The sequence below is a fragment of the Streptomyces sp. NPDC059679 genome, assembly GCF_042734105.1.
Taxonomy (GTDB): Bacteria; Actinomycetota; Actinomycetes; order Streptomycetales; family Streptomycetaceae; genus Streptomyces.
On record NZ_JBHWES010000086.1, the window covers coordinates 1 to 45,851 of the forward strand.

The window sequence follows — 45,851 nt, forward strand, 5'->3', positions numbered from 1 at the left end:
GGACAGGGACACGCCGACGTCACGGCGTGTCCCTGTCCCGTATCCACCACAAGCGTCCGGGCTGTGCGGTGAGAGGTCAGGCTGCCGCCCCGGCGCTCCGCCGGTCGGCAGCGGCCCAGGACGCGGCGGCGACCCCGCCGGCCACGGTGAGGACGGAGGGCCAGGCGCCGAGCTTCTTGGCGAGCGGATGCGACCCGGCGAAGGCCGCGACGTACAGCCCGCTGAGCACCGCCGCGGTCCCGGTCCCCGCCTTCTGCTGCCACCCTCGCGCGGCCACGACCCCGGCCGCAGCCAGCGCCACCCCGCCCAGCTGCCGCTTCTTGGTCCAGCGCGCGACCCCGTACCCGCCGACGAGCCCGCCCGCGGCCACCACACCTGCCGGGATTCCGGCCATGACCTCTTACCTCCACTGTGAGGGTTTCTCCTTCGTCGACCCTATGCCTGGCGGGGTGGCCGTACGCGCCGATGGGGTCATGATCGAGCACCGACTCTGCAACAGGGGTTTGGGGCCGGGCCGGCGGGGGTGGGCTATGCGCTCGGGGGCAGCGCGGCCCCGTGCTCCGCGGCCCACTCCGCGAAGCCGGTGACCCGCACCCCGAGCGCGCGGGCGTACCGCGGCGATGCGGGCTGCTCCACGAGGTTCAGCCGCTCGTGCCCGACGGCGAACTCCGGCATCCCGGCGGCCAGCGCCTCCTCCGCGGTCATGTCCGGGGCGGTCAGCTCGGTTCCACTGGCGCGGGAGAGCACGGCGGCGATCTCGGTCATGGTCAGCTCGTCGCCAGCGAGTTCCAGCTCCACGCCGTTGAACCGCTCGGGGTCGGTGAACGCGGCCGCCGCGGCGTTGCCGATGTCCTGGACGGCGATCAGCTTCAACACGGTGTCGGGCTTGATGAGGGACACCAGCCGGCGGCCGTCGGGGCTGAAGACGAAGCCGGGTACGAGGAAGTTCTCCATGAAGAAGGCCGGCTTGAGAAGCGTCCAGTACCGGAATCCCGCGTCACGCCCCCGGTCCTGGAGCGCGGCCTTGACCTCGTACACATGCTCCATGCCCTTCCAGCGCTCCTCGCCCCAGCCGGGCGTCTCGCGGTGCTGTCCGACGCCGGAGATGGAGGTGTACACGAAGTGTTCGACGCCCGCCTCGGCCGCCGCGTCGATCAGGTTGCTCCCGCACACCCACTCCGTATCGCCCAGCAGGTCGGCCAGGTCCGGCATCTGCACCGAGAAGACGCCGCGCGCCCCGTCCACGGCGCGCCGTACGGCGTGGCGATCGCGCAGATCGCCGGTGACGAGCTGCGCCCCGAGCGCCTGTACGGCGCGGGCCGGGGCGCTGTCGGGGTCACGGACGAGGGCGCGTACCGGCACGCCCTGCGCGAGCAGGGCCCGAGCGGTCGCGCCGCCCTGTTTTCCGGTGGCGCCGGTGACGAGTATGGGTGCGGTGGGCATGCCGCGGCCTCCCTAAATGGCGGGGTCCTCCGTTTGTCTGCCGGATACGATACGGAGGGGTCCGCCATTTATGCAAAGGTCAAAGCTCAAAGCTCTGAAGGTCAAGGTGACGACGTGCCCGACGTGTCCCACACTCAAGCCCACACCCAAGCCCGCCCCCAGCGCGCCGACGCCCGCCGCAACTACGCGCGCCTCCTCGCCGCCGCGGAGGCGGAGGTCGCCGTGCACGGCGCGGAGGTCTCCCTGGAACAGGTCGCCCGTACCGCCCAGGTGGGATCGGCGACCCTGCGCCGGCACTTCCCCAACCGGCAAGCCCTGCTGAGCGCGGTCTTCCAGCGGCGGATCGAAGCCCTGAGCGCCCTCGCCACGGACCTGGCCACGAAGGACGACCCTCGGACGGCGCTGCTGGAATGGCTGCGCGCCCTCGCGCACTACGTCGCCTCCGCACGCGGCATGGCGGCATCCCTGACCATCCCCGAATCCCCCGAAGACGCCGCACACTGCTTCACCTACCTCGCCACCGCGGCCGACCCGTTGGTCCGCCGCGCCGCGACCGCGGGCGCCGTACGGGCGGACGCGACCGCCGCCGACCTGCTGACCGTGGTCACCGGCATCGCCCTGGCGACGGAGCACCACCCCAACGGCGCGGCCGAGGTCGACAGGCTGCTGACGCTGGTCACGGAGGGGCTGAGCCCGCGCACGTAGACAGCCGGGGGAGGGCTGGAACCTCGGGTTAGAACCTCCCCACACCCCAGCTGAGCACGGCGTGATTCCCGCTCCCGCCGGAGAGCCTGGTGCCGAAGGCCCCGCCGCCATCCGTGTTGAAGCTGTTCATCCCGTTGTACGCGACGCCGAAGGTCAGCCGGGTCGCGTGACCGTCGCGCCAGCTCGCATCGCAGTTGTCGGCCGTGTACTCGACCGTGCCCGCGACCCCCTTGAGCGACCCCTCCCGCGACCGCGCCTCGAACACACCGTCCTGCCCCTTGCCGAGCGTCGCCGGAGGCCGGGCGACGAATTCCCCGGACCTCAGCCCGTAGTCGGTCCGCGTGAGCCGGCACCCCGTCGCATTGTGCATACGGACCCGAAGCCCGCGGCTCGTCTCGTCCCCCTCACCATCACCCCGTACCCCGCCAACGACAACGGCCTGCGCGGAAGCGGGGGCCAGCACACCGACCACCGCCCCCATCACCACGGCTGCGGCCCAACGCGTCAGTGTCCTCATGGCGGCCTTCTCCTCTCGGCACAGGTGCCACCACGATGCCCACCCCGACCGAACCGCCGCCGGACCGACACAGCCGCCTGCCCCGCATGGCGGTCATCCGAGTCATCCGAGCCCCCCGAGTCATCCGAGTCATCCGAGCCCCACGAGTCACCCGGCCGCGAAGCCCCGAAGCCCAGGCGCCACCTCCTTGCCCACGCCGCACGGCTTCGCCGAGGTCCTGGCCCGCCCTGGGGGGCGGGTGGTTCGGTGAGTGGTTCGGTGCGCAAGGAGACCTGCTTGAGTCCCAGGAGGATGAGGAAGGCCAGGGCGACGATGCCGCCGGCCGTGAGCATCACCTGGTCCAGGGCGTGGCCGAAGCCGTCCAGGAAGGGCCTGGCCAGGGCCGGGTCCAGGTGGGCGAGGAACGCGGTGTCGTTGACGTCGGGATGGCGCGCCTCGGCCAGATCGTGCGGGTGCTGGGCGGCCGCGTGCCGGAAGGCCGGTGAGGCGTCCGGCGGCGAAGGACGCGGCGGTCTGCCCCAGGGCGATCGGCTGGATGAGCAGCACGGCCAACCCGAGGGTGGCGACGGTGTAGCAGCCGACCGCGCGGCCGGACGCCCAGCCCCAGGCGTCGCCTGTCTCGCCACGCCCAAGCCACGCCACGCCGGCGCCCCCTCCCGCGATGAGTTCCTGGACCTGGTCCACGCCACTCCCGCGCTGCGCGACCACTTCATGCGCATGCAGCGCAACTGGGAGACCACCCTCGCCCACGCCATCGCCGAGGAATCCGGACTGCCCGGCGACGAGCTCCAGGCCCGCGCCCTGGCCTGCTTCGCCCTGGACATCGGCGCCCTGGCTCAGGAAAGCCCCGACCCCGCCCACGCGCTGCGCACCCTGTTCGCCCGACTCCGCAACGGCTGGACGGACTTCCCCCACCCGGGCCCTTGAACCCGGCACCAGCACCCGGCACCAGCACCCGGTTAACAAGCCCCGGCCCGCCCGGCGGACCGAGGAGCCGGTGCCCAGCCGTGTGGTGCGGCGTCACGCGCTCGCCCTCAGCGGGGCCGTAACCGCGCCGCGCATCCCACAGACCGGCGTGGTTCTGTCCGCGCGGGGCGGCCCTTCAGCCGCGGTGCCGGTTTCCGGCACGGGTCATCGACATCAGCGACTGGTGGGTTTCGAGGTCGGCGGCCACGACGAGGCCGCGGCCCGCGGGTCCGATCGGAGCGCCGTCGATTCCGGTGACTACGCAGCCGGCGGCCTGGCACAGAGCGATGCCGGCGGCGAAATGTACGCTCCCGGACAGGTCGCCGCCGTCGGTGACGTACGCGGCGCGTTTACCGGCGGCGACCCAGGCCAACGCGAGCGTCGTGGAGACGACCCGCGGCCGGAACCGTTCCACGAACCCGGGGTGGGCCAGCAGGTCCACCGTCCGGAACGCCGGCGCGCTGGGGAAAGGCGGGTCCAGGTTGACATCCACGAGTTGGGTGGCGGGCGTCGGCGCCAGCCGGGCATCGGCGCCGTCATGCCGTACCCAGGCGGTCTCACCGTCGGTGAAAAAGACCTCGCCGCTGAACGGGTCGGCCACCGCCGCCGCACCGCCGCGCAAAGCCACGTTGACGGCCACCAGCATGTTGCCGACGGCGTAGTTCAGCGTGCCGCACAAGGGGTCCACCAGCCACTGGCGAGCGGCCTCCGCAACACCCTGCTGCCCGCCCTCCTCGCCGAGCACAGCGTCATCGGGCCGAGCGGCACGGATGACGCCGAGGATCGACTTCTCGGCCTCGACATCGGCGGTGGTGGCGAAGTCCCCGGCGCCCTTGTCGATACGGGTGAGCCGCCGGCCGCACATGGTGCGCACGACCTCCGCACCAGCACGTACCGCGGCTATCGCAACCCCGGCATCGTCAAGAGCCCCAGATGAGTTGGTCACAGGGCGCAGGGTATCGGTGCCAACAGCTCGGACCATCGCCTGCCAGGCCGGTCCCGAACCTGCGCACAGGGATCGTCCCGGGAGGCGTGGCGAGCCCAGGCAGCCCAGCAGGCCACCGACCAGGCGCGAAACCGGCGGCAGTTCCGTTCTGGGCGCACTGGACTCACACCACAGCGGCGTTATGACCGACAACGCCGCGCACGCATGGGCTCAACGCCTCCCTGATCGGGATCTTCCGCGCTTGCGCCCCTGCCGACCGGGCGGACCGTGCGGCCCGCACCACGGGCGTGGGGTGCCCCGGGGGTGCGGGCTGGCGGCGGTACGCGATCGCAGGCACGGCTTGGAACGGCGATATCAGCCCGTCGTCATTCCCATCCGCCCTTCCAGCGCCTGCCGCATGACCACCGACCCCTGTTCCACGAACTCCGCGATCGGGGCGGCGAGGGTGTCGGGCAGGACATCGGTGTGCCAGACGAATCTGGTCCGGCCGCCGGCTTCGGCGAGCGCCTGCATCGACGCGTGGTGGTGGGCAGGGTGGAGGCTTCCGCCGACCACGGTGTAGGCGACGCGTCTGGCCTCGTGATCGAGGTCGACGAGTCGCTCATGGACGATCGTGCCGTCGGAGAAGGTGACCGTACGGGTGTCCGAGCTCAGGTGCGTGTCGGTGACGAAGCCGGGCGCGAGGCGTTCATGCACCGCGCCGTAGTCGCTGAGCACGTCCCAGACGGCGTCGGGCGTGGCGTCGACGACGAATTCCTTGTGAATGGAGGCCATGTGTGACTCCTACTCCTGGTCAGGCCGCGGAGATGCAGAAGGGGTGTCCTTCGGGGTCGGCGAGGACGGTCCACTGGCCGTCGCCGGGCTGGAAGCCGGGTTTGCTCGCGCCGAGGGCGATCAGCTCCTTCGCCGCGGCCTCGGGGTCGCTGACCTGGAAGTCGAGGTGGGCGTGCGGGGCGGAGCCGGGCCAGGCGGGCCCGCGGTAGTCGGCGACCCGCGAAAAGGTGAGCTGCAACGAGCCGTTGCCCAGACAGGCGTACTCGTCGTCGCTGTGGCTGATCTCCCAGCCGGTGAGATGGCGGTAGAACTCGGCGAGTTCCTTCGGGGCGGCGCAGTCGATGACGATCGCGGTGAGCTCCGCGTGGACGGTCATGCCGATGACTCCTCGGTGTCGTGGTTCGCCCGCCCAGCATCGGCGTGGAGTGTGCAGAGGGTCTTGAAGATCCTTGCGGAGCGACGGGCTCCCGGACTCTCCCCGGACTGATGTCGTACCCCCGACGTAGGGTCTGCGGCGTGTTGTCAGCCGTAACCCTTGCCGCCCGGACCGAGTTCGCTGTGGCCACGGTGGTTTGCCACTCCGACCACGCTCGGTGGTCGGCACCGGAGGCCCGCGACGGTCACCGCATGGTCCTCGTACGGCGTGGCAGGTTCCGGCGGTCGGCCGACGGATCAGACGCCGATCTGGACCCGACGGTCGGATACCTGGGCACCCCGGTCGAGGAGGAGCGCTTCGCACATCCCGCAGGCGGCGACACCTGCACCTCCCTCACCTTCACGCCCCGGCTCTGGGAAGGGCTCGCGGGCGGTAAGAGCGTCTACGTGGACGCGCGTATCGACCTTGCCCACCGACGCCTGCTCGCAGCCGCCGCCGGCGGCGACATCGACTACGCGCTGACGGAAGAACTGCTCCGCCTCGTCGCAGCGGCCGCCGGCAAACCGGCCGAGCGGCCGAAGCCTGCCGACCGTGCCCTGGTCGCGGCGGCCCGCGAGGCGATCACCGAGGAGGCTTCGCAATCGGCGGACCTGTGCTCACTGGCCCGACACCTCAAGGTCTCCCCCTACCGGCTGAGCCGCGTCTTCTCCCAGGAGATGGGGGTCTCGCTCACCCGCTACCGCAACCGCGTCCGCGTCGGCCTGGCCATGGACCGCCTCATCCAGGGCGAACCCAGCCTCGCCAACCTGGCCACCGACCTGGGCTTCGCCGACCAGGCCCACATGACCCGCACCATCCGCGAACACCTACAGCACACCCCGACCGCGCTCCGCCGACTCCTCGGCCCGGCATCCGCGCCGTACGGGGACGAAACCGCTTAGCGCTTGCTCAGGCCCCACATGAGCACGGCCTGAGCCCCGCTCCCGCCGGACAGCCGGGACTCGAAGGCCCCGCTGCCATCGACGGTGTACGTGTTCGTTCCCACGGGCGGGAGGTCGAAGTTGAGGGTGGCGGTGTGCTGGTTGCGCCGGCTCTCGTCGCAGTTGCTGGAGGCGTACTTCACGAACCCCTCCACACCGCTGAACGACGCTGCCCGGGACTGCGCCTTGAACCCGCCGTTCTGCCCCTTGGGGATGGCCGCAGTGGGCCCCGTGACGTATTCACCCCACGTCAGCCCGTAGCCGGTGAGCGTGAGCCGACACCCCGTCGCATTGTGAATACGAACCTCCAAACCGCGCAGCCGCATCTCCCCCTGGCCCTGCACCCCGCAGCCGCTGTCAGCCCGGACAGGCACCCCAACAGCGAGCACACTGACCACCACCCCCGCCACAAGAGCGGCCCTCCGACGCGTCGGTTTCTTCATTGCGGCCTCCTCCACGTGACACGGGTGGCCGCCAGAATGCCCACGCCCGCTCGAACCTCAGTGGAACGTCAGGGCTGCCCACGCCGCACAGCAGCGACGAAGTCCTCCCAGGCGCGATCCGAGAACGCGAGCACGGCCCGCCCCGGCTGTAATTGCCAAGAGTTGCGGATCGCTGGACTGTGACGTTCTGAGCTGAGCCGAGCTGAGCTGAGCTGCGATGTGGGGCTATGGCTACTGGCGGTTGGGCCGGGTCTGGACTAGCGGTCCGAGGGCGACCTGGCGCTGTCGAGCCGGCGATCAGGCCACGACCGGCTGTACTTCCCGGGCCGCCCGTGCGGCATAGGCGTCGCGGGCGTCCAGGACGGCATTGATGTTTTCCTCGGACCAGGCGCGGATCGCGTGCATCAGCGCGGTGACGCTCTCGCCCAGCTCGGTGGCCGAGTATTCGACCTTGGGCGGAATGGTCGGGTAGACCGTGCGGGTGACCAGGCCGTCCCGCTCCAGGGTACGCAGGGTCTGGGTGAGCATCTTCTGAGTGATGCCGTCCAGGCGGCGCCGCAGTTCGCCAAAGCGCATCGGGCCACCGGACAGTGCGCCCATGACCAGCATGGTCCACTTGTTGGCGAGTACGTCGAGGATCTGGCGCGAGGGGCAGGCAGCCAGATAGGCATCCGCGCCACCGTAGAAGCGCAGGTCGTCAGTAGTACCCATGAGGTACCTATATACCTTTGAAGTGCCTTCTGTTCAACAGGTACCGCCCTGCCGAGGATAGGGACATCACAAACGACTCTCCGAACAGGAGTGCATGACGATGCGCGCGATCACCCAGAAGACCTTCGGCGGCCCCGAGGTGCTGGACCTCGTCGACGACGCACCCAAGCCGACACCCGGACCGACGCAGGTGCTCGTCCGGGTCAGGGCGACCAGCGTCAACCCCGTGGAACTGTTCGTCCGCTCTGGCGCCTTCCCGTTGCTGGGCGAGCCGCCTTTCGTCCTGGGCTGGGACGTCTCCGGGGTGGTCGAGCAGGTCGATCCGGGTGTGCACCGGTTCCAGGTCGGCGACGAGGTCTATGGGATGCCGTACTTCCCGGGCCCGGCCGGTGCGAACGCCGAGTACCTGGTCGCTCCCGCACGGCAGTTGGCTCGCAAGCCCGCAGGGATCAGCCACGAGGAGGCCGCGGCGCTGCCGCTGGTCGGTCTGACAGCCTGGCACGCGCTGGTGGAGATCGCGCAGCTGCGGCCGGGGCAACGGGTACTGATCCACGGTGCGGGCGGCGGGCTCGGGCACGTCGCGGTGCAATTGGCCAAGCACCTCGGCGCGGAGGTGGTGGGCACGGCGAGCGCGGCCAAGCACGACTTCCTGCGCGGGTTGGGGGCGGATCAGCTGATCGACTACCGGACCCAGGACTACACCGAGGTGCTCCGGGACGCGCCGGTGGACGTGGTGTTGGAGACCCTGGGCGGCGGGAACGCCGAGCGTTCCCTCGGAGTGCTGCGGCAGGGCGGCGTGCTGGTGACGGCGGTGGAGCGGCTCAGCACCACCCTGCCGGAGCTGGCGGAGCAGTCCGGCGTACGCTTCGCGGCGGTCGGCGTGGAGCCGGACCCGGCCGGCCTGGAGGCACTGACCGAGCTGGTCGAGGCGGGGAGGCTTCGGGTGCACTTGCAGCAGGTGTTCCCGCTGGAGAAGTTGCCCGAGGCGCACGAGGTGCTGGCCGCCGGCAACGTGCAGGGCAAGCTTGCGATAACGGTCTGAAAGGATCGCGTGAGGTGTGATCAGGCAGCGGCGTCCTCCCGCGGCTCGGCAGGACGCCGTTGCCGAAGCGGGCGCCTGCACGGACCAAGGTCGGTGGCCTCATCGATGCGGCGCTCGTTCACCCGCGGCGCCTTCACCTCCACCGGCCCGGCCGCGGTGACCACGGTCCGCGGCTGCCGATAGCCGTTGCGGACCACCGGGCGGCGGCCGGCTCCGTCCGTCGCGGCCGCCATCTCGGCCACGCGCACTTGCTGACTTCGGCTCCAGGGCGGCGGCCGGCATCCGCCGAGCGCCCTCGCGCACGATCTCGTCGATCAGGGAGCCGGATTCGGCGGAGCCCTCGTCGGTGACCACGCTGAGCACGGGCGTGCCCTCCAGACCCGCGCTGCGACCGCGGGCCAACTCGGCCACCATCACAGGATCATTCGGGAAGGTACGCCCTCCGCGTCCCTCCCAGCGCTGATCCACAGGCATTGAGCATTGCCCGGACGCCCGATGAGGGCGGAAGAGCGCTGGGCCGGCCACGGCTCGGGGGACCCTCACGCCACACTGACCTCGTGACCGACAACGTCTTCGTGATCACCTCCGGCCTGCCTGGCAGCGGGAAGAGCACTCTCTCCCACGCCCTGGGCCACCGCCTGGGATGGCCGGTCATCGACAAGGACGCAATCCTGGAATCCCTCTTCGACTCCCTCGGCACCGGTGACCACACATGGCGGCACCGGCTCAGCCGCGTCGGCGACGACGTCCTCTTCACCATCGCTGCCCAAGCCAAACGAGCCGTACTCGACAACTGGTGGCACCACGACACCGCACCCGAGCGGCTGCGTCGACTCGACGCGCGCCTGATCGAGATCTTCTGCGACTGCGACCCGGCCCTCGCCGCCGAACGATTCCAGCGACGGACCCGCCACCCCGGCCACCTCGACCCGCAACTCACCCCCGAGCAAGTCGCCGAGCGTGTCGCCATGCTCCGCGCCACTTACCCGGGCCCTCTCCGCCTGGGCGGACCCTTGCTGACCATCGACACCAGTCAGCCGGTCGACATCACCGCGGTCGTCAAGGAGATCAACACCCTCCTCGAAGCCTGAGGAGACCGGTGATCAGCCAGGCGTGCCCAGGGCACGGCGACGCGAACCCCGCTCAGGCAGGGTCGACTTGCTCGCGACGCAGGGCCGCTACGAAGTTCCGCCAGGCGCGATCCGAGAACGCGAGCACGGCCCGCTCCGGCTCCTTCGAGTCCCGTATGGCAGCTCCGCCGCTCGCCAGCCCGGCCATCTCGACGCAGTTGCCTCCGCTTCCATTGCTGTAGCTGCTCTTCCGCCACTGGAGAGGCGATATATCGGTCATCAACAGAGTCCTTGTGCCGCTTGTCTGATCAGGTCACTCGACCGCTGAGGACTCAAGGACAGAGCACGTAGATTGTCAAACGCCTTGCCGTAGAGGGCGATCTCTTCCGGACTCTCCAGGTACACCGCGTCCGTCAGCCCGTCGCGGTACACCATGTCGGGATCCTCCTGATCCGGAAACCCCAAGATCGTGAATGCGGCAACAGCGGGGTAGCTGCCGGCGTCGAACGGCAGTACCTGGAGTGTGACGTTCTTCAGCTGCGCCACGTCCAGCATGCGCTCGAACTGCGCGCGCATGATCTCGGCGCTGCCGATGGTGTGCCGCAGCACGCTCTCGTGCACGATCGCCCACAGTTCGAGAGGCGCAGCGCTCGTCAGCAGGGCCTGCCGCTCCATCCGTACGGTGATCATGCGCTCAACATCATCAGGGTCCTGGCCAGGCGTGGCGAGGTGGAGTTCCCGTGCATAGTCGGCCGTCTGAAGCAGGCCGGGCACGAACTCGCACTCGTAGGTCCGCAGCCCGGATGCAGCCTGCTCCAGCCCGACGTAGACCGAAAACCATGAGGGCACGGCGTTGCCGTACGCGTGCCACCACCCCCGCGTCTTGGACTGTTTGGCGAGCTCTTTGAGGAGTTCGCGCAGTTCGCCGGACGTTCCGTAGAAGCGGCAGAGCGCATCGATGTCCGACGGCTGCACCCGGCCTTGGCCCGTCTCCAGGCGGTTGACCTTGGAACCGCTCCAGTCCAACTCCTTGCCCACCTGGTTGCAGGTGAGCTGGTGCTCCTCACGGAGCTTCTTCAGCTCGATGGCCAACCGGCGACGTCGGGCAGTGGGCGATCCAGGCACATGAACTCCTCGTGTGGAAAGGGACGTTCAGTCTTGTCGGGCGAGTGGGAACCGTCAGTCACCCATTCGAGCGAATCCCTTCGTGCACATTGCACGGCGAGATGTGCGATGCCATGCTCTCACACGGGGTAATCATTCGGACACCAAGCGATAGCTGCAGGTGGCCGCTGCAAGGCAACGCGACCGCGAGGGGTTGAGAGATGGCCATCGAGCACTGCATGCCGAGGAAGGCGTGGCACCTTCCCTTCCTGGCGGAACCTGGTGAAGTCGCCGCTCTCCGCCGCAGCATGCGGACGCACCTGACGTGCTGGGGCCTGCCCGATGTCATTGATGCGGCTCTGATCTGTGTCAGCGAGCTCGTCACGAACGTCATCGTCCACGTCGGCGCCGGCACGCCCACGACGATGGCCGTCTCCATGAACGGCACCTACCTGCGCATCGAGATCCACGACCCGGACCACAGCGCCTTGCCCACACTTCTGGGCGCGACGACCACGAACGAGTCCGGCCGAGGGCTGGCGCTGATCACGGCGGTAACGGACCGATGGGGTGTGATGCCGACCGACGCCGGCAAGACGACCTGGTGCGAGATCGCCACGGAACTGCGCGAGGCAGATGTCCACCTACAGGGGCCTCAAGTTGATCGTGCGGAGGCTCTGCTCACCCTCTACGGCCGGTCGGCATATCGCAGGGAATCCTCACCGCACGTCGGACACGCCATCGCGGAAGAGGCAGCAATCGCCCTGATCTCGGACCTTCTCCACTGGTTCCGCGCCCACGGCCAGGACCCGGACACGGCCCTGGACCGCGCTCAGCTGCACTTCGAAGCTGAGGTGGGACACTCGGGTGACGATTCGAGTCCGTACGTACCGGTGATCTGACCCCCTGTGGGGGCAGGCGTTTGCCCACGCCCGCATCCTCAGCCTGCGGCGGCCCGGAGCATCGGGCCGGCGTCATCGATCACCCCGTGCTTATGAAACTGAAGAGTGGCGCGGATGATGTCCTTCTTGAGGTGATCGCGCCCGTAGGCCGTGATCAGCATGTCGGCCGGCTGATCACGATGCTCCTTCTGGAGAGGCGAGAGAGGGTGCGCTCTCCAGGCATGGATACGGCCCGCTTACCCGCGCTGCACGGCTGCGACGAAGTTCCCCCAGGCGCGGGCGGAGAACGAGAGAACGGCCCGATCCGGCTCCTGAGAGTCCCGTACGGCGATGCCGCCCGGGAGAAGGGCTGCCTCGACGCATTCCGTCTGGCCTGCACCGCTGTACGACGACTTGAACCAGGCATCGTCTGCAACGGATACGGAAGCTTCGCGCATCAGCGCCGAGCGGGAGTCGTGCGAGCACGACAGCTCGTTCTCCACCGCAGGCAGCTCGTTGATCGAGATCCTGACGGGTCGGGCGGTGGAGTCCACGACGATGGCGACTCCTCCCTCGGCGTGATGGAGCGTCACGGTCGCAGGGTGGGCCTTCTCCATCTCGAAGGTGTACTCGACGCGTGCCGGTTCGGACATGGGGTGGACCCTTCCGGTCAGGGGCGATGCCGGTTGCTGGCACAGGAGTTGGTGTGTCGCGGCCGAACCACGGTAGCACTCCTTTCGAACATCGCGTCAACCTAGATTTGACGTGCCTGCCCATGTCAAATAGCCTCGATGGCTCATGGGCACGGGAACGGGGAGGTTCGGTGGGCGAGCTCGACTCCTTCGGCGCTTGGCTGGAGCGCCAACTACGGCGGAGCAGGGTCAATCAGGCGGAGTTGGCTGCGGCCTTGAACATGACCCGAGCCGGAGTTTCGGCGTGGGTCAACAACCGTGCCATGCCGAGAGCCGACAAGCTCAGGTTGATAGAGGAGTTCTTCGGTCTCCTGCCCGGGGCTGCTACATCTCTGCAGGACGCCGAAAGACGGGCTGTTGACCGTATCTGGTACCACCGACGTGCGCACCCGGACGGAGGGAGGGAGTTCGGTAACGCTGCCGCCTTCGCCTTCGAGGCGGATCTCGGTACGCTCGCCCGAGAGGCCACCCAGAACAGCCTGGATGAACGACTGGATCCCACGCGCCCAGTTCGCGTCCGCTACACGCTCCACGAGGTGAGCGGCGATCAACTGCGCGCGTTCAAGGGTCACCTGCAGTGGGATGCCCTCGAGCCGCACTTCCGGGCAGCGGCCCGCCACCGTCAGAAGGTAGGGCGAGTACTTGCCGAGGGACTGCGAGAACTCGATGAGAACGACAGCCTGTTGCTCCTACGGATCGACGACTACAACGCTGCTGGACTGACAGGACCGGAATACGACGACGGCAGGTTCTCGGCCGTCGTGCGGCGCCAGTTGGACAGTCACAAGACAACAGGTCGCGCCGGTGGGTCGTTTGGCCTGGGCAAGGCGACCCTGTGGGCCAACAGCCGCCTGGGTCTCGTCGTGATCAACAGCACACTCTCCGAGCCATACGAAGGTCATCTGGAACGGCGCATGATCGGGCGTCTGGATCTGCCGTGGAGACGGGTGGACGGTGAGCCATTCGCCGGCCCCGCATGGCTCGGAGAGCCGGACGAGACACCAGGTTTCAGGAGAGTGGCCCGGTCATGGTGGGCGGACGAGGAGACTGCCCGTGCCTTGTATTTGGAGCGCGAGAGCCAGGATCCGGGCACGTCCTTTTTGATCGTTGGCGCTCATGACATGGGCAGCGAAGGGGAACGAGGACGGTCAGATCTCGCGGACATGCACGCCAAGTTGATTGTGGCACTGGCCAACAACTTCTGGGCCGCCATGACGGGTGGAGAGAGCACGCCTCCACTGCTGCAAGCCTCGGTCGCGGCACGGCGCAACGGCGAGGTCGTGATACCAGAGCAGCGTGTTGACCCTAGCGAGCACTTTCCGGCTCAGGTCAGGGCCTTGAAGGCGTATCTGGACGGCGTCACCGTGGGAAAGCTCACTGCGGTAGATCAAGTGGCGCTCGCTCGCGTCCCTTTGTCGGTTCCTCCCTTGCGCGGCACGGGGGACAAGGCTGTGGAGCATCAGGCCGTGTTGCTGGTGACTCCTGCGGACGACATGGATCAGGAACACAGCAAGGTCGTCTACATGCGTGGCAGCCGGATGACGGTCATGACCCGTCGACCGCGGGAGATCCCTTTGGGGACCGACCCCTTCCAGGCCATCCTTCTCGCCGGCTATGCCACTGGCGAGGACGGGCCGGTGGTGGCGTCGGCGGAGGCGTTCCTGCGGGCATCCGAGCCGCCCGAGCACGACAAGTGGGACAGAACCGAAGAGCTTGCGGTTGCGTACGCTCGGGGTGCACTGACCCGTCCCAAGAAGTTCCGAGCCGATGTGGACGCTGCGCTGCGTGAAGTTGTCGGACGCCGTGAAGCAAGAGCCAACGGGGGACCGTCCGCACTGCGGGAACTTCTCCAGTTGGATACTGCGGCCGGGGCACGCCGCAGTGAGGGGTACCCGACCGTTCGCCATTTGGAGGGGGCGATCGAGGACACCGGGGCCTGGAGAGTGCACATCGAATTGCGCATTCCGCAGCGGGACGACCCTTGGTTGCTGACTCCCGTCGCCTGGTTCGATTCGCAGCAAGGCGGGGGAGCCACGATTACCTGGGCAGCACTCACTGCGGTCGAGAACTGTGAGGTCGAGGGGATGAATTTGCGGATTCAGCCTGGCGCACGCAGCGCGTCGTTTGCTGGCGTGACGGACGTGGGGAGTCACCTGGTCTCGGCCGACTGGGCGCGTCTCGCCGTGGACATCAGGCGGGCAAAGGGCGGGCGGATATGAAGACCTTGATGCCCTACCCCACGGTTGTCGGCGACATAGACGTGATAATCGAGAAGGTTGCGCTCGAGGGGCGGGATCTTTCCTATTCGATGATCTCCCGAACCGAACACGTCGTTGCCTTGCACCAGGTCGAGCGGGCCGAGTGGGAGGAGGCAAGGATCGAGGTGCGCGTCTCGCTGCCGGAGCGTGAGATCGAGACGGGCCCGTGGACCGACGTCGGCTGTGTTGCCGTACTCACCGAAGGGGCGACCAACACCCGACTGGCGCGTCCGCTGTACAAGAAGCCGGATGGGGTATGGGTCGGCAGCGTCCCTGTGTCGCGCACGCTGCATCGTGCCCGCGCCTCCCTCATGGTGAGTGTTGTTGCCACCGTCGGAGGTGTGGTCGGCCGAGTGATCGGTACCGCTGACACGGTGTGGACGATCGACCTCTCCGCTCGTGTTCCTGAGCGCAAGAAGGAACTGAACATCGTCGAGATCGACTTCCGGGACGGTACCGAGGAGTGGTTGGTCAGGTTCAAGGACTCTCCATGGCTGGTGGAGACGAGTGGTGAGATGCCGACTGTCTATCTCAACACCGGGTTCGAAGGTCTCGCGCCACTGCTCAATGGCGCGGGGAGCGAGATGGAGAGAGGCGCGCGAGGATTGGTGGTGTCCCAAATCGCTGACGAGGCATGGACGGCCATGTTCCATGCGGCTGTGAGCGATCTTGAGATCGATGGCGACGGAACTCCCCAAATCCCGTCGGGATGGCGCGAAGCGGTGTTGCGTCACATGCTGCCGGACGTGATGCCCGGAGCCTCGTTGGCCGATGCCTTGCTTGAGGTGCATGAGCGCCGCACGGACGATCAGGGGTGGTCGGAGTTGCAGACCTATATTCATCAGGCAGCAGCCAAGCGCGCCCGCATTCCGAAGCATCTCAGAACTGCCATTCGCGCACTTGATCGAGCGGAGGTAGCAGACCGGTGAGCCGGACTTCCCCTGCACTTCCAGAAGTTCTTGCCCTACTGCCCACCCCCGCGGCTACGCAGTATTTGACACGTGGCGTGCTCACTGGCCAAGAGAATCCGCCCAGGGTCGCACTTCAGCGTGTCAGCAAGCCTATTGGCGCGACTGCTGCGCGTTGGTACACCGAGCCAGTGAGGGAATTGGTCGATGAGGCCATGCGGAGATTTACGGAAAGACGCACTGGAGCCGACGCTTGGCTGGCACCACGCTTGCACGCCACCCTACGTATGACACGAGCCGAAGCGGCGAATCCGGAGCTGTGGAACTTCATGTCTTTGGCGGTGGCACCGGACTACGTGATCTGGCGTCACCGGAGGGCGGCCACGTCAGAAATGTCCACTCCGACCGCCCCCGCAGATCGATTCGTGGGGGCGCACTATAAAAATGCCTTCGCAAGGCTGTGGTGGGCCGCTGAAATGTTCCGGGACGGCGAAGACTACAGGAGCGTGGAATTCGCGTGCAGTAACCAGGACGTGCTCAATACGGCTCTCAGGCTGAATTCGATCGATCACCGCCCGACGGCGCTGGCGCTTCTTCAAGTTCTTCGAAATATGGCGACGCGTAGGACGTCTCGCCTCGGCGATCACGTCAACGCGTTGGCGCCCGAAATAAACATCGTCGGGAGCACCTTGATGTACGACGTCATCGCGCCGGCGGAACCACCTGATGCCGATGCCGTTCTTGATTGGATTGCGGAGGGGGAATCGGCTCCGACTGTTCCGCTGGAATCGCTCCCGGACGGTCCGAGGGATGGGAAAGTTCTAAAATCTTCAGTGGACGCTCTGGTGAAAATCTTTGAGAAGGTCCACGAGGAGTCCCCCTACCTTCGCCGCCGAGGAGCGCCCGCTGAAGAGTCGGGCTCCGGAGTCAGCCTCGCAAAGCCTGGTGGATGACCCCCGCCAGCGCCCGCGAGAGGCCGACCGGCACCGCATTCCCGATCTGACGCCCAATCTGTATCTTGCTGCCGCACCATTTGAATGACTCAGGAAAACCCTGAATAAGTGCGGCTTCATAGTGAGTGATGGGACGCCAGGCGAATGGATGCAGGTAGCGACCTTTTTCCGGCTTGTAGAATTCCGTTCGGATGGTTACCGATGGTCGATCCCAATGCATGCGTCCCATGACGTCGTGGGATCCGTTTCGGTGGGCCAGCCAGTTCGGAGTCGACAGCTCCGGAGGAAGGTCGTGTCTGTTGCCGCCTCGAGGAATTGCTTTGTATCGGGCCAAGGAGACGTCTGTTGGTGTCCGCCCGAAATGCAAGTCCGTGGTCCTGAAAGTTCCCGGCAGGCTGAATTTCTTCAGCCCGAGTGGATTGCAGGTTCCTTCCGGGAGTTCAGTGGTGACAGGTGTCACCAGGGAGCGTGAGAAGACAGCGGGGCCGACTGCCGCCCAAGGCATTTTGGACTCGATACCGGGCAGCGTTGTTCCCATGGCTTCGGGCGCCTTGGCGTGGCTGGTATCGGGGTAGCGGAGTCCGTTGAGATATTCGAGATCTCGGCGGACTCCTATGACGATGGTTCGGCGTCGGGACTGGGGTACACCGTAGTCCGCCGCATTAAGGACGGAGTACTCGACGAGTTTGTAGTCGCGCAGACCACCGTTGGGCTTCTCTGTGGCCGCATAAAGCGCCTCGAACTCGGCGGACCTCAAGAACCGATCAACGTTTTCGACGACGAAAATCTTGGGCTCGATTTCATTGACGACCCGCATGTATTCGCGCCACAATTTGTTGCGGGGATCGTTGACATCCCCCAGCCCGAGCCCGGAGAAGCCCTGGCACGGAGGGCCACCAAGGACGACGTCTGCTTTGATGTCGTGGTCGCGAGGTTGCCAGTCCTCGATGTCACCCGCGTGGATGTGATGCAGCCCGCCGGCGTCGTCGGCGAAGTTGGCGGCGTAGGTCGAGGCCGCCGCCAGGTCGTGCTCGACGGCCGCGACCGACCGGAAGACCGGAGCTGTCCCGCCAGGGGTGCGGAAGGACCGGAAACCTTCCGTGAAGCCCCCACATCCCGCAAAGAGATCAACAACGTTGATCGGCTCCGGGGCTTCCTGGTTGTTCATGACGGTGAGTTTAGCCGGCCGCTGGGAGTGATCACGAACATACCTGGTGATCGGCCGGAAGCCACTGCCGGAAAGCCGGCAAATCGCACTCAACCGCTCCCTGCCTGCGCCTTCACCCCAAGTGCATGGGCGATGCGCCGTCCTACAGCCTCGGCCACCGACGGTGGTGACGCATGGCCGATCTGCCGGTACACGGAGGTTTTTCGGCCGAAGAACCTCCACTCGTCAGGAAAGGATTGCAGCATCGCGACCTGACGAACATTGAGCTTGGGCAAGGCGTCGACGGGGAAGTCGGGGCCTGGCACACCGTCTCCGATGCTGTTGCCGTTGACGCCCAACCTCGCCCAGGCGCGCTTGGAGCCGGTCGGTCCGAGATCGGCTCCGCCCCGGAAGGGGGAACCACCCACGATGGCTGGTGCCGGCTCGTTCGCTCGTCCTGCCCATGCCGAGGCTCCGGGCCAGCCGTCGCGGGCCATGGATGCCTCCAAAATCTCTCCGACTGAAGGTGCCGGTTCGGGTGAGGGTTCAGGCCAGTCGAATCGGCTGAGCTCCGGGTGACGCATGGCCACAAGGAACCCTTGCCGGCGGTGCTGGGGGACGCCGAAGTCCGCAGCATCGAGCACACGCCACTGGACGTCATAGCCCACGTCGGCGAGATTTTCGACGATCCAGGACCTGATGTTCTCGAACTTGTCAGAGGTGACAAGGTCAGGGACGTTCTCCAGCAGGACGGCACGTGGCTGCACCGAGTGTGTGAGCCACACCGCTGCCTCCAGGAGTTTCCGCTCCGTGTCGGTCTCGCGGCGCTGGACCGTCGCCGCCGACTTGACGCGTGGCAGGCCACCAGCAAGAAGGTCCACGTCATAGACAGAGGGATGCTCTTCCGGGTCGAAGTCGATGACGTCGGTACGGAGGACTTCCCAATTCGGGCGATTCAACTTCAATGTCTTGCAGGAGTTCTCGTCGTTCTCGATCAACATGACCGGATCGAACCCTGCTCGTTCCAGCCCCAAGGCCTGGCCACCTGCTCCCGCGCAGATTTCGAGGGAGGAGAGTCGTGGTGAGGTCAATGCGGCTTTCTCCTTGTGGCAATGGCGGCGGGCCGGTGACCGGGTGGTCCGGAGCAGGCCAGGACAATTCTGGTGGCGGACGTGTCCGGAGTCAGGTCGCGTCGATGATCGCCTCGTTCTCCTGGGCGGAGTCGATGGTGGTGAACCGCACGACTTTTTTATCGTGGCCGTGTGCGGTAGCGGGGGCCACGAAGGCGAAGCTCATGACCAAACCCTTCAGGTCGGCCTCGCCTGTTGCCGTGGCGGGAGGGCGTTGCTCGAGTACGGGATAAAGGGTGATCACACCGCGTCGGGGAGCCACGTATTGCTCTGTGGCCGGGTCGTTGCTGTGTGTGAGAGAGCCTGCGATCCGCATGGCCACTGCTCGGTGCTTCGGGTCGCTGATAGCACCGAAGAGCGGATAACGCTCGCGTCGTCGTTGCCGGCTGAACCAGGACAATGGGCGTTTCTGCATCCCCAGCGGGATGCGCTGACCTGGGGAGGAGTGCTGAGGGGCGAGCACCAGCCAATCGTCCACGTCTCGACCGGACTGCGTGATCGCCTCCAAGTAGGCGAGGCTCGGGGTGAAGTGCTCTCCGTGCCATTTCAGCGACCGAAAGACGGTGATGGCGTCTTCTGCAGTCAGCAGCCCGGTGAAGGCGTCGAATCCGTTAGTGGTCCCGGAATCTGTTTTGTGAAATGAGAAATGTGTGGGAGCGACCGACAATCGATCCAGCGCCGGGAGCCACTGATCGGTGTTGTGGCGCAGGGCAGTAGTCTGGCTTTCCGGCGGATATGCGGTGGGCTCCGACCACTGGCCCGGTGATCTGACCTCGACCAGGCGTGCGTTGTACATTTTGTTACGACTTGTCGGCTTCAATTTCGGGAAATGCTGGGAGACCAGAGGCGGCACTTGAGCAGGTGTGACCTGTGGCTTACCGTTCACCATCGCAGAGTACTGTTCGAGCTGTGCCCGGAAGCTCTCCTCGTCGCGGCAAATTGCTTCGAAGGCGTCGTAGAGGTCGATGTCCTGTGGGTGCAGTCCGCCCGATGACTCCCTGCGGCCGACCCACAGGCGGACCAGGTCCCGGTAGCCTTTGCGGAATCCGAACCAGCGACCCATCTGCATCATTGTGGACGCATTGCCCGCACGCCGGCGGAAGTAGGTGACAGTCAGGCCCTCGACGGTGAATCCCCGGGACAGTTTTTGCCCACCGATGAGGATCTTCCAGATGGAGCGACGGTCGAAGTCTGCTTCGCCTCTCTCGATGTCCTTGTCGCCGTTGACCACGATGACCGGTCGGTCGTCGGCGCCGATGCGGGCCCAAGCCGGGCCGATGTAGGGCGCCAGGCCGTCATAGGAACTGGGGACCGCGAAACCGTCGGCTCGGACGCGGGAAACGGGAAGGAGGTCGGACTCGAAGAGTTCACGCAACCGCTGCCGGCCGGAGGGGCCGGTGTATCCGCCCTCGTCCCACAGGCGCAGCAGCCTTCCTCGCAGCTCGCTGTGCTCCGCCGTCAGCCGGGACTCGTGCACCAGCATGGTGTGGTGTCGGAAGTGGTTCTCATCCACCCGGGGATCTTCGGCCTCCCGGTAGATCTTCATGGCACCCGTAAGGACGAACATGTCCAGGGCTCTGCGCAGGCTGGCGTCGTCCTCTTCATCGGTGGAGTCACCGATTTCACGAACGTAAGCTTTCTCGTTTGAGTTTGCGACGGTGCGTTGCTGAGACGGGATCTTCGAGTCCAGGTCGTGAAAATCTTGAATCCCCATGTAGCCGTGAGGGCGACGGAGGGAGATCAGGAAATCCCTCGGGAAGATGTCCCTGGTGTCGCTGGGGTCGATGAATACGTTCGCGAACGGTGTTGCTGTGTAGCCGACGTACTGGGCCCGAGGAAGAAGCCCCAGCAGCTCGGACACTTTCTGATTGATGGCTGTACGATCGGGGCCGTCACTCCTGTTGGGATTCGCGGTGTTCGGAGACGCCTCGTCGGACTCGTCATCGATGATCAAGGCCGGGATCTCGCCCAGAAGTCCCTTGATTTTCTCCAGGTCCTTCACCAGCTTGCTCAGTACGCTCTTGTTCTTCTTGACCACCATCAGGCGAGCGGCCGCGTGGTCGAGGTTGCGCGGGTCGTAAAGCGGGAGTGCCTTCTCTCGCTTCTCGATTTGGAGCGCGCGGATACCTTGAGCCAAGGACTTGTAGTCATTGGCTCGTGTGGTGAGCCGTTCGACATCGAAGGCGCCGAGTTCTGAAGGCATCCCACCGTGAGTCAGGAATTTCCTGCGGAGCCATGCGGTGTCGTCCGCGTAGTCGGAATCGACCTCGTTACCGGCCCCACGCAGGATGTTCTCCCGCCCCACCAACTCCATGTCGAGGCGGCGTTGGGTCTGGGCACGCAGAAGATTCAACGTCCCCCCGAGCACGATGACCAGACGGTACCCGGCGTCGATGGCCTTCGCGATGACGCCTGTGAAGTTGGCGGTTTTCCCGGACTGCACATAGCCGACAACCAACCCCTTTGACTGATAGGCCTCAGACGAGGTCGGGTCCGCCAAGCGCTCGACAACCCGTTCGGCAGCGTCACCCAAGTCCGCTGTGGTCTCCGGACTCCAGCCCTTCTGGTCCTGCAGGTAGCGCTGATACGCCGGCCAGTACCAGTCGACCCCACGCTGCGAGCCAACACCACGCCAGGGCTTCCGCTCTTGGCTGATGACGACTGGACCGGCGGTCTTCTGCACCGGGATCTCGGCATCCAACTCCTTGCGGGTTGCGGGCTCAAGGCCGAGTCTGTCGTGGACCACGGCGCGACGTTCGTCCGTACGTGGCTCGGTGTCGGAGGCCCAGTCGGTTGTTGTGGGGCCGGTCGCGTAGTCCCAGTCAGTGAGCTGAATGCGCCACAGGCGCTTCAATGCTTCGGCGCCATCGCCGCCCGTGACCAAAATGTCCCTGAACGCTGTCTCGGACACGTCATGCCCGGATGCCTGCATCTCGGCGTAGAAGGCAACGGCGCGCCTGAGAGATGCGGGGCCGGCTGCTTGCATACCGGCCAAGGCAGCCTGATGCACCTTGAGAAGCAGGTCGGCGTTGGTGTTGTCCGCAGTGCTCATATGGCGCTTCCTCAAGGACGGTGGCTCACGGTAGGACGAATTCACTCTGGAGCGCTGCAGGCGGTTCGAGGCCGGCTGGCAGACCTGTCACGTCGATGTTGTAGTCGACCTTGCTTATGCGGGCGGCCAACTCGGCTGGCAGCAGGCGAAGGAGTGACTGGTCCAAGCGTGGCAGACGGTCGTCGACCATGAGGACCAGCGGCGTGCTGCGGAGTGACCAACGTTCGTCGTCCGTGGACAGGATGTTCGAGGTGTCGGGTTGGAGGATGGCCGCGAGACGTTGCTCCAGAGTGTCGAGAGCGGCACCCGTTGTGTGTTGTGCGAGTTGCTCTTGAACGGAGGAGGCGCACTGGGTGAAGGTACGACCGTGAGCACCGCCTCGGGTGAGCTGGAGAGACACCAGCCAGAGCGGCCGGTCTGTACTCGGGGTGAGTTGGGAAAGGCCATGGATGGTGTGACTGCGTGCCTCCGCCGTTGTGGTCTTGACCTCGATGTCATAAGACGGCAGACCGAAATCGTGCTCCTCGCCGTGCGATCCTCTCCAGGATTCTGCGGCGGTTTGCCACCCATGCGAGGTAGCGATGGCTGTCAGCATCACCAGTTCGCCCATCAAGCCGATTCGTTTCTCCAAGCTCATCGCCCGGGGCTTGTCAAGAAGGGCACGCCAGGCCTGTACCGTCTCACTAAATGCCTGATCCGGGGTGCGCCCCCGGTCCACAACGCGATCGGCGACGGCGCACAGGAGGTCGTGAAAGTCGCGCAGCAGCTGTCGTTGGGTGGTCTTGAGCCGAGCCATGCGCATGCCGTCGTACGCTATTTCCTCGACTTGTATCAACGGATGTGGTGAGCGCGGCAACCTCTGACGGGACGTGAGTTCCAGATGAAGGGCGATGTCACGATCGTCCGTCACGACGTAGTCGACACGGGGCAGGGCGCTGCCACCGAGAGGGATGGTCGTCCCTCGGCCGGCGTGAAGAAAGTGTTCGATCTGCGACCAATCGGCCTTGGAGTCAGCTGTCATCGTCGGCCACCCGGTTCAGTTCGCTGCGTGCCGCAGCCACCAATACCGATTGCCAGAGCTGTAGGTTGTCCTTCTCGCGACGGCCGCTGTACTCCTTCTCGAAGACTTCATGCAGCAGCAGGTACATCAGCGACTTCAAGAGTGGGGCATCGTTGAGACTGCCGTCATGGCCGCCCAGGATGGCCTTGCGGTAGTGCTTGTTGAGCACGATGGTCCGCTGCGTGCGATCGACGTAAAAGAACGACTCGTTGTCCAACTTGTCCCAGCGGACGCTGATCGGGTCCTCATAGGGCAGGAGAGGCAACTCCTCTTCGATGGCTGCCCGTACCTCCGGGGCGATCCCCTTGCCTGGGCCGATCACGGCCTTGCGCGTAACACCTACTCGTCTGCGGGCCTCGCGATAAGTGGTGTCTGCGGCTGTCAGGTACTGGGAGAACTTGGTGCCCGACTCGTCCACCGCCTCATCGAGTGCGGCTGTGAACTCGGGGGACAGGTCGACACCTGACTTCTTGACCGTGAGCCGAAAGACATCGCCCAACGCCTCGGGTAGATCGATCGCCACGCGAGCAAGAGAAAGGTGCTGTTCGGGCTGGCGGTAGTTGTTCCAGCCGCCGGCCTGGACGAGGCGGTCGTTGCGGTAGAAGTAGAAGCCCTGTCGATCGATGACAGAACCCACGGCCCGGTACTCGTCGATGTTGGATTTGGGGGGCCAGATGTGGGCGGCGAGCACGATGTGGGAAGCGAGACTCTTGATCGAGGCGCCGAACTCCCGAGGGTAGTCCGCAGCACCTGTAACCGGATAGGCGAACGGGTCCAGGGGTTCGACACCGAAGTCCAGGTAGACCGTTCCGGTCAGGACGTCCTCAACGGCGATGGTGATGTTGAAATCTGCGCGGGCCAGAAAACGATGCAGGTAGAGCCCCAAGTGGAGGCCCAACTTGTTGATCGTGCGCTGTAGATAGCGATCAGTCTGCCCGCTGCCTCCGTGCTTGGGGAAATCCTTCACGCCATCCCAGCGAACAATTGTGCCCTGCCATGTGATGGGCTTGTCGTAGTAGCGATCGACGAGTTTCTGCGCGAAGTCAGGGTCGACGATGTCGCACTGGAATCCGGACTTGGCGTGCTCCATCAACCAACGTCGCCCGGCGGCTCGGGTGCGTTTGGTGGTGCTCACCACCGTGACGGCCTCGGCGTGGGAGAGCGATGCCGACTTCAGGCCGGTACCGAACATCCCGAGAGACTTGGCACCGTACGACTGGCGACCGCCGATCGTCATGGCGACGTCCAGCGCTTCCTCGTCCATGCCACGACCGTCGTCCACGACGAGGAGGGAGACGAGTTGTTCGCCATCGCGAAGGAAGTGGATCACAACGTCTTTCGCGCCTGCGTCGATCGAGTTGTCGACGAGGTCGGTGATGGCTACCTCGAAGCCGTACCCTTGGCTGCTCAGCGCCTCCATGTACCGGGCATCCGGAGGTAGGTGCTTGCTACCGGTTGTGGGGACGTCGAACTGCCAGCCTGTCATCATCCGCCTTGATATCCGGGAGGCGAGGAGTGTGATCACTCGCAACCGCATGATTCGTACGAGTAATGGTGACGGTAGAGCAGGGGACCGACAAGTGGGTTGGAAACTCTGAAACCGCGCTCTTCCGGCACCGGTCTACGAACTGCGTGGTCTTCTCGCCTCGGCGACAGCGGCAGCTACCCGATCTGCCACATCCGACGGTGCTTCGTGCTCCCAGAAGCGCAAAACCTTCCATCCATCCGTCGTGAGGCGTTCGGTGGTTTCAAGATCGCGCGCCATGTTGCGATTCAGCTTGTGCCGCCACCAGTCGGCGTTCGCCTTCGGGTGGGTCGCGTGCTGGGGGCAGCCGTGCCAGAAGCACCCGTCGAGGAAGACGGCGATCTTGAGGCCGGGAAAGGCGATGTCGATGCTCCGACGTGGGAGCCCCGGGACTGGGCGGTGCAGACGGTAGCGATGCCCGCTGGCATAAAGGAGACGGCGCACAGCCATCTCTGGGGTGGTGTCCTGGCTGGCCTGGCGGCTCATGCGGGCGGAGACACCAAGGGAAGACGGTGTGACGGGCACGTGGCCATTGTGCCGGCCAGGGCAGATGTCACTGAGTCCGGGCAACTGGACGGCGGCTTGTGCGCCACGGTCCGGCCTCTGCGGGAGGCATGTCTGAGCGGCGGGACGTTACGGCTGCCCCTGCGGATACGGCGGCTGATGCGCCGGCGGCCAGGCCGGGTAGCCGTACGGCGTGGGCTGGGCGTACGTGGTGTGCGGCGCGTACGCGGCCTGGGGCTGGGCGGGGGGCCAGTACGGCGGGGGCATGGTGGCTGGGTGCGGGCGGGGGATTGGGCGGCGGGGGAGGGGGACGGAGAGGGCGGCGTGGGCCAGGGCCGGTTGGGCGGTCTCGCGGTGTTGCCAGAGGCGGTCCAGGAGCTCGCCCTCGCGGGTGGTGAAGTCGGGGCCCGCCGTGCCGAGGTGGGCGCGGTGGCGGAGGAAGGCGAGTGAGGTGGCGGTCGCGGTGTAGTCGGCGACGATGCGGGCCGCGGCCGGGCCCTGGGTGCGGCGGGCGAGGTCGCGGGCTATGCCGCGGGCGCGCATGGAGGAGAGGGCGATGGGCTCGGGTGGGGTGAGCCAGCCGGCGGCCTGGTAGGTGGTGAGCTGGGTGCGTACGGTGCGCAGCTGGTTGTTGCGGGACCAGATGGTCAGCCAGGTCAGCAGGCCGAAGACGGGGACCATGAAGAGGGCGTAGACGGCGAGGAAGCCGTAGCCGCCGAAGGTGGCGGAGCCGTTCCAGAGGCCGTGCAGGACCATGGCGCCGAGCAGGGCGGCGAGGGGGACGAGGACGCGGCGCGCTCGCTGGTGCTGGGCGGCCGCGGCGGCTATGCCGAAGCCGATGCCGGTGGCGGCGGTGAAGAGGGGGTGGGCGAAGGGGGACATCACCGCGCGGATGAAGAAGGTCGCGGCGGTGGTGGAGCGGATGCCGGAGTAGCCGAATTCCTGGTCGCTGACGAAGGCCGTGCCGAGGTAGAGGATGTTCTCGGTGAAGGCGAAGCCGGTGGCGGTGATTCCGGCGATGACGACGCCGTCGACGATCCCGTTGAAGTTGCGGCGCCGGAAGAGGAAGAGGAGCAGTACGGCGGCGGCCTTGGCGCTCTCCTCGACGACGGGGGCGACCAGAGTGGCGCCCCAGGCGTCGACGTCGGCCTGGCTGGAGGAGGAGTCGGCGACGTTGGTGATCAGCCAATCGGTGGCGAAGCCGTTCGCTATGAGGGCGACGAGGGTCGCCGCGCATGCCCCCCAGGCGAAGGCGAAGATCAGGTTCCGCCAGGGTTCGGGTTCGATGCGGTCCATCCAGCGGAACGCGGCGATCAGCAGCGGTACGGGCAGGATGGCCAGGCCCAGGCCCACCAGGAAGCCCTCGGTGCCGGTCTGCTGGCGGACCAGGGCCAGGATGATCAGGCCGGAGAGGGAGAGCAGGACGATCAGCGCCGTGGCGCGCAGGGACTTGTTGGCCCACAGCGCGCTCAGCCGGCCGCCCCACGGGCCGCGGCCCGGCGGCGGGTGTGGCCAGTCGCCTCCGGCCGGCGGCGCGGACGTGGGGCCGGTCCACGGCTGCTGTCCGTATGCCGTGGCCGGGGGGCCGGGCTGCTGGTGCGGGGGCGGGGACTGGTGCACCTGACGACCCTAACGAACGGCGGAATGGCGGACCGAAGGATTATGCCCAGGCGCTAAAGGGCGCTATGTCTGCGCTGTGTCCCGCGCTATGCCTTTGCTATGTCTCGCTGCGGCGGAAGATCAGATCGTGGACGATATGGCCCTTCTCCAGGCCCTGTCCCTCGAACTTGGTCAGCGGACGGAACGCCGGGCGCGGGCTGTAGCCGCCGTCGGGCTGGGTGTTCTCGAAGTGCGGGTCGGCGGTGAGGACCTCGAGCATCTGCTCGGCGTACGGCTCCCAGTCGGTCGCGCAGTGCAGCAGCGCGCCGGGGCGCAGCCGGGTGGCGGCGAGGGCGATGAACTCGGGCTGGATGAGGCGGCGCTTGTGGTGCCGCTTCTTGGGCCAGGGGTCAGGGAAGTAGACGCGCAGCCCGGCGACGGATGCGGGCTCCAGCATCTCGCGCAGCAGGATGATCGCGTCGCCGTTCGCCACCCGGATGTTGGAAAGATTCTTCCGCTCCGCGAGAGCGAGCAGATTGCCCTGGCCGGGGGTGTGGACATCGGCGGCCAATATGCCGGTGTCGGGGTCGGCGGCCGCCATCTGGGCGGTGGCCTCGCCCATGCCGAAGCCGATCTCCAGGACGACGGGCAGGTCCGGGTCGCCGAACAGCTCGCCGAGGTCGATACGCGAGAGGCCGTCGATGTCCAGGCCCCACTGGCCCCACAGGCGGCGCAGCGCCTCGCCCTGGCCCAAGGTCACCCGGCCGCGACGGGGGCGGAAGGAGCGGATGCGCCGCTCGTGGTGCGAGCCGGCGGGGTCGGCCAGCGGGCCGCCCGGGAACACCGGCTCGGCGCGACGGTCGCGCGGGGGCGGGTGAGGGGACTGGGACGGGGACGGCGGCGGCGTGCGCTCGGGGCGGGGAGCGGGGGTGGTGGGGCTGCCGGTGGTGGGGGCTTCGGCCGTCGGGTTTTCGGCGGTGTGGTTCTCGGACACAGTGCTTTGATTCTACGGGCCGAGGCAGCCGCGCCCGGGCCCCTCATGTCCGAGCCCGAAGTGCCCGGGCAGCAGTGCCCAAGCCCCGCCCTCACAGCCGCTCCGGGTCCCGCCTCACAACCGCTCCAGCACCCGCCTCGCGACCTCCCGCCCGATCGGCAGCGACGCCGTCGCCGCCGGCGAGGGCGCGTTCAGCACATGGACGACGTGGGGGGACTCCTTGATCAGGAAGTCGTCCACCAGCGTGCCGTCGGGCAGCACCGCCTGGGCGCGCACGCCCGCCGGGGCCGGTATCAGGTCGTCGGCCGTGACATCCGGCAGCAGACGGCGGACGGCGTCGGTGAAGGCGCCCTTGGACAGCGAGCGGCGCAGCTCGCCCGCGCCGTAACGCCAGTGGCGGCGGGCTATCCGCCAGGAGCCGGGGTACGCCAGCGTCCCGGCCAGCTCGCGCGGGCGGACCGTCTGCCAGGTGTAGCCCTCGCGGGCGAGGGCCGGCACCGCGTTCGGCCCGATGTGGACGGAGCCGTCGACGCCGCGGGTCAGATGGACGCCGAGGAAGGGGAAGGCCGGGTCGGGGACGGGGTAGACCAGGCCGCGCACGAGGGAGGCGCGCGAGGGGACCAGCTCGTAGTACTCGCCGCGGAAGGGGACGATCCGCATGCCGGGGTCGTCGCCCGCCAGCCGGGCGATCCGGTCGCAGTGCAGGCCGGCACAGTTGACCAGGGCCCGGGCCCGCAGCACCGTCCCGTCGCCCGTACGGACCGCGACCGCCGACGGGCGCCGCCCGATGGCGGTCACCCCCGCCCCGTATCGCACCGACGCCCCGGCGTCGCGCGCGAGGCGGGCCAGCCGGGCCGCCACGGCCTTGAAGTCGCAGATGCCCGTCGTGCCCACATGGATGGCGGCCAGGCCGCGCACCCATGGCTCGTGCTCGGCGAGCTGGGCGGGGCCGAGCTCGCGGACCGGGATCCCGTTCTCCCGGCCGCGCTGGACCAGGGCGTGCAGCCGGGGCAGCTCCGCCCGCTCCGTCGCCACGATGAGCTTGCCGGTCACCTCATGCGCGATGCCGTGCTCGGCGCAGAATTTGACCATCTCCGCCGCGCCCTGGGCCGCGAACCGCGCCTTCAGCGACCCGGGGCGGTAGTAGATGCCGCTGTGGATCACGCCGCTGTTCCGCCCTGTCTGGTGGCAGGCGGGGCCTGCTTCCTTCTCCAGGACGGTCACCCGGGTGCCGGGCGAGGCGCGCGTGATCGCATACGCCGTCGACAGGCCGACGATCCCGCCCCCGACCACCAGCACATCGCAGTCCAGCGCCCTCACGTCACCTCACCTCCCCACGCCGCGCACAATCCACTCACCGAACTCGATGACTATCATGACCCGCGCCACTGACAGCCATCAGAAACCTGCGTCACCCCCCCGTCATCTGGTACTCCGCGGGTACCGAACGATCACGGGGTACCGAACGATCACGGCAGATGATCGCGTGCCCCGCCTCATGGCCAGGTGATCAGGGTGCCGGGCCGGTGCCGTCAGCCGTCCGGCCCGTCACGCCGCCGCCACCATCAGGCGTCACCCTCGTCACCCTCGTCACGCCGCCACCATCACGCGTCGCCCTCATCACGCCGCCCCCATCACGCGTCACGCCGGCGCCATCAGCAGCGGCCGCGCCCGCTCCCGCAGTTCGGCGACGCGCGGCTCGTCGCGGTAGGCCTCCAGGCGGTGCATCAGGTCCCGTACGTACTCGGTGGTGCGCGCGGACGATATTCGATTGGCGACCTCCACCGCACGGGCGCCCGCCGCGCACGCCGCGTCCAGATTGCCGGACTCCAGTTCGGCCACGGCGGACACGACGAGCCGCAGCCCGTGGGAGCGGACGAACTCCTCGGTGGGCCGGGCCAGCGCCTGCTCCGTGAACCGCCTTACCTGGCGCGGCAGTCGGAGGTCGCGGTAGCACTCGGCGGCGTCGGCGGCGAACCGCTCGTGCGAGTAGAAGTCCAGCCAGGACGGGTCGGGATCGCCCGAACGGGACCGCTCGAGCCAGCCCTCCGCGGACTTGAGCGCCGCGCCGCAGGCCGGCCCGTCCCCGGCCTTGGCCTGGGCGCGGGCCTCGACGAGGCGGAAGAAGCTCATGGTGCGGGCCGTGGCCAGGCCGCGGTTGCGCTCGACGGCGGCCTGGGCCAGGTCCACGCCTTCGTCGGCGAAGCCCCTATAGGTGGCCTGCAGGCTCATGGAGGCCAGTACATAGCCGCCCAGGGGCACGTCGGCCGCGGCGCGCGCGAGGCGCAGCGCCTGGATGTAGTAGCGCTGGGCGGCCTCCTGCTGGCCGGTGTCGAAGGCCATCCACCCGGCGAGCCGGGTCAGTTCGGCGGTGGCGCCGAACAGGGAGCGGCCGACCTCGTCGCTGTACGAGCCGAGCAGTAGGGGCGCCGCGTCGACCCGTAGGCACTCGGGCACCATCGACGAACGCCAGTCGCCGCCGCCGTACTTGGAGTCCCACCGGCGCGCGTCCACAGCGGCCTCGCGCAGCTTGGTGACGTCGCTGTGCCCGACGCGCTGCGGTAAGCCGTCCAGGCCCACGCTGCCCTCGGCGTCCTTGGGCTCGCGCGCGACCGACGGGTCGGCCGGGGTTATCAGCCAGCGGGACGCGGGCGTGGCATATGCGCTGACCGCGAAGGATCCGGCCAGACTCTGCCAGATCCCGCCTCCGCCGCGCCGACCCGCCAGATCCAGCCGGTAGAGCTCGGTCGCCGAGCGCACGGCCTGGCCGATGTCGCGCGGGAAGGCGAGGCCGACCTCGGGCGCCGGATCGGCGTCGGCGAGCCCGATCTCATGGAGTGGTACGGGCCGCCCGAGTTTGCTCCCGATCGCGGCCGCAATCAGATGGGGCGCGGCGCCTTGGGGCACCATGCCCTTCGAGACCCAGCGGGCCACGGACGTCTTGTCGTAGCGAAGGGTCAGGCCACGCTGGGCTCCGAGGTCGTTGACTCTCCGCGCCAGCCCGGCATTGCTGATCCCCGCGAGGGCGAGAACGGTGCCGAGCTTCTCGTTCGGCCCGCGTGGCTCCCTGGTCATGCGTACCCCTCGACAGCACCGACGGCCGCCCCGGCATAGGCACGGGGCATTCGTAAACCCAGCGTAGTTCGCCGGATCCCGACCGTTAAGAGGTGGTGTCCCGGATGGCGAGATTCTTGTACGAACGGACGTGCGGAGCGTGGTGTGTGCTCCTGCTGTGTGTGGCTGTGCGCCTGTCCGTGCGCTCTGTCTCAGGGTTCGCGGGAACGTTTCGATGGGTCTTGCGTGGGTCGGCCCGCTGTACGGAATCAGTGGGCTGGGGGACGCCGCCGCCTCATTCCCCGCGGGCGGCGGAGCGGTCCGGGAGGCGGATGCCGCCTCCCGGACTGACGTGACGTCAGGTGGGATGCGAGGGCGAGGACTTCTCGCCAGGCTGTCGTCGGGGCGCCGCCGGGACGTCGCAAGGCGGTCGCAAACCGCCGCGAGATTTCCGTAAGTCCATCAAGAACGCTACGGAAATTTGGCCGAATATCGCCGGTCGACAACTGCCGTCGCCCTGTGTGGTGCTGATCACGGCCGGGCTCCCGCGCCGGGCCGGGGAGGGGAAGGTCCGGCGCGGCGGTCCTCCCTGTGGAGTCCCTGCGGCGTCCTGCGCGTTCCTGCGGTATTCGGCGGCGTTCCTGCGGCGTGCCTGTGGTGTTCGGCGCATACGCCCCGCACTGACGGCTGCGGCCCCGCGCCCGGCGACTCGTACGGCTCGTATGCCTCGTGCCAAGCGCGCCTCACGGGCGCCTAATTGGCGCCTCTGCGCCCTTGCGCGCCCCTTTACGCCCCTCTCGTGGCAGCATGGGCCACGGCGGAGCGGTCCGTCGCGCCGACGACGGTTCCCGCGTGCGCGTCCGCGCTTGGCGGGATCACGTCTTGTGATCAACCCTGTTGTTCCTGTGGTCGACTGTGGTCAAAGGACATCCAGGAGATCCATGTAGTTGTCCGGTTCGATGCCGAAACCGTCGACCTGCTGTGCATGATGGCACCTACTTCTTGGTTGCCTTGTTTGCCCACACCCTGTGGAGGCGCGATGCGGTGGTTGGTGGGTTGGAGCAGTACCGCATCGGGGCCAGACCCCTCGCAGGGCCGCGCGATCCAGCCGGTCGGCGCCCATCTCCTGTGGTCGGACCCCGATCCGCTGTGGGCGGTCGGCGACTGGCGGCCCGACGAGGTACGCGTCGTCCAGGCCGACCCCTTCTCCCGCCTCGCCGTCTTCGGCTGCTGCGGCGCCTCCGACGAGGAGCTGCGCGTCGGCCTGTTCGCCGCCCGCGGCGGCGCCCTGCGCCATCTCACCGCCTGGTCCGGCAGCTACACCGCCGTCGCCCAGATCGGCCGCCGCACCACCATCGTCGGCGACCTGGCCGGCGCCCGGCCCGTCTTCCACACGGACTGGGGCGGCGGCACCGCGTACGCCACGGCCGCCCTCCCGCTCGCCGACCTCATCGAGGCGCAGCTCGACGTCAGCCACCTAGGCGCGCTCCTGGCCTGCCCCGACTCCCCGGAGGCGATGGGTAACGGCACCCCGTACATGGGCGTCAGACGGGTGCCCCCGGGACACGCGCTGATCCTGCGCGACGGGGCCCGCGACATCGTCGGCTACGAGCCCACCGCCTCGCTCGCCGTCGCCGCACCCCAAGTGGACCAGGAAAAGGCCGTGGACGGCGTACGGGACGCCCTCGTGGAGGCCGTGCGGGCCAGGCTCACCGCGCCCCGCCACGCCCCCGACACCAGCGGCGGCCTCGACCCCGGCCCGGTCCCCGGCATGGGGCCCGCCGAACGGCGCGCGGCCCGCGGCGCACCCGCGCCCGGCATCGGCGCCGACCTCTCCGGAGGCAGCGCCTCCGCCACCCTGGCCCTGCTGGCCGCCGGACTGCCCGGAATGCCCGGCACCCTCCTCGGCCACGGCGCCGAAGCGGGCGAACGCCTCCTCGCCGTCACCTTCAACGACCTGGCCACCGCGGGCGGCGCCCGCGCCCGCGAGGCCGAGCTGGAACGGGCCGGCACCATCGCCGCCAACCCGCGGCTGCACCACGTCGTCGTCACCGCGGGCGAGGAAGCGCTCCCGTACGCCGCCCTGGACAGCGGCCCGCTCACCGACGAACCCGGCCCCTCCATCGTCAGCGCCGAACGCCACCGCCGCCGGCTCGTCGCGGGCAGCGCGGACCACTTCGTCGGCCACGGCGCCCGCCAGGCGCTCGACGCCCACCCGGCGCGCCTCGCCGACCTGCTGCTCGACCGAAGACGCCGCCACCTGCTGCGCCCCGCCACCGCGCTGGCGAAGGCCGACGGGCCCTCCGGCCACTCCTTCTTCGTGCCCTTCACGGTCTACCGGGCGGCGCGCAAACTGGCCCGTACGTCCTACCGGGACGGCGTCGAGGACGCCGCGAGCCGCCTCCTGGAACGGCGTTTCACCGACGACGGCAGCGGAGGGCGAGACGGCGGCAGGTCCGGACCCGGAGTCGTCTCCGCCTCCCTCGCCGCGCTCGCCTGGTGCCGGCCAGGACCCGCCGCCCGCTGGCTCACCGGCGAGGCGCTGGCCGAGGTGTCGCTGCGCCTGGAGGAGGCCGCGTCCCGTCCCGTGACCCTGCGCCGCCCCGGCGAGCGGCGCGCCGACGCGGCCCTGGCCAGGCACGCCGCCGACCACCGGGTGTTCGAGCAGGCGGCCGAGGTGCGCAGCCAGCGTCTCCACGCCCCCTTCCTCGACAACCAGGTCGTACGGGCCTGCCGCGCGCTCCCCGAAGCGCTACGCGTGCAACCCGGGGCGCGCGCGGCCACGCTGCGCGCGGTCCTCGCGGGAGCGGGCATCCGCGACCTGCCACCCGGCTGGGGAGCCACCTCCCACGCCGCCCACGCCGCCGCCGTACGGGCCGGGCTGCGCGCCTGGGTCGGCGAGGTCGTCAACCTCTTCGACGCGCCGCTGCTCGCCGACGCGGGCCTGGTCGAGGCCCGCGTCGTACGCAAGGCGCTGCGCGCGGCGGCGGAAGGGGAGCGGCTGCCACTCGACGGGCTGGCCGAACTCGTCTCCACGGAGGTCTGGCTGCGGCGGCTGCTGGCCCGGCGCGGCACCTGCTGGACGGGGACGGCGGCGCCGCGGCAGCGGGCGGTGGCGGGCGGAGTGGTGCCGCGGCCGAGTCTGTAGGGGTGCGGGTGGGGGTGTGCGGTTGTGGGTGTGGTGCTGTGGGTGTGGTGCAGTGGGTGTGGTGCAGTGGGTGTGGTGTGGCGTGGTGCTGGGGTTTGTCTTCGGGCCGTGGGTCCGGCCCGGGCCGGGCGACGGCACGCCAATTGACCACGTGTTCGTATGGTCCGACCGCTGACCCGAGGACAATGACCCCGTGCGGTATCTGATCCTCGGCTCGGCCGAAGCACGCGACGACAACGGGAACCCCCTGCCGCTGGGCGGTTCCCGTCTCCGCGCGCTGCTCACCGCGCTCGCCATGCGCGCCGCACGCCCCGCCCCCGTGGCCGTGGACGTCCTCATCGACGAGGTGTGGACCCACGACCCGCCCCAGGACGCCCCGGCCGCGCTCCAGGCGCTCGTGGGCCGCCTGCGCAGGGCCATCGGCCGGGACGCGGTGGTCTCCTCGCCCGGGGGCTACCGCCTCGCCACCAACGGCCGCCAGGACGTCGACCTCCTCCACTTCGAGGCGCTGGCGAAGCACGGCACGCGGGCCCTCGGCGCCGGTGACGCACAAGCGGCGGCCGACGTGCTGCGGCAGGCGCTCGCGCTGTGGCGCGGCCCCGCGCTGGCCGATCTGCCGGACCGGGAGGCCGCCGCCGCCCGCCCCGAGGCGCTGCGGCTCACCGCGCTGCACCGCCGTATCGACGCCGACCTCGCGCTCGGCCAGGCGGCGGACGTCATACCGGAGCTGCGCGAGCTCGTCATGGACCACCCGCTCGACGAGACCTTCCACGCGCAGCTGATCCGCGCGCTGCACGCGTCGGGCCGCCCGGCCGACGCGCTCGCCGCGTACGAGGCGGTCCGCCGGACGCTCGCCGACCACCTCGGCACGGACCCGGGCGCGGACCTCAAGGTGCTGCATGGGCTGCTGCTGTCGGGTGCGCCGCTGTCCTCCAGTGCGCCGCTGTCCCGGGAGTCGCTGGCTGGCGCGGCGCTGCCCGGGGGGCCTGTGCCGCCCTCGGCCGGCGCGGGGCCCGCAGCGGTACGGCGTCCCGGCGGGCCGACCGGCCCGGTAGACGACGGCGGCGCTGGCGGTGGCGGCGGTGGCGGCGGTGGCGGCGAACGGGGGGCGGCGCGCGGCTCTGAGGCGGCCTTTGGGGCGGGCGCCGCCTACGACGGTCGTGACCGTGGTGGGGAGGCCGGGGCGTCCTCTTCTGGCGACGAGGCGAGGCGCGGGCCGTACGGTCCCGTGGCGCCGCACGCGTCGGAGCCGACCCGTGTCGCGCACGCCGACCGCGCGCCCGAGGCGCCCCACGGTCCGGGAACGCAGGTCGGGATCCCCGGCGGCGAGCGGCTCGCCGCCGGGGATCCCGCCCGTGAACCCAATACGGCTCCCGATACGGCTCCTGGCTCAGCGGCGGCGGGCGGGGCTGCGGTGCCTCGTGCCCCGGAGTCAGTCGGCGGCGTGGCGGCGGGCCGTGGGGGAGCGGGCGCCCTGGGGCCGTACGCCGAGCGCGGTCATGAGACGCCCCGGGATGGCGGGCCGGCCGCCGGGTACACCGTCCACACTCCCGAGGCCACCTACGGTGGCGGGTCGGCCGCCGCCGTCCACGGCGCCCGCGCCCCTGAAGCCGGCCCCGACATGGCCCGCCCCGCCGGGGCCGCCCACGGCTCCGAGACCGCCCTCGCCGGCGCCCCGCCCGCGCCGTCGAACGGCGGACCGGGGCCGGGCGGGCCGCAACGCGGCGGCTTCCGTCCGCGCGGGAACCTCCGGGCGCGGCTCACCAGCTTCGTCGGCCGGCAGAGCGAGATCGGGGACCTCCACGGGGATCTGCGCGGTGCTCGTCTGGTCACGCTCACCGGCCCCGGCGGCTCCGGCAAGACTCGGCTCTCCGAGGAAGCCGCCTCGACCGTCACAACTGCCTACCCCGACGGGGTTTGGGTCGCCGAGCTCGCCAAGCTCGACCATCCCGCCGCCGTTCCCGGGGCCGTCCTGAGCGCCGTAGGCGACCGTGAGACGTCCCTGCTCGCCACCGGGCTGGAAGGGCGGATGGGCCCGGCGGACGGCGCCGACCCGACCGCGCGCCTCGTCGAACTCTGCGCGCACCGCCGCCTGCTGCTCCTGCTCGACAACTGTGAGCACGTCATAGACGCCGCGGCGCGGCTCGCCGAGACGCTGCTCGCGCACTGCCCGGGGGTGACCGTGCTGGCCACCAGCCGGGAGCCGCTGGGCGTGCCGGGCGAGACCGTACGGCCCGTGGAGCCGCTTCGGCCCGCGCCCGCCCACCAGTTGTTCGCCGAGCGCGCCGCGGCCACCCTGCCGGGGTTCGACCCGGCGCGGGACGCGGACACGTCGGCCGCGGTCGCGGAGATCTGCCGTCGGCTGGACGGTTTGCCGCTGGCGATCGAGCTGGCGGCCGCGCGGCTGCGGCTGTTGACCCCGCGCCAGATCGCCGACCGGCTCGACGACCGCTTCCGCCTGCTGACCAGCGGCAGCCGAACCCTGCTGCCGCGCCAGCAGACGCTGCGGGCCGTTGTCGACTGGTCCTGGGACCTGCTCGACGAGCGCGAGCGCACGGTGCTGCGCCGGGCGTCGGTGTTCGCGGGCGGATGGGGGCTGAGCGCGGCGGAGGCGGTGTGCGCGGACGCGCCGCCCGCCGCCGACCCGTCTGCCGCCGAGCGGCCCGCCACCGACCCGTCTGCCTCCGACCGGCCTGTCCGTCTCCGCGAGCACATAGCCCCCGGCGATGTGCTCGATCTGCTCGGGGCGCTGGTCGACAAGTCGCTCCTGGTCGTCGACCACCCCACGACCGACCGGACCTCAGAGGACCCGGCCCACCCGGTCCCGGAAGGCCAGGGATCAGAGGCACCGCACCCCGGGGATCCCGCCGGCACCCCGGACGCGGCCCCCTCCGAGGTCCGTTACCGCATGCTGGAGACGATCCACGAGTACGTCGGCGAGCGGGCCGTCGAGGACCCCGCCGCCCGGGCCGACCACGCCGCCGCCGTCGCCCGCCACACCACCCACTTCCTCAACTTCGCCCGCACCGCCGAGCCACGGCTGCGCTCCGCGGAACAGCTTCCCTGGCTGCGCCGCGTCGAGACGGAACTCGACAACATCCGAGCCGCCCTGAAGCGCTCCCTGGAGACGCGCGACGAGCAGACCGCGACCGACTTCATCATGGCCATGAGCTGGTTCTGGTGGCTGCGCAACTACCGGGACGAGGGCATCGCCTGGACCCGCGAGGCATTGATCCTCGGCGGCTCCATGGGGCGCGACGACATCTACAGCATGCTCGGTTCGATCCCTGCGGAGGTCCCGCCCGGGCAGGACGGCGTCGACGCGGCCGTCACGCGCTACTGGGACCAGATGGACCTGCGGATCCTGTTGTTCTTCCTGAACGCCGACAACGCCGATGGGCCGACGCTGACCAGCCGCGTGGCCAGGTCAGCGGCCCTTCGCATCCGCGATGCCTACATGGGCCACCCCGGCCCGCGCACCGCCCGCTTCCCCGGCATGCTGTGGCCGTTCGCCGGGTTCGTCATCGACGGCCACACCGGCACGGTCCCGCTGATGAGCGAGGCGGTGGCCCACTGCCGGGCGCACGGCGACGACTGGGCGGTCGGCGTGGCGCTGATGTTCCGTACGCACATAACCATCGATTCGTCGGGCGGTATGAAGAACGCCGTGGCGGACTGGGCGGAGCTGCGGGAGCTGAGCAGACAGGTCGGCGACCGGTGGATGCTCGCCCAGATCGAGACCGCCGCGGGGGAGATGGCCGCGAGCCATGCCCGGCTCGACGAGGCGCGGGCAGCCTACGAGATGGCGCGGCGGCTCGCGCGGGAGATCGGCGCACATACCGAGACGCCGTTCCTCATCACCCGGCTGGCGGATGTGGCGATCAACGACGGGGACCTCGACCGCGCCGAGGAGCTGCTGGACCAGTCGGACCAGGAGGCGGAGCGCCGCGGCTCCAGGGACGTGCAGTCCTTCAACCGCTTGCTGCGCTCCCTGATCGAGCTGCACCGCGGAGATCTGGCCCGGGCGCGGACGCTGTGCGACGAGGCGCGGCGCACCGGGGAGCAGGCCACCCCGCCCCCGCAGTTCTGGATACTCGTGGACGGCATGGACGCCCGCCTCACCGCCGACGAGGGCGATGCGCCCGGCGCGCTGCGCAAGGTACGCGACAACCTGAGCAGGGGCGTCGAGACCGGCTGTGCGGAGCTCCTGCTGGCCCACCAGGCGGAGACCGTCGCCCATGCCCTGATGGGCTGCGCCGAGGAGCGCCTTGCCACCCGGCTGCTGGGCGCGGCTGACGCCTGGCGCGGCGAGCTGCAGCGCACCCCGCTCCAGCTGCGTGAGGCCGAGAAGACCGAGGCCGCCGCGCACCGCGCCCTGGGCCGCGAGGCGGCCCAGGCGCTGCGCGCCGAGGGCGCGGGCCTGTCCGTCGAGCAGGTCATCGCCCTGCTCGACGAACTGGTGACCGCCGTCTAGCCCGACAGACCGCCGTCTAGCCCGACGGACTGTCGCCTGGTCCGACAACTACCCAGTCCAGATGACCGCCGCCCGGCCCAGGACGCGCGTCACCCCGCAGGGCGCGACCGCAGCCCGTCCAGGAGGATGTCCAGCAGCCGTGCCGACGCCGCCGCCTGCTGCACCGCGTCCGGCAGCGAGGGCGCCGCCGTGGCGATCACCAGCAGCACGTCGGCCACTGTCACGTCCGGCCGCAGCTCGCCCGCTTCCCGCGCCCGGTCCACCAACTGCCCGACGACCTCCAGCAGCGCCGCGGCGCCCGCGTCGTCAGGGCCGCCCGGGACGACGGGGCTGGGCTGCTCCACCAGCCGCAGCTCCGGCTGAGGAGGGGCTGGAGGGTCGGCTAACCCCACCTGCCGCTGCTGCGGCACCCGGACCTCCGCCTCCACCTCGACCCCGACCCGCAGCACCTGGGGCGGCAGCAGCCGACCCGCGCCGGAGGCCACCGAGGTGCGCAGGAACCGGGCCAGCGCCGACCATGGCTCGTTCTCCTGGCCGAGGGCGGCGCGCGCCTGGTCGGTCAGCCGGGCGGTCTCCTCCTCGGCTATGCGACGGACCAGGACGTCCTTGCTGGGGAAGCGCCGATAGACGGTGCCCACCCCGACCCGCGCGCGCCGTGCGACGTCCTCCATGGGAGCGCCGTACCCCAGCTCCCCGAAGACCTCGCGCGCCGCCCGCAGCACATGCTCGAGATTGCGCTGCGCGTCCACGCGCAGCGGAGTGTTCCGGCCGCCGGCACCGTCCACCGACGCGACGGCTGATGACCAATGAGAACCCTGAAGCTGCATAGTGATCCCCCGGTAATGACGTCTCCCCCCGGAGACTCCCCGCCCAGAACGCCGGGGCAGTCACGACCCCGACGGAGTACGAACATAGTTGAGCGCCGGTCAAGAAAGAAGGGGGTAGGTCCGGACAGATCGACCCCCGTCCGGAGTACCGCACCGCCCGTCACCGCTTCCCCACCCGCCCACTACCTTGCGTCCTCCTACTGACCTGCGCACCTTCCGTACGCTTGACCGAATGGGCGCGGCGGGGCGCGCCCAAGCCGCCGGTCACACAATTCGTCGGGCCTGTGGACAAACCGCGGCTGTGCGTGCCTCATGGGAGGGTGAAGGAACCTGCGCGCATTCTCGTTGTCGGCGGTGGCTACGTCGGGATGTACACCGCGCTGCGCCTCCAGCGGAAGCTGAAGCGGGAGCTGGGGCAAGGCGGCGTACAGGTCATCGTGGTCGACCCCGAGCCGTACATGACCTATCAGCCGTTCCTCCCGGAGGCCGCGGCCGGATCGATCTCGCCACGCCATGTCGTCGTGCCGCTGCGTCGCATCCTGCCCCGCTGCCAGGTCGTGATCGGCGAGGCCGTGGCGATCAACCACGGCAAACGCACCGCGACGATCAAAACCCTCGCCACCGCCGAGGAGGGCACCGGCGCGATCGAGATCCACTACGACGAGCTGGTGCTGGCGCCCGGCTCCGTCTCCCGCACCCTCCCGGTCCCCGGCCTGGTCGACCACGGCATCGGCTTCAAGACCGTGGAGGAGGCCATCGGCCTGCGCAACCACGTCCTGGAGCAGCTGGACATCGCCTCCTCCACCCGGGACCCCGACGTCCGGGACGCCGCGCTCACCTTCGTCTTCGTCGGCGGCGGATACGCGGGCGTCGAGGCGCTCGCCGAGCTCGAGGACATGGCCCGCTACGCCGTCCGCTACTACCACAACATCGCGCCCGAGGACCTGAAGTGGATCCTGGTGGAGGCCACCGGCCGCATCCTCCCGGAGGTCGGGGAGGAGATGGGCAAGTACGCGGTCCGCGAGCTGCGCGGCCGCAATATCGACGTACGGCTGGAGACCCGCCTCGACTCCTGTGTGGACCGGGTCGCGGCGCTGAGCGACGGCTCGCGCTTCCCCACCCGCACCCTGGTGTGGACCGCGGGGGTCAAACCGCACCCCATCCTGGCCTCCACCGACCTCCCGGTGAACGCGCACGGCCGCCTCAAGTGCACCGCCGCCCTCCATGTGGACGGAGTGGAGCACGCCTGGAGCGCGGGCGACGCCGCGGCGGTCCCGGACCTGACGGCGGAGGAGCCCGGCAAGGAGTGCGCCCCCAACGCCCAGCACGCGCTGCGCCAGTCGAAGGTGCTTGCCGAGAACGTGATCGCCTCCCTGCACGGCCGGCCGCTGAAGGACTACGAGCACAAATACGCCGGCTCGGTGGCTTCCCTGGGCCTCCACAAGGGCGTCGCGCATGTCTACGGGCGGAAGATGAAGGGCTACCCCGCCTGGTTCATGCACCGCGCCTATCACCTCAGCCGGGTGCCGACCTTCAACCGGAAGGCGCGCGTTTTGGCCGAGTGGACCCTGTCGGGGCTCTTCAAACGGGAGATCGTCTCGCTCGGGTCGCTGGAGAACCCGCGGGCCGAGTTCAAGCTCGCCGCCGACACCGGCCGCCATCCCGAGGCCAGTTGACGCCAGCCGACGCCGGTTCGGGCCCGTTCGGCCCGTTGGAGCGGAGGCGGGAACTGCCCCCACCCGACCGGCGTCTCACGGATGTCAGTCCGGTCGGTCACACTGGACGTGTGACCATGGGTGGGCTCGTACCTGCAAAGAGTGACAATCGCGAGGATTCGGAAGTTTGCTGCATTCCCCTGGGGGCCGTCCCCCCGCACCCACACCCTTTCCGTACCCCCGCGCCGGCGCGCCGCTCAGCCACAACCTCGCGAGGTAACCCCCGGTGAACTTCACACGCTGGAGCGCCCGGCTTCCCCGAACACAGCGACGCACCGCCGCCCGGGCCGACCGCGCCGCGCGGCGGCCCCAGCCCGCGGCCGCGGGCGGCGGCAGCGGCTCAGTTCCGGCTGCCCGGGGCGAGCGCTCCGACCCCTCGGACCGCGGCGAGCCGCCGCCGGGCGCGGCGGCCCAGGCCCTGGAGGACGGGCTCCCCGCCGCCGTCCCCACCCTCGACGGGCTGTCCGTCCATGACGTCCTCGGCCAGGTCCCGGCCCTGGTCGCCGTCGTTTACGGCCCCGATCACCGCATCGCGTACGTCAACGACTCCTATACGGCCATCTTCGGCGCCCGGACCCCCGGCGCCGCCGCCCGCCAGGCCCTGCCCGAGCTGCAGGAGCTGGGGCTGCTGCCGCTCATGGACCAGGTCCTGCGCAGCGGTCGGCCGCGTACGGTCAAGTCCCGGCGCGTCTCCGGGGCGAGGGCCGGGGCCGCGCCGGGCGCGGAAGGGGCGGCAGCGGGCTCCGGGGCCGCGAGCCCGGCGAGCGCGGGCGGCCGGGTGCGCCACGGCTACTACACCTTCACCTGCTCCCCGATCGAGATGGCCGCCCCGCCACCCGCCCCGGCTCCGGCTCTGGCACCGGCCGTGGCTCCCGCCACTGCTTCTTCCGCCTCGGACAGCGCGTTGGGCATCGCGTCCAGCAGCGCGCCCGAGTCCGAGGCCCATACGGCGACCCACACGGAGGCGGACGCCGAGGCCCATGACGAGACCGCCGCGGATGCCGCTGCCCTGGTAGCCGCGCCCGGTACGGGCCAGGCGCCGTCGATGCCCGGCCCAAGGGCCGAGCAGCCCCGGCTGCGCGGCGTGCTGGTCTTCGGCGCCGACGTCACCGACCAGGTGGAGGCCGCCGAGCGGCTGCGCGCCAGCGAGCGCCTGCAGCGCCAGGCCGCCGTCACCCTCCAGCGCAGCCTCCTCCCGCAGGAGCTCGAGCAGCCCGACGACCTCAGGGTCGCCGCCACATACCAACCGGGCGGCACGGACGCCGCCGTGGGCGGCGACTGGTACGACGTCATCACGCTCGGCGCCGGCCGCACCGCCCTGGTCATCGGGGACGTCATGGGGCGCGGCGTCCGCGCCGCCGCCGTGATGGGCCAGCTGCGTACCGCCGTCCGCGCGTACGCCCGCCTCGACCTGCCCCCGCACGAGGTCCTGCAGCTCCTGGACGGCCTGGCCGCCGAGATCGACCCCAGCCAGATCGCGACCTGCGTCTACGCCGTCCACGACCCGAACGAGAACCGCCTGGTCTACGCCTCGGCGGGCCATCTGCCGATCCTGGTCCGCGACCCGGACGGCACCGTGAGCCGCGCCGCCGAGCCCACCGGACCGCCGCTGGGCACCGGCGGCTGGCTGCACACCTCGGCCTCGCTCCCCTTCGGCCCGGGCTCCAGCGCGGTGCTGTACACCGACGGGCTGGTGGAGCGGCGCGACAAGGACATCTATGAGGGTGTCGCCGCGCTGGAGCGCGTCTTCGCGGGCGCCACGGGGACGCCCCAGGTGATGTGCGACCGCCTGATCCGGGCGCTGGGCATCACCGCCGAGCACGACGACGACGTGGCCGTGCTGGTCCTGCAGCACCCCGCCCGCACCGGCCATGACGCCGAGCTGTTCCACAACGCGGCCCTGGATCTCCTCGGCGGTGTGGAGGCGGCCCCTCGGGCGCGGGCGTTCGCGTCCGGCGTCCTCGCCAGCTGGCGCTTCCCCATGGAGCTGCGCGACCTGGGTGTGCTCGCCGCCAGCGAGCTGGTCGCCAATTCGCTCCAGCACGGCGTGCCGCCGATGCGCCTGCGGCTGCGCCGTACGGACCGCCGCCTGATCATCGAGGTGACGGACGGGGACGAGCATCTACCGCGCCGCCGCCGCGCCGAGCCGGCGGACGAGGCCGGGCGCGGTATCTCGATCGTCGCGACCATCGCCTCGTCCTGGGGCTCGCGCCGCACACCGGGCGGGGGCAAGGCGGTGTGGTGCGAGTTCGCCCTCCCGGCGGGGTAGACCGCCCGCGGCCCAGGGTGAGCGACGGAACCCCGTCCCTCCAGCGGAGGGACGGGGTGAGGGCGAGCAGGGCTTGGCCCTGTTACGCGGCTCCGACGCGACGGTCCGCGACAAGCGCCGGACCGACGGTTGACGCAGGCGCGGCGCCAGGCCGACGGTCGAGCCGCCGGCCCGACCGTCAGGCCGCGGTGGTCACCGGCTCCACCGCCGCCGACTCCACGCGCTGCGCGGGCACAGTGGCCTCCTGGACGCCGCGCAGCGGGTTGTCCTGGCGGGCCGTGAGCCGCCCACCCAGCCGCAGCGCGAGCGCCGCGATGCCGAGGGAGCAGCCGACGAGCATCGCGATGTACGCCACGTACATCCCGGCCCCGGCCATCAGTCCGCCCACCGCCGGGCCGACGGCCAGCGCCAGCTGCTTGACCAGAGCGAACCCGGAGTTGTACTGCCCGACCATGGTCGGCGGCGCCAGATCGGCCACCAGCGGGGCGACGGTCGGCGACAGCATCGCCTCGCCGAGCCCGAAGAGCGCGTACGACGAGATGATCGCGCCGGTCGCGACGGCCTGGCTGCCCGGCACCAGACCGGAGGCCCCCGCCGCCAGCCAGGCCACCGTCCAGACGAGCCCGGTCAGCGCGATGACCCGGCTGCGCCGCCGCCCCTCGACCAGCCGGAGCACGACGAACTGTGCCAGCACGATGGCCATCGTGTTCGCTGCCAGCGCGGCGCCGAGCATCGCGGGCGAGATATGGGCGACCTCCACCGCGAACGCCGCCAGCCCTGATTCGAACTGCCCGTAGCAGGCGAAGAACATCACGAAGCCCAGCACACACAGCTGCACCATGGCCCGGTTGCGCAGCATGGCCCGCCAGCCGCGTCCGGTTCGTTCTGCCACGGCTGACGCCGGGTCGAGCTTGGAAACCGCCGGCAGCCGTACGGTCGCCACGGCCGCGCCCAGCACCAGGAACATCACCGACTCGATCGCGAACAGCCGGACGAAGCTCGACGGCTCGGAGGGGTCGACCAGCAGCCCGCCGAGCAGCCCGCCGACACCGAGGCCGAGGTTGTTGAGGAAGAACTGGGTGGCGAAGGCGCGCGAACGGGTGGTCGTGGTCGAGCACCACACGATCATGGTGGCGAGGGCGGGCTGGATCACCGCGATCCCCGCTCCGAGCAGGGCCACCGCGGCGATGACGGACGCCTCGTCGGCGGCCAGTCCCAGTCCCATGGACCCGAAGGCCGAGGCCACGGCACCCGCCAGGGCCACTGGCAGCGGCCCTCGCCGGTCGATCACCCGACCAGTGAAGGGCAGCACGGCCAGCGCCGCGACGGCGAACACCGCGAGCACCATGCCCGCGGTACTCGCGCCGAGGTCCCGCACCTTTGCCACATAGACGAACAGGAACGGAACGGTGAAGCCGTTGCCGAACGCGCTCAGCGCGTTCCCCAGCTGGATCCGGCGCAGCGCAGCGCCCATCGCGGTGGTCACACTCACCTGCCTAGGTCGAAAACGTTCGATGACGAGTAGGAGAACTTCGAACAGTCGAAGCCTCAAGACTTCAACAGTAAAGTTCGAAGCTAAAGAGTACATGGTGAAGGACTTCAATGCGAATGGGTTACGTGCCATACTGCGCGGCATGTCTGAGACCCCCGGCCCGGCCGAGCCGAGCCTCGAGGAGCAGATCGCGGCCTACCAGCGCGAGTTCCAGGACCTGGACCCGCAGGTGGAGCAGGTCGTCAGCGCTCTCAGCCGGCTCAATCGGCGGATGAACGTCGCATACAGCCGCCAGACCGCGACCCTGGGCATCAGCAACGCCGAGTGGGAGGTGCTGAAGGTCCTCGTCGTCTCCGGAGCCCCGTATCGACTGGGCCCCGGCGACCTCGCCAAGCGGCTCGGCCTCACCCCGGCCGCGATGACCCACCGCATCGACCGCATGGCGAGCGACGGTCTGGTCACGCGCGAGCGCGATGAGGCCAATCGGGTGCGCGTCATCGTGGAGCTGACGGCCGAGGGCCGGGAGAAGTGGCTGGAGGCCATGCGGATGGCATCCGTCTTCGAAGAAGACCTTCTCCAGGACCTGTCGAGCGACGAGCGCGCGGCGTTCGGTGAGATGCTGATGCGGGTCCTGCGCCGTGTGGAGGAGACCCAGCCGGACGCCGGCGGACGGCTGAGCGACCTGGACTGACATCGCACGCCGGGGGTGTTTGACACGCACCGGGGCGATGCGTAATGTACTCCGAGCTGCCACGGAGCCGTAACGGTTCTTCGGTAGCCGCTCGCGCCGCATCGGCGCAAACCACTACTGCACGGCCCCTCATCGGGATGAATTTCGGCGTGCCCGGAATTCGGTCGGGAGGCTCGATTATGAGCCTCGAGGGAAATCCGCTAAAGTAGTGGACACGCCGGAAGGCGCGAAAAACCCCGCTCCAACAGGGGGCCGGAAACGGAATTCGGACCGGGAACGGACCGGAAAACGGATCTGGTAAGGTTGGAAACACCGAAGGGAAGCGCCCGGAGAAACCGGTGAAACGGTTTCGAAGGAAGCGTCCGTTCCTTGAGAACTCAACAGCGTGCCAAAAGTCAACG

39 protein-coding genes are annotated in these 45,851 nt (G+C 69.3%); 14 read left to right on the forward strand and 25 right to left on the reverse strand.

Features of this window, described 5'->3' with window-relative positions:
* Positions 1–76: 76 nt before the first annotated feature.
* Positions 77–394 (reverse strand): hypothetical protein, encoded by a 318-nt coding sequence (locus tag ACFV2X_RS48940; protein ID WP_385629233.1) that lies wholly within the window; start codon positions 392–394, stop codon positions 77–79.
* Between the two features lie 134 nt (positions 395–528).
* Positions 529–1,443: an NmrA/HSCARG family protein gene (locus ACFV2X_RS48945; protein WP_385629235.1), complete on the reverse strand. Its 915-nt coding sequence runs from the start codon at positions 1,441–1,443 to the stop codon at positions 529–531.
* Positions 1,444–1,557: 114 nt separating this feature from the next.
* Between ACFV2X_RS48945 and ACFV2X_RS48950 the strand changes: the two genes are divergently transcribed.
* The gene (locus ACFV2X_RS48950) at positions 1,558–2,148 is read left to right on the forward strand and encodes a TetR/AcrR family transcriptional regulator (protein ID WP_385629238.1); all 591 of its coding nucleotides are present in this window, start codon (positions 1,558–1,560) and stop codon (positions 2,146–2,148) included.
* 28 nt (positions 2,149–2,176) lie between these two features.
* Here the strand turns inward: ACFV2X_RS48950 and ACFV2X_RS48955 are convergent, their stop codons facing one another.
* Positions 2,177–2,665 carry a hypothetical protein gene (locus tag ACFV2X_RS48955; RefSeq protein WP_385629240.1) on the reverse strand — a complete coding sequence of 163 codons (489 nt, stop codon included), beginning with the start codon at positions 2,663–2,665 and terminating at the stop codon, positions 2,177–2,179.
* Positions 2,666–3,079: 414 nt separating this feature from the next.
* Between ACFV2X_RS48955 and ACFV2X_RS48960 the strand changes: the two genes are divergently transcribed.
* Complete coding sequence (locus ACFV2X_RS48960; RefSeq protein ID WP_385629242.1) at positions 3,080–3,592, forward strand: hypothetical protein; 513 nt, start codon at positions 3,080–3,082, stop codon at positions 3,590–3,592.
* 175 nt (positions 3,593–3,767) lie between these two features.
* Here ACFV2X_RS48960 and ACFV2X_RS48965 read toward each other — a convergent pair whose 3' ends face one another.
* From ACFV2X_RS48965 to ACFV2X_RS48975, 3 genes are all read right to left on the reverse strand, one after another.
* On the reverse strand, positions 3,768–4,577 hold the full coding sequence (locus ACFV2X_RS48965) for an inositol monophosphatase family protein (RefSeq protein ID WP_385629244.1): 810 nt from the start codon (positions 4,575–4,577) through the stop codon (positions 3,768–3,770).
* A gap of 354 nt (positions 4,578–4,931) precedes the next feature.
* The gene (locus ACFV2X_RS48970) at positions 4,932–5,351 is read right to left on the reverse strand and encodes an SRPBCC family protein (protein WP_385629246.1); all 420 of its coding nucleotides are present in this window, start codon (positions 5,349–5,351) and stop codon (positions 4,932–4,934) included.
* 19 nt (positions 5,352–5,370) lie between these two features.
* The gene (locus ACFV2X_RS48975) at positions 5,371–5,727 is read right to left on the reverse strand and encodes a VOC family protein (RefSeq protein WP_385629247.1); all 357 of its coding nucleotides are present in this window, start codon (positions 5,725–5,727) and stop codon (positions 5,371–5,373) included.
* A gap of 140 nt (positions 5,728–5,867) precedes the next feature.
* Between ACFV2X_RS48975 and ACFV2X_RS48980 the strand changes: the two genes are divergently transcribed.
* Positions 5,868–6,668: a helix-turn-helix domain-containing protein gene (locus ACFV2X_RS48980; protein ID WP_385629250.1), complete on the forward strand. Its 801-nt coding sequence runs from the start codon at positions 5,868–5,870 to the stop codon at positions 6,666–6,668.
* On the opposite strand, the gene ACFV2X_RS48985 is transcribed toward ACFV2X_RS48980, so the two are convergent.
* Positions 6,665–7,150, reverse strand: coding sequence for a hypothetical protein (locus ACFV2X_RS48985; RefSeq protein ID WP_385629253.1), 486 nt, complete (start codon positions 7,148–7,150; stop codon positions 6,665–6,667). The genes ACFV2X_RS48980 and ACFV2X_RS48985 overlap by 4 nt on opposite strands.
* 297 nt (positions 7,151–7,447) lie before the next feature.
* Positions 7,448–7,861 (reverse strand): winged helix-turn-helix transcriptional regulator, encoded by a 414-nt coding sequence (locus ACFV2X_RS48990; protein WP_385629256.1) that lies wholly within the window; start codon positions 7,859–7,861, stop codon positions 7,448–7,450.
* Between the two features lie 100 nt (positions 7,862–7,961).
* Between ACFV2X_RS48990 and ACFV2X_RS48995 the strand changes: the two genes are divergently transcribed.
* On the forward strand, positions 7,962–8,903 hold the full coding sequence (locus tag ACFV2X_RS48995; RefSeq protein ID WP_385629259.1) for an NADP-dependent oxidoreductase: 942 nt from the start codon (positions 7,962–7,964) through the stop codon (positions 8,901–8,903).
* A gap of 20 nt (positions 8,904–8,923) precedes the next feature.
* Here ACFV2X_RS48995 and ACFV2X_RS49000 read toward each other — a convergent pair whose 3' ends face one another.
* On the reverse strand, positions 8,924–9,145 hold the full coding sequence (locus ACFV2X_RS49000) for a hypothetical protein (protein ID WP_385629261.1): 222 nt from the start codon (positions 9,143–9,145) through the stop codon (positions 8,924–8,926).
* A 315-nt stretch (positions 9,146–9,460) separates the two neighbouring features.
* Between ACFV2X_RS49000 and ACFV2X_RS49005 the strand changes: the two genes are divergently transcribed.
* On the forward strand, positions 9,461–9,994 hold the full coding sequence (locus ACFV2X_RS49005) for an AAA family ATPase (RefSeq protein WP_385629263.1): 534 nt from the start codon (positions 9,461–9,463) through the stop codon (positions 9,992–9,994).
* A 52-nt stretch (positions 9,995–10,046) separates the two neighbouring features.
* On the opposite strand, the gene ACFV2X_RS49010 is transcribed toward ACFV2X_RS49005, so the two are convergent.
* Both ACFV2X_RS49010 and ACFV2X_RS49015 read right to left on the reverse strand, forming a co-directional pair.
* Entirely contained in the window at positions 10,047–10,253 is a 207-nt protein-coding gene (locus tag ACFV2X_RS49010) for a DUF397 domain-containing protein (protein ID WP_385629265.1), read from the reverse strand.
* A complete protein-coding gene (locus ACFV2X_RS49015; RefSeq protein WP_385629268.1) occupies positions 10,253–11,065 on the reverse strand; it encodes a helix-turn-helix domain-containing protein in 813 nt (270 codons plus the stop codon). Before ACFV2X_RS49015 ends, ACFV2X_RS49010 begins: the two co-directional genes overlap by 1 nt.
* Positions 11,066–11,298: 233 nt before the next feature.
* On the opposite strand from ACFV2X_RS49015, the gene ACFV2X_RS49020 reads away from it, so the two are divergent.
* Positions 11,299–11,979, forward strand: coding sequence for an ATP-binding protein (locus tag ACFV2X_RS49020; protein WP_385629271.1), 681 nt, complete (start codon positions 11,299–11,301; stop codon positions 11,977–11,979).
* Between the two features lie 38 nt (positions 11,980–12,017).
* Here ACFV2X_RS49020 and ACFV2X_RS49025 read toward each other — a convergent pair whose 3' ends face one another.
* Positions 12,018–12,140, reverse strand: a complete 123-nt coding sequence (locus tag ACFV2X_RS49025) for a hypothetical protein (protein ID WP_385629273.1) — start codon at positions 12,138–12,140, stop codon at positions 12,018–12,020.
* A 75-nt stretch (positions 12,141–12,215) separates the two neighbouring features.
* The gene (locus ACFV2X_RS49030; RefSeq protein ID WP_385629276.1) at positions 12,216–12,611 is read right to left on the reverse strand and encodes a DUF397 domain-containing protein; all 396 of its coding nucleotides are present in this window, start codon (positions 12,609–12,611) and stop codon (positions 12,216–12,218) included.
* A 170-nt stretch (positions 12,612–12,781) separates the two neighbouring features.
* Here ACFV2X_RS49030 and ACFV2X_RS49035 point away from each other — a divergent pair, with 170 nt between their 5' ends.
* From ACFV2X_RS49035 to ACFV2X_RS49045, 3 genes are all read left to right on the forward strand, one after another.
* Positions 12,782–14,869: a helix-turn-helix domain-containing protein gene (locus ACFV2X_RS49035; protein ID WP_385629279.1), complete on the forward strand. Its 2,088-nt coding sequence runs from the start codon at positions 12,782–12,784 to the stop codon at positions 14,867–14,869.
* The gene (locus tag ACFV2X_RS49040) at positions 14,866–15,837 is read left to right on the forward strand and encodes a hypothetical protein (protein ID WP_385629281.1); all 972 of its coding nucleotides are present in this window, start codon (positions 14,866–14,868) and stop codon (positions 15,835–15,837) included. The genes ACFV2X_RS49035 and ACFV2X_RS49040 overlap by 4 nt, the downstream gene beginning before the upstream one ends.
* A 194-nt stretch (positions 15,838–16,031) precedes the next feature.
* Entirely contained in the window at positions 16,032–16,769 is a 738-nt protein-coding gene (locus ACFV2X_RS49045; protein WP_385629313.1) for a DUF6339 family protein, read from the forward strand.
* On the opposite strand, the gene ACFV2X_RS49050 is transcribed toward ACFV2X_RS49045, so the two are convergent.
* From ACFV2X_RS49050 to ACFV2X_RS49095, 10 genes are all read right to left on the reverse strand, one after another.
* Positions 16,744–17,937: a DNA cytosine methyltransferase gene (locus ACFV2X_RS49050; protein WP_385629283.1), complete on the reverse strand. Its 1,194-nt coding sequence runs from the start codon at positions 17,935–17,937 to the stop codon at positions 16,744–16,746. The two genes, ACFV2X_RS49045 and ACFV2X_RS49050, sit on opposite strands and share 26 nt — an antisense overlap.
* 89 nt (positions 17,938–18,026) lie before the next feature.
* Complete coding sequence (locus ACFV2X_RS49055; protein WP_385629286.1) at positions 18,027–19,007, reverse strand: DNA cytosine methyltransferase; 981 nt, start codon at positions 19,005–19,007, stop codon at positions 18,027–18,029.
* Positions 19,008–19,098: 91 nt separating this feature from the next.
* Positions 19,099–22,098 carry a Z1 domain-containing protein gene (locus ACFV2X_RS49060; RefSeq protein ID WP_385629289.1) on the reverse strand — a complete coding sequence of 1,000 codons (3,000 nt, stop codon included), beginning with the start codon at positions 22,096–22,098 and terminating at the stop codon, positions 19,099–19,101.
* A gap of 25 nt (positions 22,099–22,123) precedes the next feature.
* Positions 22,124–23,119, reverse strand: a complete 996-nt coding sequence (locus tag ACFV2X_RS49065; protein ID WP_385629291.1) for a PD-(D/E)XK motif protein — start codon at positions 23,117–23,119, stop codon at positions 22,124–22,126.
* Positions 23,109–24,647 carry an ATP-binding protein gene (locus ACFV2X_RS49070; protein WP_385629316.1) on the reverse strand — a complete coding sequence of 513 codons (1,539 nt, stop codon included), beginning with the start codon at positions 24,645–24,647 and terminating at the stop codon, positions 23,109–23,111. Before ACFV2X_RS49070 ends, ACFV2X_RS49065 begins: the two co-directional genes overlap by 11 nt.
* Before the next feature lie 132 nt (positions 24,648–24,779).
* The gene (locus ACFV2X_RS49075) at positions 24,780–25,169 is read right to left on the reverse strand and encodes a very short patch repair endonuclease (RefSeq protein ID WP_385629319.1); all 390 of its coding nucleotides are present in this window, start codon (positions 25,167–25,169) and stop codon (positions 24,780–24,782) included.
* 147 nt (positions 25,170–25,316) lie between these two features.
* Positions 25,317–26,807 (reverse strand): PrsW family intramembrane metalloprotease, encoded by a 1,491-nt coding sequence (locus tag ACFV2X_RS49080; RefSeq protein ID WP_385629293.1) that lies wholly within the window; start codon positions 26,805–26,807, stop codon positions 25,317–25,319.
* Between the two features lie 97 nt (positions 26,808–26,904).
* Entirely contained in the window at positions 26,905–27,780 is an 876-nt protein-coding gene (gene trmB, locus ACFV2X_RS49085) for a tRNA (guanosine(46)-N7)-methyltransferase TrmB (RefSeq protein ID WP_385629295.1), read from the reverse strand.
* A gap of 114 nt (positions 27,781–27,894) precedes the next feature.
* Positions 27,895–29,100, reverse strand: coding sequence for an L-2-hydroxyglutarate oxidase (lhgO, locus tag ACFV2X_RS49090; RefSeq protein ID WP_385629298.1), 1,206 nt, complete (start codon positions 29,098–29,100; stop codon positions 27,895–27,897).
* Positions 29,101–29,421: 321 nt separating this feature from the next.
* Complete coding sequence (locus tag ACFV2X_RS49095) at positions 29,422–30,855, reverse strand: MFS transporter (protein WP_089504617.1); 1,434 nt, start codon at positions 30,853–30,855, stop codon at positions 29,422–29,424.
* Positions 30,856–31,873: 1,018 nt separating this feature from the next.
* Between ACFV2X_RS49095 and ACFV2X_RS49100 the strand changes: the two genes are divergently transcribed.
* The gene (locus ACFV2X_RS49100) at positions 31,874–33,982 is read left to right on the forward strand and encodes an asparagine synthase-related protein (protein ID WP_385629301.1); all 2,109 of its coding nucleotides are present in this window, start codon (positions 31,874–31,876) and stop codon (positions 33,980–33,982) included.
* A gap of 193 nt (positions 33,983–34,175) precedes the next feature.
* Positions 34,176–38,456 (forward strand): BTAD domain-containing putative transcriptional regulator, encoded by a 4,281-nt coding sequence (locus ACFV2X_RS49105; RefSeq protein ID WP_385629303.1) that lies wholly within the window; start codon positions 34,176–34,178, stop codon positions 38,454–38,456.
* Between the two features lie 89 nt (positions 38,457–38,545).
* On the opposite strand, the gene ACFV2X_RS49110 is transcribed toward ACFV2X_RS49105, so the two are convergent.
* Positions 38,546–39,283, reverse strand: coding sequence for a TetR/AcrR family transcriptional regulator (locus ACFV2X_RS49110; RefSeq protein WP_385629305.1), 738 nt, complete (start codon positions 39,281–39,283; stop codon positions 38,546–38,548).
* A gap of 368 nt (positions 39,284–39,651) precedes the next feature.
* Between ACFV2X_RS49110 and ACFV2X_RS49115 the strand changes: the two genes are divergently transcribed.
* On the forward strand, positions 39,652–40,959 hold the full coding sequence (locus ACFV2X_RS49115) for an NAD(P)/FAD-dependent oxidoreductase (RefSeq protein ID WP_385629322.1): 1,308 nt from the start codon (positions 39,652–39,654) through the stop codon (positions 40,957–40,959).
* Positions 40,960–41,224: 265 nt separating this feature from the next.
* Positions 41,225–43,267 carry a SpoIIE family protein phosphatase gene (locus ACFV2X_RS49120; RefSeq protein WP_385629307.1) on the forward strand — a complete coding sequence of 681 codons (2,043 nt, stop codon included), beginning with the start codon at positions 41,225–41,227 and terminating at the stop codon, positions 43,265–43,267.
* 178 nt (positions 43,268–43,445) lie between these two features.
* Here ACFV2X_RS49120 and ACFV2X_RS49125 read toward each other — a convergent pair whose 3' ends face one another.
* A complete protein-coding gene (locus ACFV2X_RS49125) occupies positions 43,446–44,753 on the reverse strand; it encodes an MFS transporter (protein ID WP_385629325.1) in 1,308 nt (435 codons plus the stop codon).
* Between the two features lie 148 nt (positions 44,754–44,901).
* Here ACFV2X_RS49125 and ACFV2X_RS49130 point away from each other — a divergent pair, with 148 nt between their 5' ends.
* Complete coding sequence (locus ACFV2X_RS49130) at positions 44,902–45,450, forward strand: MarR family winged helix-turn-helix transcriptional regulator (protein WP_385629310.1); 549 nt, start codon at positions 44,902–44,904, stop codon at positions 45,448–45,450.
* The last annotated feature ends 401 nt before the right edge of the window (positions 45,451–45,851 follow it).

What these genes read in the sequence shown, in the direction of transcription:
- ACFV2X_RS48995 (WP_385629259.1), top strand. Translation starts at nt 7,962, where the DNA reads ATGCGCGCGATCACCCAGAAGACCTTCGGCGGCCCCGAGGTGCTGGAC.
- ACFV2X_RS49130 (WP_385629310.1), top strand. Translation starts at nt 44,902, where the DNA reads ATGTCTGAGACCCCCGGCCCGGCCGAGCCGAGCCTCGAGGAGCAGATC.
- ACFV2X_RS48955 (WP_385629240.1), bottom strand. Translation starts at nt 2,665, where the DNA reads ATGAGGACACTGACGCGTTGGGCCGCAGCCGTGGTGATGGGGGCGGTG.
- ACFV2X_RS48940 (WP_385629233.1), bottom strand. Translation starts at nt 394, where the DNA reads ATGGCCGGAATCCCGGCAGGTGTGGTGGCCGCGGGCGGGCTCGTCGGC.
- ACFV2X_RS48945 (WP_385629235.1), bottom strand. Translation starts at nt 1,443, where the DNA reads ATGCCCACCGCACCCATACTCGTCACCGGCGCCACCGGAAAACAGGGC.
- ACFV2X_RS49110 (WP_385629305.1), bottom strand. Translation starts at nt 39,283, where the DNA reads ATGCAGCTTCAGGGTTCTCATTGGTCATCAGCCGTCGCGTCGGTGGAC.
- ACFV2X_RS48990 (WP_385629256.1), bottom strand. Translation starts at nt 7,861, where the DNA reads ATGGGTACTACTGACGACCTGCGCTTCTACGGTGGCGCGGATGCCTAT.
- ACFV2X_RS49045 (WP_385629313.1), top strand. Translation starts at nt 16,032, where the DNA reads ATGCGGAGATTTACGGAAAGACGCACTGGAGCCGACGCTTGGCTGGCA.
- ACFV2X_RS48975 (WP_385629247.1), bottom strand. Translation starts at nt 5,727, where the DNA reads ATGACCGTCCACGCGGAGCTCACCGCGATCGTCATCGACTGCGCCGCC.
- ACFV2X_RS49060 (WP_385629289.1), bottom strand. Translation starts at nt 22,098, where the DNA reads ATGAGCACTGCGGACAACACCAACGCCGACCTGCTTCTCAAGGTGCAT.
- ACFV2X_RS49040 (WP_385629281.1), top strand. Translation starts at nt 14,866, where the DNA reads ATGAAGACCTTGATGCCCTACCCCACGGTTGTCGGCGACATAGACGTG.
- ACFV2X_RS49115 (WP_385629322.1), top strand. Translation starts at nt 39,652, where the DNA reads ATGTACACCGCGCTGCGCCTCCAGCGGAAGCTGAAGCGGGAGCTGGGG.
- ACFV2X_RS48970 (WP_385629246.1), bottom strand. Translation starts at nt 5,351, where the DNA reads ATGGCCTCCATTCACAAGGAATTCGTCGTCGACGCCACGCCCGACGCC.
- ACFV2X_RS49050 (WP_385629283.1), bottom strand. Translation starts at nt 17,937, where the DNA reads ATGAACAACCAGGAAGCCCCGGAGCCGATCAACGTTGTTGATCTCTTT.
- ACFV2X_RS49075 (WP_385629319.1), bottom strand. Translation starts at nt 25,169, where the DNA reads ATGAGCCGCCAGGCCAGCCAGGACACCACCCCAGAGATGGCTGTGCGC.
- ACFV2X_RS49030 (WP_385629276.1), bottom strand. Translation starts at nt 12,611, where the DNA reads ATGTCCGAACCGGCACGCGTCGAGTACACCTTCGAGATGGAGAAGGCC.
- ACFV2X_RS49010 (WP_385629265.1), bottom strand. Translation starts at nt 10,253, where the DNA reads ATGACCGATATATCGCCTCTCCAGTGGCGGAAGAGCAGCTACAGCAAT.
- ACFV2X_RS49065 (WP_385629291.1), bottom strand. Translation starts at nt 23,119, where the DNA reads ATGACAGCTGACTCCAAGGCCGATTGGTCGCAGATCGAACACTTTCTT.
- ACFV2X_RS49025 (WP_385629273.1), bottom strand. Translation starts at nt 12,140, where the DNA reads ATGCTGATCACGGCCTACGGGCGCGATCACCTCAAGAAGGACATCATC.
- ACFV2X_RS49020 (WP_385629271.1), top strand. Translation starts at nt 11,299, where the DNA reads ATGGCCATCGAGCACTGCATGCCGAGGAAGGCGTGGCACCTTCCCTTC.
- ACFV2X_RS48985 (WP_385629253.1), bottom strand. Translation starts at nt 7,150, where the DNA reads ATGAAGAAACCGACGCGTCGGAGGGCCGCTCTTGTGGCGGGGGTGGTG.
- ACFV2X_RS49095 (WP_089504617.1), bottom strand. Translation starts at nt 30,855, where the DNA reads ATGACCAGGGAGCCACGCGGGCCGAACGAGAAGCTCGGCACCGTTCTC.
- ACFV2X_RS49070 (WP_385629316.1), bottom strand. Translation starts at nt 24,647, where the DNA reads ATGATGACAGGCTGGCAGTTCGACGTCCCCACAACCGGTAGCAAGCAC.
- ACFV2X_RS49100 (WP_385629301.1), top strand. Translation starts at nt 31,874, where the DNA reads ATGCGGTGGTTGGTGGGTTGGAGCAGTACCGCATCGGGGCCAGACCCC.